This window comes from Paraburkholderia bengalensis (genome assembly GCF_037126505.1).
Classification (GTDB): domain Bacteria; phylum Pseudomonadota; class Gammaproteobacteria; order Burkholderiales; family Burkholderiaceae; genus Paraburkholderia; species Paraburkholderia bengalensis.
The window spans coordinates 1-57,671 of the sequence record NZ_JACFYJ010000016.1; the positions used below are offsets into that span (position 1 = coordinate 1).

Sequence of the window (57,671 nt, forward strand, 5' to 3'; positions counted from 1 at the left end):
TCGACGTCCAGACAGAAGACGTCGTTGCCGACCTCGGCCAGACATGCGCCCGTGACGAGACCTACGTAACCCGTGCCGATAATGGTGATTTTCATACGCGCCTAGCTATTCCTTGCGTCCAACGCGACGTGATGCTCAGAAGCACGCTGCTCGCCAAAGTGCCGCGCCTTGACGCGCGAAAATCCGGTTGGTCTTCGCTTCGCCTCAGTTGCCCCATGCGAAGCAAGACGGGAGGACTGACTTCGCCAACCCGCCTCCAAAGACCCGCAAGCATACGAACCCACCCACCACCCTTCCCGCCAATACCCGAACCGTTTTCGCCACACCCGTCTCATATTCGAGCCCAAACACCACGCACGCCGGCCACTCTTTCCAGCAAAAACACAATTAGGGGGAACTCTAAAGAGATAACGTCGGTCAACATGGGGTCGTGTGGCGATTCCACGTCCGGTCTCTATGCTGCAAACCTGATAGAAACCGTCACGAACCACCGCTGCGCTACCGCGCCAAAGCCCTCACGCGCATACCGCAGGGACAGCGACCAGCGCGGCAGCCACAAAGCCCCATTCCCGCCTCCCGAGCCCGCGCTGCGCATCACCCGCGCACCGTCTCGCGGAGGCGTTTTCACCCCAAAAAAGCGCATGCAGGCATCGAAAACCCGTCTGATCGAACTGGACTTCTTCCGAGGGCTGGTTCTTCTCTTCATCGTGGTCGACCACATCGGCGGCAGCATTGTGTCGCGGGCGACGCTGCACGCGTACGCGCTGTGCGACGCAGCCGAAGTCTTCGTCTTTCTCGGCGGTTTCGCGACGGCTACCGCCTACGCGTCGCTAGCCCGAAAGCAGACCGAGGCCGACGCGCGCAACCGCTTCTTCAAGCGATCGCTCGAGTTGTATAGGGCGTTTCTGATCACCGCGGTTCTGATGCTGGTAGTAAGCGCTGTGATGAGCGCGTTCAGCATCGACGCGCCCAACATGGCCACAACCGATCTCGACGACATGATGGACACGCCCACGTCCGTCATGCGCGACATCCTGCTGTTCCGCCGCCAGCCCTACCTCGCCTCGGTCCTGCCCATGTACGCGTTTTTCGCGTTCGCGGTGCCCGCCGTGCTGCCGCTCGCGCGCAGTAAGCCGTGGTGGCTGCTCGCGGGCAGTCTCGCGGTGTGGTCGATTGCGCCGTGGATGCTGCCGCATCTGCCCGTCGCCGAAGACGCGCAATGGGACTTCAACCCGTTCGCCTGGCAGTTGATGTTCGTGCTCGGCGTGATCGCGCAGACGCAGCCCGTCTATCAGCGCGCAAGCGCGCATCGTTACGGCTGGCTGCTGACGGCATTGGCCTGCGCAATCGTCGCGGCGGCAGCGTGGTTCAAGCTGTTCGGCGAGGTAGCGCCGCTCGACAGCAGCCTGAAGCAGAACCTGTCGTGGATGCGCGCAGTGAATTTCCTCGCGATCGCGTGGCTGGCGGCGAATATGGTGCGCCTCGGCTGGGCGAGCGCGCTTGCTCGACGCTTGCCGTGGATCGGGCTCGTCGGCCGCAAGGGGCTGTTGTGCTTCGTCGCGGGCACGGTGATTTCGCTCGTCGTCGATTCACTGCTGTACACCGCGACGGGTGGCTATCTGAATGTGCCGCTTGGTCTTGCCGCCGACGCCGTCGCGATCGGCTCGCTGATCGCAGTGGCGAAGGCGTCCGCCCCCGTCACCCGCATGTTGACGTTGCGCCTGCGCGGATCACGTGCCGCCTGAGCGCGCCATCGCGCGAGCCTCGCTTCAAGCGCGCTCGGCATTTCTGGAAAGCACGGTTACCCCTCGACGTACTCGGACCACAGCACCATCAGCACCGTCATCAGCGCGGGCCCGATGAAGAGGCCGAGCAGCCCGAACGTCTCCGCGCCGCCGAGAATCCCGAACAGCACCAGCAGGAAAGGCAGCCGCGCGGAACTGCCGATCAGCACCGGCCGCACGAAGTGCTCGGCGACGAACACGACGATGAAGCCGAACACGGCCACGCAGATCGCCGGAACCACGGCTCCCTGCACCAGAAAAAGCCACAGCGCGGCGCCGCAGAAGACGATCGGTGCGCAGAACGGCAGCATCGCGGCGATCGCTGTCACGAATCCGAGCAACGCCGCGTGCGGCACACCCGTCAGCATGTACGCGACGAGCAGCAGCGCGCCCTCGCCGAATCCGACCACCACGAGGCCCGACACCGTGCCGCGCACAGCCGCCGCCATCCGCTCGGCGAGGTGCATCACGTCGTAGCCGAATGCGCGCCGCACGCCCTCCATCACCGAGCACGACAGGCGCGGGCCCGCCTGAAAGATCACAAACAGCGTCACGAGCATGAAGCCGAACAGCATCAGCGCATGCGCGGCGCGCGCACCGAAGTGACGGCCGAACGTCACCACCGCGCCGCCGTGCAAGCCTTTCATCGCGGGCGAGTCGCGCAACGGCTGCGCGAGATTGTCCTGCCACCAGCTCTCCAGCTGCGTCGCGCCGAACGGCAGATGGTCAACGAACTCCGGCACGGGAATGCCGTTTTCCTGCACGCCGCGCGCCCATTCGATCACCTCGTGCGCCTCGGCTCCCGCTTGCGCGATCGCAATACCAACAGGCAGCAGGAACAGCAAGCCAATCGCGATGGTCAGCACGGTCGCGATCAGCGTCGTGCGTCCCTTGAACAGCCTATGCTCCTCGATGCGGTGAAAGGCCGGCCACAGCGCAATCGCAATCACGCACGCCCACGCGATGGCAGGGACGAAGTCGCGGATAACCCAGACGGCCAACGCCACCATCGCGGCGTACAGCGTGACCGACGCGATGCGCTGCGCCTTGCGGCGATTCGGCAGCTCGGCCTCGGATGGAACGTCGGGCGGGCGTTGATTCATGAGACCTCATGTAATGGATTCGATGCGCGTTTTGACAATAGCGCGTCGCGACGTCGATGTCGAAACAGGCGCCTCGCGCTGGGCGAGCATTCGCAATGCCACCGCGCGCCAGCGCGGCCGGGCGCTTGCGGCGTTCAAGGCGCTCATCTTAATGGATGACAGTCGCCCCCGTTGACTCGCCGTCGGTCCTGCCCTCTTATTCCTTCCATACAACAGTTCGTTGCAAATTTGCACGTAATTACAACAACAGCCCGGAAATCCGCTTTTTACCGTTCGTGTATATGCCGACTTCCCAATTATTGCGAAAAACGGAACAGTGTTTCTACGCAGGCACAATGGCTCTCACGCGCGCGCGGGACTACATTCGGCACACCACAACTACGGAGCCGACCATGACGACATTGGAGTGTTTACCGTTGATGGGCGCCAACGGGTTGCGCATCGAGATTCTGGAGCACTCTGACGAGACGCTGGTGATCCGCTGGATCGAACCCGGGCGCTGCCATTACGGCGAGCAGCGCTGGCGCCTTCGCTCGGCGCACACGTCGGGCACCTGTGCCGTCTCGCGCCGCAAGATCCGTCGCGGCGACGCCGTGTTCAAGCCGGCCGAACGCCCCGCTCCCGCCAATGCATCGGCGATGATCGCAGCCGAAGTACTCGAAAGCGCGCTGGCGGCATAACCCGCATAACCCGCATAACCAGCGTTTCCGGCAACAATCGGACAATCGGACAATCGGAGTCCAGGCTTTCGATAAGAAAATGCGCACCAAGGGTATCGATACAGCGGGCGTTGCAACGCTCAGCGTGCTGCCTGCTCCGTGAGAAAGCGACACACCGTGCGGTGCATCCATTGCGCGCCCGGACTTGTCGCGAGCGCGCGCCATGCTCCATGCACGAGGCCAACGCCGATGGGCGCCTGCGCGTGCCCGCCGGCTGCGCGGATACGCTCGGCGAAGACCCGCGCGTCATCGCGCAACGGATCATGTTCGACACCGATGGCAAGCGTCGGCGGCAATGCATCATAGCGTGATGCTTCGAGCGGACGCGTCCATGCGTGCTCATTGCCCGTGCCCGCAGAGCTACCCCAATACAGCGAGGCGTAGCGCCGCACATCGGCGAGCGTGAGCATCGGTGCGTTCGCTTCGGAATCGCGCGCGGGCAATTGCGGCTCCCGGCCGAGCATCGGATAGACGAGCGCGACGCCTCGCACGCCCGGCGTCCCTTCATCGCGCAAGCGAATCGCGACGCTCGCCGCCAGTGTGGCGCCCGCGCTGTCGCCCGCCAGTTGCAGCGAGCGCGGCAGCGGCCCGAACGGCAAGCGCCCTTCGAGCGCCGCACGCGTGACGGCAAGACAATCGTCGTGCGCGGCCGGCGCCGGATACTCGGGCGCCAGCCGGTAATCGACGGCCACCACGCACAAGCCCGTATCCGCCGCGATGCGCGCAGTGATCAGATCGTGGCTCGCAATCGAGCCGACCACAAAGCCTCCGCCATGAAAATACAGGACGGTGCCGGGCGACCGCGCGCGGCCAGCGGGCGCGTACAGCCGCAGCATCAGCCCATGCCCCTGCGGCGCGATGAAACGCGCGTCGTGAGTCTCCACGCCCTCGGGACGCGGCGGCGTCAGCGCTGCCGCGAAGCGCTCATACATGCTGCGCTGTTGGGCCAGCGTGGCCGACGGGCGCGCGTCCGGATAAAGCGCTTTCGCCCGTTCGACGAAGGCAGCAATCTCAGGTTCGAGCATCGCGGGGCGTGCCTTGGGGACGGTTCATCTGCGCGACTCGCTGCACATCACGTGCGCGTCGGCCGGGGCAAGCCGATCACTCGCCCCGCGAAGCCCGCGGCTGGCAGCGATGCCTGCGCATCGACGAGCGCGCGCACCCGAGCCGCGACATCGTCGTCGAATACGGCCGCGCGAGGTCCGCTCGTATCGACATGCAGCAGCATCTGCTCGCCCGCCGCAACGGGTTCGTCGCGATCGTCGGCGAACATTTCGAGGTACAGGTGCATCCGCTTCGCATCGTGCGCGAGCACGCGCATCTGCACCTGCACCTTCGCGCCCTCCTTGATCTCGTGCAGATAGTTGATGTGCGCCTCCAGCGTGTAGATCGAGCGGCCGCGCGCCTTGCGTACGCTGTCGTCAAGGCCGATCGCGTCGATCAGCGCGTCGGTCGCGAAGCTGAAAATCAGCATGTAGAACGCGTCGCGCAAATGGCCGTTGTAGTCGACCCACTCGGCGCGAACGATGTCCTGATACGCGGGCAACTGCGCGTGTCGCGGCATGGCGAATGTCTCCGTCGCTTGAATCCGGGTTTGCATGTGGCTTTGAACAAGCTCGCGCGCGCGACGTGTCATGTCGACACGCACGCGCATACGGATAGTACGCCGCCTTACTCGTCGGCACGCAAGCCGTGCCGCGCTTTTGTCTGCGCGATCGCGGACAGCACGTTGGTGATGCACTCGTCGCGATACCTTTCGAGCTGCTTGATCGAGCGCGCGCCGACCTGCTCCGATGTCCCGTCCACCACGCGATCGATCAGTTGATCGGTCAGTTTCGGCGCAACGAGTTTCGTCCACGGCAATTCCAGTGCGGGCCCGAACTGCTGCATGAAATGGCGCATCCCCGCGTCGCCGCCTGCGAGCGTATAGGTGAGGAACGTGCCCATGAACGACCAGCGGATGCCCGCGCCGAAGCGTATCGCGTCGTCGATCTCGCCCGTGGTCGCCACGCCTTCATCGACGAGGTGCAGCGCCTCGCGCCATAACGCCTCGAGCAGGCGGTCGGCGATGAACCCGGGCACTTCCTTGCGCACATGCAGCGGCCGCATGTCGAGCGAGCGGTAGATACCCAGCGCGGCATCGATCGTGGCGGGCGACGTCTGCGCGCCGCCCAGCACTTCAACGAGCGGCAACAGATACACGGGATTGAACGGATGTCCGACGATGCACCTTTGCGGATGCAGCGCACGCGCATAGAAATCGCTGGGCAAAAGACCCGACGTCGATGATGCGATGATTGCATCCGGCTTGGCCGCGCGACTGATCTGCTCGTGCAACGCAAGCTTGAGCGACTCCCGTTCGGGCGCGCTTTCCTGAATGAAATCGGCGTCGCACACGCACGCTTCGATGGTCTGCACGAAGCGCAAGCGCTCTTGCGATGCGCCGGGTGCGAGCCCGACGCGCTCGAGCGCCGGCCACGCATTCGCGACGTTGTCGCGCAACTGCTTTTCCGCACCCGGCGCCGGGTCCCACGCGATGACGTCGAGCCCGTGCGCAAGCGCCCGCGCTACCCAGCCGCTGCCTATCACGCCCGCGCCAATCGCTGCAAATGTCTTGATGTCGGTGATCACTGCCATTGCCGATGATCCTCTTGAGTTGTGTGAACCGTCACGCGTATTGTTCGACTGCGCGCCGTTCGAGCAGACGTTCGCCGCGCGCGGGCAAGCCGAGCTTCTTGCGGCCTTCGGCGGGCGTCAGGGCACGGCCGCCAAGCCGCTCGATGATCTCGATCGCACGCGCTACCAGCGAGCCATTGCTCGCGGGCACGCCCCGGTCGAGCCAGATGTTGTCTTCGAGCCCGACGCGTACATGTCCGCCGAGCAGCATCGCCTGCGCAACCATCGGCATCTGCATGCGGCCGATACCGAAGCCCGCCCATTGCGCGCCCGGCGGCAGGTTGTCGACCATCGCCTTCATCGTCGTTGTATCGGCGGGCGCGCCCCACGGAATGCCCAGACAGAGTTGGAACAGCGGCGGCGCATCGAGCAGGCCTTCCTTGAGCAATTGCTTCGCGAACCACAGGTGGCCTGTGTCGAAGATCTCCAGTTCCGGCTTCACGCCGAGTGCCTGAATGCGCTTTGCTCCCGCGCGCAATTGAGCGGGCGTCGACACGTAGATGTAGTCGCCGTCGCCGAAATTGAGCGTGCCGCAATCGAGCGTGCAGATCTCGGGCAACAGTTCTTCGACATGCGCAAGCCGCGTCAGGCCGCCGACGAGATCGGTGTTCGCGCCGAAGCGCATCGGCTCTTCGCCCGGACCGATTTCGAGGTCGCCGCCCATGCCCGCTGTCAGATTGATGATGACGTCCGTATCGGCTGAGCGAATGCGATCGACGACTTCACGATACAGATTCGGATCACGGCTGCCGCGCCCCGTCTTCGGATCACGCACGTGGCAATGCGCGACGGTTGCGCCTGCCTTTGCGGCTTCGATGGCGGCATCGGCAATCTGTTTGGGCGTGACGGGAATGGCGGGATGCTTGCCGACGGTGTCGCCTGCGCCCGTGACGGCGCAGGTCACGATAACTTCATGGTTCATGCGTGCAATTCCTGTAAGCGGTTTTCGATCTGAAGAGTCGCAATGAAAAAGTACTCTCTGGTGCTTTGAAACACGGCGCCAGGTGAAGAGCGTTAGAGGCCGAGATACGCCTTCACTGCGGGTAATCCGTCCTTGCCGTCATATGTCTTGACACCTGCAAGCCATTCGTCGAGTACTTGCGGATTCTTTTTCAAATAGGCTTTCGCAGCGTCAGCCGGTTTGTCCTTGTTCATTACCGACTGCATCACCACGTTCTCGATCTGCGTCGTAAAGCGCAGGTTGCTGATCAGCTTGCCCGCATTCGGGCAGCGCGTCAGAAAGTCCGGCGACGTCAGCGTATAGACGCGCGCTTCGCCATCGTTGGGACCGAATACGCCTTCGCTGCCGGTCAGATATTTCATGTCAATCTGAATGTTCATCGGATGCGGCTGCCAGCCGAGAAACACCACCCATTTCTTGTCGCGCACCGCCCGCTCGACGGTGACGAGCATGCCCGCTTCACTTGACTCAATCAGCTTGAATCCGCCAAGGCCGAACTGGTTCGTGGCGATCATCTTCTGAATAGCCGCGTTCGCGCTGCTGCCAGGCTCGATGCCATAGATCTTCCCGTCGAGCTCCGCACGATGTTTGGCGATATCCGCGAACGTCTTCAGGCCCGCGTCGTACGCATAGGTCGGCACCGCGAACGTCGCCTTCGCGCCCGTCAGATTGGGCGGCTGCAATACGTTGATGGATTTCGACTCGACGAACGGCGTAATCGCTTTTTCCTGCACGGGCCACCAATACCCGAGCGACACGTCGAGCTGCTTGCTCTTCAGGCCCGCAAACGAAATGGGCACGGACGCGACCGTCGTCACCGGCTGATAGCCGAGTCCCTCGAATACCGTCGATGCGAGCGCGGTTGTCGATGTGATATCGGTCCAGCCGATATCCGCGAAATGAACCGCGCGGCAGCTCGCCGGGTCTTGCGCAAGCGCGGGCAACGACAGCGCCGACAGAAGTCCGGCAACGCATGCCGTCACAGCCTGGATGAACAACTTCATGACGATCCCCTTCGACACAATTCGATATGTTTCTGAACGCCCGCGGGCGGCTGATCAAACGGAGAAAACGGAGAAACCGAATACGATGCGAGTGCGTTAAAGGTACAAATCCATATTGCCGGCAAATCGACCGCCAGCGACCCGTTTTTGCTTGCGTGCGACCATACGGGAAAACCATCATGCGGGCCTTGCGTGCCGTGCCCGTGCGATTTGTGCACTGCGCCATGCGCGCCCGGCATTTTTGTCGGCTTGCCGCATTGCATACCCCTTGCTACGCTCGCCGGATTCGACGAATCCGGCCAAGCCGACATCCAGACAATCCAGCGATGCCCGAAGATTTTTCGTTTCTGCTGCTGCCGGGCTTCTCGGCCATCGGCTTCATGTCGGCCATCGAGCCCTTGCGGGTGGCGAACCGCTTTCGCGAGAATCTGTATCGCTGGCATATCCTGAGCGTGGACGGCGCGCCCGTGGCCGCAAGCAACGGCATTTCGATCAACGCAGAAGCCGCCTTCGCCGACATCGATCACGCGCAAACGGTATTCATCGTCGCGGGCTTCGATCCCCTCGCATGCCATAGCCGCGCGCTCGGCGACTGGCTCAAGCGCCTTGACCGCGCGCACGCCACGCTCGGCGGCATCGATACGGGCGCGTTCATCCTTGCGGAAGCGGGACTATTGCGCGCGACGGACAGTGTCACGCTGCACTGGGAAGCGCTGTCCGCGTTTCGCGAGCGCTACCCTTCTGTGACGGCCAGCGATGAACTGTTCGAAATCGGCGCGCGCCGCATCACCTGCGCGGGCGGCACCGCTTCTATCGACATGATGCTCGACCTGATCTCGCGCAGCCACGGCGCGGCGCTGGCCGCATCGATCTCGGAGCAGTTCGTGCTCAGCCGTATCCGGCAACGGTCGGACCATCAGCGCATGGAAATCGCCGCACGATACGGCGTGCACAATCGCAAGCTGATTCAGGTGATCGGCGTGATGGAACAGAACATGGAAGAACCGCTGGCGCCCACCGATCTCGCGCAGGAGATCGGCGTGACGCGCAGACAGCTCGAGCGGCTTTTCTGCTCGGCGCTCAACGACACGCCGACGCATTTCTATCTGCAGTTGCGGCTCGATCGGGCGCGCGAACTGCTGCAGCAAACCGACATGTCGATTACGGCGATTTGCGTCGCATGTGGGTTCGAATCGCCATCGCACTTTTCGCGCACCTATCGCGCGAGGTTTGGTGCAAGCCCCAGACATGATCGCAGTCCGCTGCGAATCCATGCCGCGGGCGCCGCTCGTTCGACCTCGGAGGCCAACATTCGTTGAAGTGATACCGGGTTAGCGCCGCCGTTCACGCGCGACGCCAACCTCTTCGCAGCAATCAGAACGAATGGCGCATGCCGATCCGCACATCCGCTTGGGTCGTAGTCGTGGACGGCGTGAAGCTATAGCCGATCACTGCGTCGACGCCACTCGACGCCTTCAAATAGTCGCCTGAAATATAGACATCCGTGCGCTTGGATAGCAGATAGTGCGCGCCGAGCGAACCCTGATTCCAGTGGTGCCCTTCGAAGTTCGTGTACTGATACCCGCCGATGAGGCTGAACGCCGGTGTCACTTGCCAGTTCGCGCCGCCCTCGCCGACCTTCATGTGCGACGTCACGCCAAGCCCCTTGATGGTCGTGTAGCTGAAGTTGCCCATCAGCGTCACGTCGCCGATCGCATAGCTGCTGCCGATGCCGAACGTGCCCTGCTTGTCGACGGGAAACGGCGTGCTCGAATAGAGATCGGTTCGCGCACCGGTGGCGGGATCGACCGTGACCGTCTGCTGGCCCAAAAAGGTGTGGACGCCGAGCATCGCGTAGGGATCGAATGCGTAAATGCCGTGAGGGTTGTTCAATTGCGTATAGGCCGTCCCCGCCGTGAACGGGCCGTTTGCATAATGCGCACCGACGCTCCACGCGCTGTCCTGATGGAAATTGCCCGCCACATTGCCGAATGAGTACATGCCGCCAAACATGAAGCCGGCGAATTCATTCGACAGGAACTTCACCGAATTGGGCAAACGGTCGCCGTTGAAGCGGTCGAAGTCGCCCTGGTGAATGGCATAGCCGCTCGCCCACGCGGACACGTTGTAGAGGTACACCATCTCTTCCGTCATATCGAGCTGATTGCCCAACGACAGCGTTCCCCATTGATTCTTCAGCCCCACATAAGCCTGACGGCCGAATAGCGTGCTGCCGAAACCCAACTGACCATTGCCGAGATGAAAGCCGTTTTCAAGCACGAAAACCGCCTGCAGTCCGCCACCGAGATCTTCCGTTCCCTTGATGCCAAAGCGGTTGCCATAGGAAATGCCGTCGTCGAACTTCACGACGTGCGCTCCGCCTGTGTTGTTGACCCACGTAAGGCCCGCGTCGATGACGCCGTACAACGTGACGCTGCTTTGTGCGTGACTCGCTCCGGAAACACCTGCGAGCGCGAGTGCGACGCCCGTCAATGCTGCGGCATTCAGCTTTTTCATTTGTATCGTTCTCTCTTGCCTGGCTATCTGGGTATAGGGATGCGAATCGCACTGTCGGGCATGTGCAAATCGCACGGCGATTGATGCACAGTACAAATCCATTTTTCTTCTAACTCGACCAAAACCGACATGCTTTGGTCTGCCAGCGACACGACGTATAAAAGAAAAGCGCGCGGGCTTCCTTCAGCGCCGCGCGCTCTTTTCATGCCGAACAAATGCGATTTAACGAATGCCGAGTTGCACTTGCACGGCTTGCAAACCATCTGCACCGCTCGTCGTCGTCACGCCTTTGAGCCATGCATTGAGTAACGCGGGATTTCCTTTAAGCGCATTTTGCGCCGCCGCATTGATGTCCATTTTGTTTTGCAGAACATTCGCAATGATCTGGTTTTCCAGATCGACATTGAACGTCAGTTGTTGAAAGAGCTTTGCCAGGTTCGTGCACTGCCCGGCGAAACCGGGCCGTGTCACGGTGTTTACCGTTGCTCCGCCGTAGTTGGGTCCAAAGTACGCGTCGCCGCCGGACAGGTACGTCAAGTGGAATTTCGTGTTCATCAAATGCGGCTCCCACGCGAGAAACACGATCCATTGCTTGTCGCGCACCGCACGCTCCACTTGCGTCAGCATGCCCGTTTCGCTCGACTCGACGATCTTCCAGTCGCCGAGCCCGAATGCCTTGTCGGCAATCATCTTCTTGATGTTCTGGTTTGCGGGGGCGCCAGGCTCGATGCCGTAGATCCTGTCGTTGAACTGGTCCGCATGCTTGGCGAGATCCGCGAAAGTATGGATGCCTGCTGCCGCCACATAGTCCGGCACGGCGAGCGTGAACTTAGCGTTTGTCAGATTGGCGTGCAATACGTCGATCGAATGCTCATCGACGAATGGCTTCACGAGCGGCCCCTGTGCAGGCATCCAGTTGCCGAGAAACACGTCGATTTGCCCTTTTTTCAGGCCCTGATATGTGATCGGCACCGACAGGTTAGAGACGTTCTGCTGATAGCCTAGCGCTTTCAGCAGCACGCCCGTTACGGCATTTGTCGCGTCGATGTCCGTCCAGCCGGGATCGGCCATGCGAACCTGCATACAGCTTTGCGGCTCCGCCGCAATGGCTTGTCCCGTCAACGCCATGCTCAACGCGGAAAATATCAGCGCAGCACTGGCAAGCGATTTTCTCTGGCGTGGTCCCATCGTAAGCTCCCGTATCGAGGTGTCTTTCATTGCCCGTCGTTTACCGCACGCCCGCACGCGGATAGCGCGCCATGGCTTCCAGCGTATCAAGTTCGATGTGGTTGCGCATATAGCGCTGGCTCGCGTCGCTGAACGGCTGCCAGTCCCATGCGCGGATCGTGCCTTGCGTGGTCGCTTCGAAATGAAATCGGCGACGACGCTGGCTTGCGAGCACCGCGCGATGCAGCGCCGCAATATCCCAGCGCTGCGCGATCTCGTTGCGAAATGCGCCAACCAACGCAGCACACGCCGGATCTTTGGCAAGATTCACTTGTTCGTGCGGGTCGTTCGCGAGGTTGTAAAGCTGATCCGGATCGACAGGCGTATGAATGAATTTGTACTGCCCGCGGCGAATCATGATCATCGGCGCAATAGCGCCTTCCGCGAAGTACTCGACAATCGCTTCGTCGTGCCCGCCGTCGTCTTGCAGATGCGGCACGAGGCTGCGTCCATCGACGGGGTCGGGCCATTCGGAGCGCCGCGTGCCCGTCGCGATCTCGGCGAGGGTCGGCAGAAGATCGACGTGCGACACAGAGGCCGCCACGCGATGCGCACGGTAGTGCTTCGGCGCATGCACGATCAACGGCACGCGCACGCCGCCTTCGAAACAGGTCATCTTGTACCAGAGTCCACGTTCGCCGAGCATTTCACCGTGATCCGACGTGACGATGACGATCGTATCGTCGGCAAGGCCCGTTGTCTTTAGCGTGTCGAGAATCGCGCCGAATTGCGCATCGACATACGACAACGCGCCGTAGTACGCACGACGTGCATGCCGGACCTGCTGCTCGGTAGGCGGCGTCCGATCGGCTTCGTAGACATCGCGCAGCCGCTGCGAATGCGGATCGCTCTGCTCGCGCGTCAGCGTGACATGCGGCATGTCGATCTCATCGTCGCGGTAAAGATCCCAATACGGCTGCGTGATCGCATACGGATCATGCGGATGCGTCAACGACGCCACCATGCAGAACGGCCGCGCATCGCCGCCCGCCGCGCGCTCGCGCACGATGTCGTAAAGCTTCTGGCGAGTCGTATAAGTCACCTCGTCGTCGAAGTCCAACTGGTTCGTGCGTACGCACGGGCCCGCGTCCAGCACGGAACTCATGTTGTGATACCAGCTAGGGCGCACGTCGGGTCGATCCCAGTCCGGCACCCATCCAAAGTCCGCCGGATAGATGTCAGTCGTCAGCCGCTCCTCGAATCCGTGCAACTGGTCCGGGCCGCAGAAATGCATCTTGCCCGACAGAATCGTCCGATAACCCGCGGCGCGCAGATAGTGCGCGAACGTCAGCGTTTGCGCGGGAAATTCGGCCGCGTTATCGTAAGCACCGATTGCAGCCGGCCACTTGCCCGCCATCATCGAGAAACGCGCGGGCGCGCACAGCGGGCTTGCGCAATAGGCGGAGTCGAACACGACGCCTTCTTGCGCGAGCGCATCGATGCACGGCGTCAGCGAAACCTGATTGCCGTACGCGCGCAGCGCAAACGGCGTCATCTGGTCGGCCATCAGGATAAGGATATTCTGCTTTGTTTGAAGGCTCATAAGCGGGGCGGATTAGAATCGTACGGTTACGCTTCGATGCGCGGCATGGCAGAGACGGCCGCACGCTTCACTATTGCCGCTCATTAAACCGTTGTGAAGGCGGTATGCGCTTATCGGCCCATAAGGGAATGTTATGCCGGCACCAGATCGTCTTCCGCCCATGCAAACGCTATCGGCCTTCGAATCGGCCGCGCGCCTCGCGAGCTTCACGGCCGCCGCGCGCGAGTTGGGCTCGACGCAGCCGGCCGTGAGCCAGCGTATCGTGCAACTCGAAGAAGACCTGGGCGCGCCGCTGTTCGAACGCGGGCATCGCGGCGTCACGCTCACGCCCGAAGGCGCCCTGCTCTACGAAGCCGTGCGCCACGGCCTCGGCATGATCCGCGAAGCGACGGCCGACATACGCGCGCGCCGCGCCACGGGCGCCCTGACGATCCTCACCGACGCGGGCTTCGCCACCTACTGGCTGATGCCGCGCCTCGCGCGCCTGAAGGAGTCGATGCCCGGCGTCAACGTGAAAATCGTTACGTCGCAACTCGGCTATGATCCGCACCGCGATCACGCCGACATCGCCATTGCGTTCGGCGACGGTCACTGGCCACCGTGTACGTCGACGCGTCTTTTTGCCGAAGCCGTCACGCCCGTCTGCTCGCCCGCGCTGCGCGACCTGCACCCGCGCGTGAGCCGCGCTGCCGATCTCACGACGCTGCCGCTGCTGCATGTGCAGCCAACGGAGCCCGAACGCTGGCTCGCGTGGCATACGTGGTTCGCCGCGCACGATCTGGCCGCGCCGGAAGAAAGCGAGGGGATGATGTTCAACAGCTATTCGCTCGTCGTGCAGGCCGCGCTGATGGGCCAAGGCGTCGCGCTCGGCTGGACGCCGCTGATCGACGAACTCGTCGCCTCGGGGCAGCTGGTGCGCCTGCTCGACACGCCCGTGACGACGGCGCGCGGCTACTACCTCGTCTGTCCGCCCGCGCGCCCCGCGCCCGCCGCCGTGCCGCTTTTCAGGCGCTGGCTGTTTGGCGAACTGCGCGACGATCTGACCGACATCGGCGAGCACGCGCACGCCTGACGCTCCCGTACCAGTCGCACGGCGCATCGATTCTATGCGCGCGCAAATTGGGGTGATTAACTTGATCATCCCGCTTGCCGTGCGGGCGCGCCGTCGTGCGTCCTGCAAGGCCATGCGGGCATCCCAATCGAAACACAGAGGACTTGCATGCCCGCCACCGATCGCCCCCATCAGTTCGTGCTGACTCTTTCGTGCCCGAGCGCGGCCGGCCAGGTCGCCGCCGTTGTCGGCTTTCTCGACCGGCACCATGGCTATATCGACGAGCTGACCGTTTTCGACGACGACATCAGCGAGCGCTTTTTCGTACGCTGCGTATTTCATGGCGTGGCGAAGGCGCCCGAAGCGGCGTTGCAGATCGACACGCTGCGGCACGAGTTTCGCCCCATCGCCGCCGATTTCGACATGACGTGGGCCATGCACGACCTCGACACGCGTCCCAAAGTGCTGATCATGGTGTCGAAGCTCGAGCATTGTCTCGCCGACCTGCTGTTCCGCTGGCGCATGGGCGAGCTGAAGATGGACATCGTGGGCATTGCGTCGAACCATCCGGATTTCGCGCCGCTTGCCGCGCAGCACGATTTGCCGTTCCATCATCTGCCCATCACGCCCGACACGAAGCAGCAGCAGGAATCGCAGATTCTCGACCTGTTCGAATCGAGCGGCGCGGAACTGATGATCCTCGCGCGCTACATGCAGATTCTGTCCGATGAAACGAGCCGCAAGCTGGCGGGCCGCGCGATCAACATTCACCACTCGTTTCTGCCCGGCTTCAAGGGCGCGCGTCCCTATCATCAGGCGCACGCGCGCGGCGTCAAGCTGATCGGCGCAACCGCGCACTTCGTCACCGACGATCTCGACGAAGGCCCCATCATCGAGCAGGAAGTGCAGCGCGTCGATCACTCGTATGGTCCGGAGCGCATGCTGGCCGTGGGCCGCGACGTCGAATGCATCACGCTGGCGCGCGCGGTGAAGGCATTCGTCGAGCGGCGCGTGTTCATCAACGGCGACCGGACAGTCGTGCTCTGACCTCTCTCTGCCGCCGCGCGCACAGGCTTTGCGAACGCGGCGGCAGTACGTCACTGCCTGCAGATCAAAGAAACGGTCTCGCCAGATCGTGCGAGAACCACACGACGAACACGGCCAGCAACAATGCGCCGTATGGCAACAGGCCGCGCAGTCCGGCGGGCCGTTTGCCGCCTTGCCACTCCATGTCCTGCGCCATGCGCACCGGAAAGCGCCCACGGTCCTGCCAGTAGTGGCGGAACATGAACACGGGCACGATCAGCAGCATCGCAATGAGCCCGTTGCGCATCGTGCCCGCGCCTTGCATGTCCGCGCCCGCCCCGATAAACGCGAGGTTGAGGTAGCCGCACAGCGCGCCCGCCCCGAGCAGCCACGCCGGGCAGCGGAACGGGCGATCCGCGTTCGCGCGATCGAGCCGATGAATCCAGCCCGATTGCAGGTTCAGGAACACGAAGATCATGTAGCAGACGTTCGAAATCGACAGCACCGTCATGTAGTCGGACATCAGCAGCAGAACGAGGTTGAAGCCGAGATCCGTCCACATCGCGCGTGTCGGCGCGCCGTGCTCGTTGACGTGCGACAGATACTTCGGCAGCCAGCCATCCAGCGACGCCTGATAAAGCGTGCGCGACGAACCCATCATCGATGTCATCACGATGAGCAGGATAGTCAGCATCAGCATGATCACGACGACGTCGAACACGATCGCGCTGCCGCCCACCATATGCGCCATCGCGGCCGCCACGCCCGTGCCGTCGGCGATCTTCGGATCGAGCATGCCCTTCGTGCCAAGCACGCCCTGGAACGCGAGCGGCACGAGCGTCATGATGATCAGGCACGCGAAGCCCGACCAGAAGATGGCCTTGACGGTATCGGTGCGCGGATTGCGGAACTCGCGCGTGTAGCAGACGGCCGTTTCAAAACCATAGGCGGCCCAGCCCGCCATGAACATCGCGCCGCATGCCATCGTGATGGCTGCGCCATTCCACGAGCCGAACGTCGATGCCGTCACGTTGCCCTGCGCGTCGTGTCCGAGCGGCAACAGCGGCCAGAGATGCGCGGCGGGAACGTCGCCCGTCACGAACGGCACGATGCCGACGATCAGCAGCGGCGCAAGCGACGCGATACCGAGAATGCGTTGCGTCTTCGCGGCTTTCGACGCCCCGCTATGCTGAAGCTTGAATGTGATCAACAGAAAGATCGCCGCGACAATGAACGTCGCGTTGATGCGCAGCGTGAGTCCCGGCTTGATGAAGCCCAGGTCGAACAGCGTCAGGCGCCACGTGTTGATGGCGGCATCGGGCGCGTAGAGACTGCCGAGTGCGTAATTCGCCGCGAGGCCCGTACCGAGCGCGAGCATCGGCGACCACGCAAGCCAGTTGCACCACACGGAAACCGGCGCGATCGTCTTGCTGTAACGCACCCATGCCATCGCGCCATACACGGACGCACCGCCCGACTTGTGCGGAAAAAGCCCTGAAATCTCAGCGTAAGTCGCGCTCTGGATCAGGCCCATCAACACGGCCGCGACCCAGATGGCCCATGCGGGTTGCCCGATCGTCGCCGATACGCCGCCGATCGTGAACAGCACGCCGCCTGGCACGCCGCTCGTTACCCAGAATGCGTCTTTCCATGTGAGGCCGCGTTGCAGCGAATGGCCCTCATGGGCGGCGCCCTCGTTTGCGCCTTCGATACTGCGCGTGCGCAGTCTTGCCTGATCCATCCAGAGTCTCCCTGTTGAGAGCCTGCGCGCTGAATGGAGCACGAACAACCGGATACGGCAGCGATGCGAAGGCGCGCGCAGCGCCTTCACATCGCCATGTTACGTTCGACCGAACGCGTGACAGAAGGACGGTTATTGTGCTCCACCCACCCAGCTGTTCACGCGGTCGCCGTGGGCGGCGATCCATGATCCGGCTGCGTCGGCAGGCTTGGCGCCGTTCTCCGTCGCCAGCATCACGCTGTCGATTTCGCCCGGCTTCCATTGAAATTTCTTCAGAAACGCGACCACTTGCGGCGCCTTCGTATCCAGACCCGGATTGACGACGCTATCGACGTGCTCGGATTCGCCGTACACCTTCTTCGGGTCTTCGAGGAACTTCAGCTTCCACTTCGCAAACATCCAGTGCGGCACCCAACCCGTGACGATCACGGGTTTATTCGCATTCATCGAGCGAGCCAGTTCCGCCGTCATTGCACTGCCCGAACTCGGCATCAGCTGATAATCGAGGTTGTAGGCCTTGATGGCTTCCGATGTTTTCTTCATCACGCCCGCGCCCGCATCGATCCCGACAATCCGGCCGGAAAAGTCCGCCTTATGCGCCTGCAGGTCCGAGATGCTTTTTTCGGGGACGTCGGCGGGCACGATCAGGCCGATCTTGGCGTCGGTGTAGTTCGCGCCCAGATCCTGCACCTTGCCCTTGAACTGATCCCAGTACGCGCCGTGGGTGACGGGCAGCCAGGCCGACAGCGTCGCGTCAAGATCGCCGCGCGCGACGCCCTGCCACATGATGCCAGCGGCAACGGGCACGAGTTGCACCGGATAGCCCAGGCGCTTTTCGATGATCTGCGCAGCGACGTTCGACGTCGCGACGCTGTCGTCCCAGCCTTCGACGTAGCCGATCTTGATCGTCGGTTTCGTGTCCGCTACCGCGATACCCGTTCCCACTGCACTCATTGCTGCGAGCAGCGCCCCGCACAACATCAGTTTTTTCAGGTGCTTCATGGTCGATCTCCTTGTGGCCGCGTGCCGCGGTGTGACTTTAGAATCGCTAGCCAGAATGCATAGGGTGGTCGCGTTTGCGACGTCTATTTGTCTGTATGCGACGGGGCGCTGCGTTTGCTCTGCGGACAAGTACGGTTGCCGTTCGCGCTCAATGCAAACACGAGCGAATGACGAGCCGAGTCACTTATCGACGACGAGGTCGCTCAGTGGCTTGCTGCAACACAGCAGCACCATGCCCTGATCGATTTCGCGCTGACGGATACCGCCGTTGTGCTTCATCTCGACTTGCCCCGACACCAGCTTCACCTTGCATGTCCCGCACATGCCCTGCGTGCACGAAGCAGGCAACCGCACGCCGGACTGGCGCGCCGCGTCGAGCACATGCTGGGACGAGCCGCATTCGATCGTGCGATTGCTCCTGGAAAAGCTCACCGCAAAGGTCTGCGCGCCGTTTGCATGGCCCGTTTGCGCATGCTTCTCCGCTTCCAGCACCTGCGCCGCGACCTCGGGCTCGGTTTGCGTCAGCGTTTCGAACGAGAAGCTTTCCTCGTGATATTGCTTGCGATCGAAACCCGCTTCGTCGAGCAGGTCGCGCACCGCCTTCATGTAAGGCGCCGGACCGCATGTGAAGATCTCGCGCTCCATGAAATCCGGCGCGATCAGCTTCAGCAGCGGCAGCGTGAGAAAGCCGGTGATGCCCGGCCAGTTGGTGCGATTGCCAAGCCGCTCGCAGACGAACGACGTCCTGAAGTTCGCCTGGTTCGATGCGATCAGATCGAGTTCGCGCGAGAAGATGATGTCGTCGGGCGAGCGCGCGCTGTGCACGAATACGATGTCGCGGTCTTCGCTGAGTTCGTGATGCGCGCGGCTCATCGACATCAGCGGCGTGATGCCCGAACCCGCGGACAGAAACAGATACTTGCGCGCGGGATGCCGCGCGCAGGTGAACTCGCCCGCCGGCCCCAGCACGCGCACGCGCGCGCCGGGCTGCAGGTTGTCGTGCAGCCAGTTCGATACCTTGCCGCCCGGCACGCGCTTGACCGTGATCGAAATGGTATGCGGGCGCGTCGGCGAGGAAGAGATCGTGTAGCAGCGGTTGATCGTCTCGCCTTCGATATCGAGTTCCAGTGTGATGAACTGGCCGGGCTCGAACGCAAACGCACGGCCTTCCGGCGAACGGAAGAAAAAGCTCTTCACGTCGTGCGTTTCCTGTCGGACCTGACAGCAGACGAGTGCTTCCTCGACATCGCTCGTCCAGCGCGCCGGCAACGCGCTCCAGAACTCGGGCTTCGTCAGCCGGCTTTCGGCAGGTTCGAAGGTTGCTGCATCGCGCATCATTGCTTGCTCCACATGCCGCCAGGCATCCGGTTGGGGTTGATCAGTGCGGCTGTCCGACGCCTCAAACGGCCTTGATATTGATCGTGCGCGGCTGCGCTGTCTCGCCTTCGAGATGGGCATCGAGACGCCGCACATACCAGTCGCTGAACTTCTCGACGAGCCCTTCCGTGTACGGCGAATACGGACCCGGCTCATACGCGCTGCTCGCGGCACCCGCCTGCGAGTACTCGACGAGCGCGCGGTCCTGATCGTTGGTCGCATTCCACACGGCCGTCAGGTTCTTCACGTCGTAATCGATGCCCTCTTGCGCGTCCTTATGCACCAGCCATTTCGTGCGCACGAGCGTTTCGCCCGCCGATAGCGGAATCACCGAGAACGTCACGATGTGATCGCTCATGAAGTGATGCCACGAGTTCGGCTGCGTCCAGAACGACAGCCCGCCCAGGTCGGCACGCGTAAATTCGCCCAGCAGCTTTTTCGACGCGACATTCGCGTCGAGCGTCTGCGATTCGCCGCTGCGATCGAGCGGCAGGCGTTGCGTGCGAAAACCCGTCACATCCGACAGACGGTCGATCTCCACCGAAGGCAGATTCATCTCTTCCCACTCTTTCGCGCGCTCGATGCAGGTGCGCTCGAACGCGTCCATGCCGTCCGCGTTCGCGGGCGAACGCTGATAGCCGAAGCCGTATTCGTAGAGCGAGATGGTCAGCTCCGGATGGTTCGCGACGCAGTGGTAGCACTCGCGGTTGTTTTCCATCGTGAGCTTCCAGTTGCCTTTCTCGATGATGTCGATCTGCGCGGCAATCTTGCAGTTCGGCAGATCGTGCGGCAGCAGATACGGTTCCATCGCGGCGCGCATCACGGCGAAATCGACAGGCGGCCGCTCGGCGAGGCACACGAAAATCAGGCCCGCGAGGTTCTCGACGTGCACGCTCTTCAGACTGTGCTTGCAGCGGTCGAACTGCTCGCCCATGTGCTCGGCGAACATCAGCTCGCCCGACAGGTTGTACGTCCAGCTGTGATACGGGCAGACGATATTGCCGACGGTGCCCTTGTCTTCGTTGCACAGGCGTGCGCCGCGATGACGACACACGTTGTGAAATGCGCGCACCTGCATGTCGTCGTCGCGCACGATCAGGATCGAGTCGTGCCCCAGTTCGACGGTCACGTAATCGCCCGGCTCGGGGACGTCCGGCTCGACGGCGACCTGAATCCAGTGCTGACGGAAAATCGCGTCCATATCGAGCGCAAAAACCTCCTCGCTCAGATAGAACGGTGCTTCGAGGCTGTAACCTTTCTTGCGCCGGTCGACCAGCGCGCGAATGTCTGCCGATACTTTCATGTGTGCTCCGGGTTTGCGAGGCCGTCGATGGTGCGGCGCAAATCAGTAATCGATGAGTTGATGCTCGCGCAAATAGTCGAGGATCACTTGTGCTTTTTCGACTGAAGTCCCTTCAATTACGACGCTGCCGCCCCGGCTTTCCGTGGTCGTTGCAGACATCATGCGGGCATGGCCCGAGCGCTTTTCGGCGGCGGCGAGGCGCACCGGCTTGCGCGTGACGGGCGCAAGCATCCATTGCGCGGCTTCCGCGTCGGCGGCGGCCAGCACGCGCTGCGGCTGGATCGCGCCGGCGCGCAGGCGCGCGTAGGCATAGCGCGGCGTGACGGTGGCAAGCGGATGCACGGCGACCACAGCCGGCAGCGCGACTTCCACGCGACGCCGCACGCCCTTCGGCAGAAACTGCCGCACGGTCGCGCGGCCGCCCGCTGCCGTCACGTCGACGGCCGTGCCGACGAGGGGATAACCCAGCGCGTCGGCAAGCCGGTAAGGCAGCATGCCGGTGTCGAACGCGCCTTCCGCACAGGTGCCCGTCAGCACCAGGTCGTAGTCTTTCAGACGCGCTGCGAGCAGGCCGACGGCATCGCCGTTCCCGGCACAGGTGAGCACGTCGACGCGTTCCGCGCCGAGCGCCAGATACTCCTCGAGTGCGGGATTACCCGGATCACCTGCATGCAGCACATCGAGCCGCGCGCCATGCTCGCCCGACAGCTGACGGCCGATTTCGAGTGCGGCGGCATCGTTGCGGCTATAGCGCGCGACGCCGCTGACAGGATGTTTCCCGACCGAGACCAGCACCGCGATTTTTTCGAGCTTGCCGTTCATGCCGCCACTCCTTCGACCAACGGTTTCACGAGGGGCGCAGCCGCCGTGGGACGTCCGGCGCGCGCGCGATGGATCTCGTCGATCAGCGAAGCAATCATCTGCTGCGTGTCGCCGATGATCGTCAGATTCGCGCGCTTGACGATGGGCGCACTGCCGTCCAGGTTCACCGCGATCACGTGACGACAGTCCTTGATGCCCTGCAAATGCTGCACGGCGCCCGAAATGCCGAACGCGATATACACGCTCGCCTCGACGGTCTTGCCTGTCGCGCCGACCTGCTTGTCGCGCGTGAACAGGCCGTTGTCGACGGCGACACGGCTCGCGCCGATCGCCGCGCCGAACGTGCCCGCAAGCTTTTCGAACGCCGCGACATCCGTCACGCCGTTGCCCGCCGACACAATGAAATCCGCTTCTTCGAGCGCGACCTGTGCGGCGTCGATTTCCTCGATGCCCAGGTCGCGGTATGCACTGCTTGCCGCATGGCTTACCTGCATCAACGCGGGAATCTCCAGCCGCTCGCCCGCGCCGACGAACGGCAGGCGCGTGTCGACCGCACCCGCTGCCAGCAAGATGACATCGGGCAAGGCGCGCGTCGCGTACGCCTTCTTCGCTTGCGCGTACGTCGACACCTGCTTCGCGTCGATCTGCACGACGTGCGTTGCGATGCTCGCGCCCGCGAGCGCCGCATAGCGACGGCCGAGATCGCCGTCGCCCGTCGCGTTGTCGGGCATCACGATGTACTTCGGCGCGAGTTGCGCGACGCACGCGGCCACAGCCTGCACTTCGCGTTCCGGCGCGAACGTGCGGCGGTCGAATGCGGGCAGCTCGATCACCTTGTCCGCGCCCAGCGCGGCGGCATCGTCCTTCAGTTCCCCGAGCACCAGCAGCGCGACTTGCGTGTTGGCCTCCGCGATCAGCGCAGCTGCGGCGAGCGCCTGCCGCGCGTGATCGTCGAGTCCGCCGCGATCGCTGTGTGCGACCACCAGCAGCGTGTGCTGCGCGGGCTGCGCCGTGCGCAACGGCTTCGCCGCCGCATGACCGTGCGCCGCCGCGTGCAGCGCGTGGTCATACGAAGCACCCGCCACGTGTTCGGCGCCGAGCGTGATGCGCTTCAGTCCCGCCGGCGTGATGACAAACGGCCTGCGCGGATCGATACGTTTGATCGTCGTATTCATCGTTCACTCCAGCGCTGCCGCGACGAGTTCGGCCACATCGAGCACCTCGGGACGCGGCCCCACGACACCTTCAAGCATCGCTGTGCAGTTCGGGCAACCCACGGCCACGACATCCGCGCCGATCGCGCGCGCATCGTCGATGCGGATATCGGGGATGCGCTGCTTGCCGGGAATGTCCGTCAGCGGCGCGCCGCCGCCGCCGCCGCAGCAGCGTCCGCGCTTGCCGTGACGCTCCATCTCGACAACCTTGATGCCGATCGTCTTCAGCAACTGGCGCGGCGCTTCCGTTTCGCCGTTGTAGCGGCCGAGATAACACGGATCGTGATACGTGACTGTCCTGTCGTTGAACGCGGCGACGGCTTTCGGCGACAACTTGCCGCTCGCCACGAGTTCCGCGAGGAACGTGGTGTGATGCAACACGTCGTAACGTCCGCCGAGTGCGCGATATTCGTTGCGCAGGCTGTGCATCACGTGCGGATCGGCGGTGACGATGCGCTTGAAGCTGAGCGTGGCAAGCGTGCCCATCATTTGCTTCGCCATGCGCTGGAAGGTGGCTTCGTCGCCGAGGCGTCGCGCGACGTCGCCCGTATCCGTTTCCTGCGCGCCGAGCACGGCGTATTTCACGCCCGCCTTGTTCAGCACTTTCACGAGCGAGCGCAGCGTGCGCTGATAGCGCATGTCGAAGGCGCCCTCGCCTGCGACGAGCAGTACGTCGACGGGCTGCCCCGGTTGCGCGACAGGCGAACTCAGATCGACCGACCAGTCGTAGCGCGCGGCCTTGTCGTAGCCGCCCATCGTGCCCGTCTCGCGCAGGTTCGCCAGCACTTCCGGGCCCTTGCCCGGCACGGTGCCGTGCACGAGCGTCTGATTGCGGCGCATGTCGACGATCGCATCGACATGCTCGATCAGCATCGGACACTCGTGCACGCAGGCGCGGCACGTCGTGCACGACCACACCGTGTCGGCTTCGATCAGGCTCGAAATGATGGGGCGCTGCGGCTCGCCGCCATGCTGGCCGACCTTGATGCCGGGCGTCGGGCTGCCTGCATACGCGGCATCCGTGCCGCCGACCATGCCCGTCACGAGATCCTGGATCAGCTTCTTCGGATTCAGCGGCTGGCCCGACGCGAACGCGGGGCATGCCGCTTCGCACTTGCCGCATTGCACGCATGCGTCGAAGCTCAACAACTGATTCCAGCGGAACTCGACCGGCTTGCCGACGCCGTATTCGTTCTGTTCGAGCACGGGCGCCTTGAGCGCCGTCGGCGGAACAACGGCCTCGCGACGCACATCGCCTTCAGCCGCGAAACGCTCTTGCCGCGGATGAAACGCCAGATGCAGCAGACCGGCGAGCGCGTGCTTCATCGGGCCGCCGCGCGCCGCGCCGAACGTCATCGCAAACGCGCCCGCCGCGATCAGCAACGCGAACACGACGGCCAGCGCGCCCGACATCGCCGATGCCGGCAGCAACGTGTACAGCAGCAGCCCGAGCGCGAACGAGCCGAGCAGCCACGGCAACGTATCCCACGGACCACGCGAGAGACGCGCGGGCACGTCCTTCGCATGACGGCGGCGCCATACGAACACGGCACCCACCAGCATGATCAGCGCAGCCACGAAGATCAGCCGGTCGAGCCACGGTGAGTAAATTGCGAGGCCGTAGTTGATGAACACCAGCGCGAACGCCGCAATCGCGCCGCCAGCCGTCGCGACGTGCGTCTTCGCGATGTACGGATCACGCGCAACCACGTGATGCAGATCGACGAAATAGCGCTTCGGTATCGTCAGCAGGTTCGTCCAGCCGAATGCGCCGGCTGCCGTTGCCCGTCCGAGACGCCAGTAAGCCGCCCGTTTTGCGACCGCGAACGCAAGGCCGGCGACGGATATCCACAACAACGCGGTGATGAGAAACGCCGGGCTCATCGTCAAAAGTCCTTGCAAAGGCGCAGCGCGTCGTAGATCGCGCCGTGGATGTTGTGCATCGAAATGCAGTCGCCGACACGGAACAACAGAAAGCGGCCGTTACCGAGTTCTTCCGACAGCGACGGCTGCGGTTCAGCGGCAAAGAGCTTATGCACGTCGACCTGGCCGCGATTCACGGATTCGGGCTTGAGCTTCCAGTAGAGCGTGTCGTTGGGCGTGCTGCCGTTTTCGATCACGACCTGATCGACGACACGCTCTTCCTGCTCTTCCGTGTACTCGTTGCGAATCACAGCGATCTTCTTGCCGTCCTCTTCGTACACGCGATCCAGCCAGTAGTTCGGCGTGTGGATCACACCTTGCGCATAGAGGCGCCGATAGAAGATCGGGAACGTCGTGCCGCCGACGTCGTCGGCCACCTTCACGTCCGGCGTGACGATCTCGACCTTCGAACCCCGGCTCGAAATGAAATCGGCCACGCCCGCGCCCGCATGCGTGCTGACACCGTCATAGACGAGCACGTTCTGTTTCGGCTCGACCTTGCCCGACAGAATGTCCCACGAACTTACAGCGAGACCTTCGTCGACGCCCCACGCGGGCACCTGCTGCGTGAAGCTCGAGCCGCCCGTGGCGAGCACGATGATGTCGGGCTTCTCGGCAAGAATCATCTTCTCGTCGGCTTCGACGCCCAGACGCCGGTCGACGCCGAGGCGCTTGGTCTCCATATCGAACCAGCGCACGATGCCCGCCATCTGCTCGCGCTGCGGCGCTTTCGCGGCCAGCATGATCTGCCCGCCGACGGCGTCGCTCTTCTCGAACAGCACCACATCGTGTCCACGCGAACGCGCGACGCGCGCGGCTTCCAGTCCAGCCGGGCCTGCGCCGACCACCACCACCTTGCGGCGCGGTCCGCGCGTTTTCTCGATTACATGCGGCATCGTCGCTTCGCGCGACGTCGCCGCGTTCTGCACGCACAGCACGTCGAGGCCGTTGTACTGACGATCGATGCAGTAGTTCGCGCCGACACACTGCTTGATTTCGTCCTCACGTCCATCGCGAATCTTGATGACCATGTGCGGATCGGCGATCTGTGCGCGCGTCATGCCGACCAGATCGACCATGCCGTTCGCGAGCAGACGCTCGGCCTGCCCCGCATCGCGAATGCTTTGCGCGTGCATCACGGGCAGCTTCACAACCGACTTGATGCCCGCCGCGAGATGCACGAACGGTTCGGGCGGCAGCGCCATCGGCGGCATGCAGTTGGCGAGCGTGTTGTGCGTATCCGCGCCGGAACCGATCACACCGATGTAATCGATCAGGCCGGATTCCGACATCGCTTGCGCGATTTCCTTCAGTTGTTCGTGATCGAGACCGTCTTCATGGAACTCGTCGCCGCACATGCGCAGGCCGACGCAGAAGTCGCGGCCGACGGCTTCGCGCACCGCCCGCAACACTTCGACGCCGAAGCGCAGACGGTTTTCGAGCGAGCCGCCCCATTCGTCGGTACGGAAGTTCGTGCGCGGGCTCCAGAACTGGTCGATCAGATGCTGGTGCGCAGCCGAAATTTCGATGCCGTCCATGCCCGCGTCTTTCACGCGCTTCGCCGCCGCGGCGAAATCGCCGATGATGCGGCGGATTTCCTCGACCTCGATGATCTTCGCATTGCCGCGATGCACGGGCTCGCGCACGCCGGAAGGCGTCATCAGATGCGGCCAGTGCTCGCCATGAAACGCCGAGCGGCGGCCCATATGCGTCGCCTGAATCATGATCTTCGCGCCGTGCCGATGCATGGCTTCGGCCAGACGCGACAGCGGATCAATGATCTTGTCCGTCGACAGGTTGACGGACTTCCACCAGCCCTGCGGGCTATCGATCGATACCGGGCTCGACCCGCCGCACACGGCGAGACCGACGCCGCCCTTGGCCTTTTCCTCGTAGTAGCGGATATAGCGGTCGCCGGGCAAGCCACCCGGTTCGGCATATACCTCGGCATGCGCGGTGCTGACGATGCGGTTGCGCAGCGTGAGCTGATTGAGCGTCAAAGGTTTGAACAGATTGGGGTAACGCATCGCGGGCGACCTCGGGCGGTATTCGGTTCAGGCTTGAATGTGGCGTGCAGCTTTAATGCGTGATCGGCGACACTTCGAAAACGCAGTGGTCGTGGCCGTGATGTTCGCCCGCACACTGCACTTCCTTCGACTGCGAACGCGGCGCGTTCTTGCCGCCCTCCGTCGTGTCGTTGACCCAATCCATCGCCCCTGCGAACCAGCCGGCAAACATGTAGCAGAGCTTGCCGCTCTTCTCGGGCTGCTGCAGCACGAACGACGAATGGCGCAGTTCGATCTTCGCGTGTGCCGTTGCCGGGTCCGCTTCGATGATCTTGAAGAGACCCCAGCCGCGTTGCGACAGGCGGTTCAGGTAATGCTCGAACACGGCCATGCCGCCGATGCCGTGCTGCTTCGCTTCCTTGTCGCACCAGTAATAGGCGGACTTGTAGCCGGCCTTGTAGAGGATCTCGGCATAGGCTTCGACGCCGAGTGCTTCTTCGACGGCAGCATGGTTGTTCGTGAAGAAATGACGCGGCACATACAGCATGGGCAGTGCGTCGGTGGTCCAGACGCCTGTATTCGGATCGACGTCGATGGGCAGTTGCGGTTGCATGGTGGGTTTCCTTTGTTCTCTCAGGTTTCGCTCGGTCAGACGTTCCAGACTTCGCCGAATACGCGCAGCCAGTTCTCGCCCATCACTTTCTTGATCCGCGACTCGCTCCAGCCAGCTTTTTGCATTGCAGCCGTGAGGTTCGGAAACTCGCCGATGGTGCGGATGCCTTCGGGGTTGATGACCTTGCCGAAGTTCGTCAGACGGCGATAACGGCCCTTGTCATGCGTGATCCAGTCGAAAAACTCGGTCGTATAGCCTTGCGTGAAATCCGTGCCGATACCGACCTTGTCTTCGCCGATCACGTCGATCACGTATTCAATGGCTTCGAGATAGTCGTCGACCGTCGCGTCCGGGCCTTTCTTGAGGAACGGCGCGAACATCGTCACGCCGACAAAACCGTTCGCGTCGGCGATCTCTTTCAGCTGCTCGTCCGACTTGTTGCGCGGATGTTCCTTCAGACCCGACGGGCAGCAATGGGAGTACGTCACCGGCTTTTTCGAACACGCGATCGCGTCGGAAGAGGTCTTTGCGCCGACGTGCGACAGATCGACCATGATGCCGACGCGATTCATCTCCTGAATCACTTCGCGGCCGTAGCCCGAGAGGCCGCCGTCTGCTTCATAGCAGCCGGTGCCGACGAGGTTCTGCGTGTTGTAGCAAAGCTGCACCACGTTCACGCCGAGTTCCTTGAACACTTCGATGTAGCCGAGGTTGTCCTCGAATGCATACGAGTTCTGGAAGCCGAAGATGATGCCCGTCTTGTTCTCTTTCTTCGCGCGCAGGATGTCGTCCGTCGTGCGCACGAGCGTCAGGATCTCGTTGTACTCGCGGATCTGCTGCTTCATTTCCGCGATGTTGTCGATGGTCTTCTGGAAGTCTTCCCAGACGGAGACCGTGCAGTTGACGGCCGTGACGCCGCCCTTTCTCATGTCCTCGAACACCGAGCGGTCGAACTTCGAAATGTTCAGACCGTCGATGATGATGCTGCTTTCGTGCAGGTTGCTCATGCTTGACTCCGTAGCGATGGGGCGTTCGTTTCGAGTAGCGGCTCGACGGCTCAGTAAATCGGGAAGCGTTCGCACAGTGCGAAGATCTCGCGGCGCACGCGCTGCTCCGTTGCGGCATCGCCATCGGGATGGGTGCGCAACGCGTCGAACACTTCGAGAATCAGGCGGCCGATGTCGCGAAACTCGGCAACCCCAAAGCCACGCGTCGTGCCGGCGGGCGTACCGAGACGAATGCCCGACGTCACCGTCGGCTTTTCCGTATCGAACGGAATGCCGTTCTTGTTGCAGGTGATGCCCGCCCTTTCGAGCGCCTGTTCGACCTGTGCGCCCTTCAGGCCTTTCGGACGAAGATCGACGAGCAGCAGATGGTTGTCGGTGCCGCCCGTCACGAGATCGACACCGCCCTCTTTCAGGACTTCGCCGAGCGCCTTCGCGTTGGCCAGCACGCTGTCGATATAGGTCTTGAAGCTGTCGTCGAGCGCTTCGCCGAACGCGACGGCCTTGCCCGCGATCACATGCATCAGCGGACCGCCTTGCAGGCCAGGGAACACCGCCGAATTGATCTTCTTCGCGATGTCTTCGTCGTTGGTCAGAATGAAGCCGCCGCGCGGACCGCGCAGTGTCTTGTGCGTCGTCGACGTGACGACGTGCGCATGTTCGACGGGATTCGGATGACGGCCCGCCGCGATCACGCCCGCGATGTGCGCCATATCGACCATCAGCTTCGCGCCGACGCTATCGGCGATCGCACGGAAACGCGCGAAATCGAGCACGCGCGGATAGGCGGAGAAGCCTGCGATGATCATCGACGGCTTGTGCTCGTGCGCGAGTTTCTCGATCTGGTCGTAGTCGATCAACATGGTTTCGCGGTTCACGCCGTACTGCACCGCGTTGAACCACTTGCCGGACAGCGCGGGCTTCGCGCCGTGCGTGAGGTGGCCGCCTGCATCGAGCGACATGCCGAGGATCGTGTCGCCCGGCTTCGCGAGCGCGAGCATCACGGAGCCGTTCGCCTGCGCGCCAGAGTGCGGCTGCACGTTGGCGAAGCCCGCATTGAAAAGCTTCTTGATCCGCTCGATCGCAAGTGCTTCCACTTCGTCGACGAACTCACAGCCGCCGTAATAGCGCTTGCCGGGATAGCCTTCCGCGTACTTGTTCGTCAGCACCGAGCCTTGCGCTTCGAGCACAGCGCGCGACACGATGTTTTCCGACGCGATCAGCTCGACCTGCGACTGCTGGCGTTCGAGTTCCTTGAGGACCGACGTGCGCACGGCCGCGTCGCGCTCGGCGAGGGTCTGCGAGAAGAATGGGTTGGCGTTCGACATGGCTTCCGTTCAGTTGATCGTGGGTGACTGAAGAGCGGAAAGAACCTGCGAGGCCCACTGCCCAGTTCCGCGCTATCCCTTGACTGGACTGGCTTTGCACGCTCTCCACCGACGGCTCTATTCTTGTCTTTAGCCAGACCGGTCAATTTATGAATTCAGACGCGTTCTTTACCTTTTCCGCCATGCAAGTCCGTTTTGGACAAGTAAGTGAAAAGAGACCGGTCGTGCGAATTGACCGCATCGATGCGACGAATCGATCGCGCCGCCGATGGTGCATTGCGGTCTCGTTCGTGCGGTGCCTGCCTACGCGAGGCACCGCATGAGAGCGCGGCAGGCCCGCCGGCAGTGCGGCCGCTGCACAGCGTCGGTGCGTTTTGGGCGCATGCCGCGCTGCGAGCGTAGTGTTTAGCCAGGGTTTAGCCGTATGGCATGCTTGTTGCGCTCGCTCGCAGAATAACAAAGGCCGCTGCCCCACGACGGCTGCATCAAACCATCAAGGATCGCCCCGAACCATGTCGCCCGATCGAACTGCGTCGTTGTCACACTTCGCGTTCATGCCGCTGCCCAACTTCACGATGATCGCGTTCACGAACGCGATCGAAGTGCTGCGCATGGCGAATTATCTGAGCGGCCAGCCGCTCTACCGATGGTCGATCATCAGCCCCGACGGTGGATCGGTTACGGCAAGCAACGGTCTTTCCGTCGATACGGGCCCGGCCGATTGCGTCGGCACCCCGGACATCGTGTTCGTGTGCGGCGGCATCGACGTGCAGCGTGAAACCACGCCCGAACATCTGTCGGCGCTGCGCCGCTTCGCGCGCGCGGGCGTCGCGCTGGGCAGTCTGTGCACGGGCACCTATGCGCTGGCCAAATCGGGTTTGCTCGCGGGCTATGCGTGTGCGATTCACTGGGAGAACATGTCGGCGCTCAAGGAAGAGTTTCCCGATACGCGCTTCCTGAAAGAACTCTTCGTGATCGACCGCGACCGGGTGACCTGCACGGGCGGCGTCGCACCGCTCGACATGATGTTGAACCTGATCGCCGCGCGCGTCGGCACGCCGCGTGTCACACAGATCGCCGAGCAGTTCATCGTCGAGCATGTGCGCGACAACAGCGCGCAACAGCGGATGCCGCTCGTGGCCCGGCTCGGGTCCGCGAACAAGTCCTTGTTCGAAGTGATCGCGCTGATGGAGAACAACATCGAAGAGCCGCTTTCGCGCGAAGAGCTCGCGCGTCTGGCCAACATGTCGCAACGGCAATTGCAGCGGCTCTTTCGCGAACACCTCGGCATGACGCCGACGCACTACTACCTGACGTTACGGCTGCGCCGCGCGCGTGAACTGCTGCTTCAAACGGATATGTCGATCATGCATATCACGATGGCGTGCGGGTTCCAGTCGGCATGTCATTTCAGCAAGAGCTATCGCGATGCGTTCGGGACCGCGCCTACGCGGGAGCGGCGCAAGCAGGTTGCTCCGTTGGCTCATCCGGTGGTGAATGGCAGTTTGGGTTTGCATGTGCATGCGTGAGGTTTTTGGTTTTTTTGGTTTTTGGTTTCTGCTTGCGGCGGTGAATTGATTTGTGGTTTCCTGCTTTCGCCGTTTGCGTGGGCATCCGCGATGAGGTGTTCGCTTGCCGGTGCGCCGGCATCCGCGTTTTGTCTTGCTATGCAAGCGTTGCCCCTGTGCGGGGCGGCAGTTACTTTCTTTGCCGCCGCAAAGAAAGTAAGCAAAGAAAGCGGGCTCACACCGCCAACCCTTGACACTTACCCACGGGCTCTCAACTTCCCCGGTCTTCTTTCGTTTTCGCTCTAGCGAAACTGCGTTGCCTACGCCCTGGCGATCTACCTCATCCGGTTTTTCGGGTCTGTAGTACGGCACCCCCTATCGTGAATTCCATACGCCTCGTGCGGTGACCCTGTTTGCGCGTTGCACCGCAAACGGCACCACTTCTTCTCTCCCCGTACTCCCCGTTCCAGTCCCTCCATGGACTCGACGCCGGCTCACGCAGTTTGTCGCGCGGTTAGCTCGGAGTTGCGGCTGCTGAAGCAGTCGGAGCAGATTATCCTGGTAGCCGGCAATCAATCGCATTCAGCCATTTACTATCTTTATCCATCTGGAATCAGTAAAGATAAAAACAGATCATTGAGATTTTTAAAAGCTTATTGTCATCATTTAGCTTGTGTTCTTCAGGTCCGTGTGCCACCAACGAGCAACCGGGAGCGATCCCATGATCTATCTCATCCGTCCTGGTGACACCACCGACCACGGCGGCGGGATCGTCACTGCCTCGGACGTCATGTGACACCTGGATGTCCGGGTGGCACGCAACGCGGTCTGGTGCCGGCTCGCAACGCACTACCCCAATTGCTTGCGCGACACCCAAAACCCCGAACCACCCCGCCTCGCAAACAGAACCCTCTAATGCGCCGCGATATAAGCCTTAACCGCCGGCAACCCATCCTTCCCATCGAAAGTCTGCACCCCCGCAAGCCACTTATCCAGCGCCTGCGGATTGGCCTTCAACCAGGCGAGCGCAGCCTTATTCGCGTCTTCCTTGTTCATGATCGGCACCATCACATTATTTTCGATGGACGTCGTGAACTGCAGATTCGAAACCAGCTTCGCCGCATTCGGGCAGCGCGTGGCATAGTCGGGCGGCGTCGCCGTGAACACCTTGGCTTCGCCGTAGTTCGGCCCGAACACATCGTCGCCGCCCGCCAGATAATCGATCTTCATCTGCACGTTCATAGGGTGCGGCTCCCAGCCGAGAAACACGATCCACTTCTTTTCGCGTATCGCGCGATTCACTTCGACGAGCATGCCCGCCTCGCTCGATTCGACCAGCTTGAACTTGCCCATGCCGAACTGGTTGGCGTCGATCATCTTCTTGATCAGCGCGTTGCCGTCGTTGCCCGGCTCGATGCCGTATACCTTGCCATCGAGCTTGTCGGCGTACTTCGCGATATCGCTGAAATTCTTCAAGCCGGCGTTATACACATAGTCCGGCACCGCCAGCGTGTATTTCGCGCCCGTCAGGTTCGGCGTCGCGAGCACCTTGATCGTGCCGGACTTCACGAACGGCTGGATGATCGGGTCCATCGTCGGCGCCCAGTAGCCGAGGAACACGTCGATCTGCTTGCTTTTGATACCGGCAAACGTAATGGGCACGGAAGCGATCGTCTTGGTCGGGTTGTAACCGAGCCCCTGGAAGATCGTCGATGCAAGGCCCGTCGTCGCCGCGATGTCGGTCCAGCCGACATCGGCGAAACGTACGTTGCGGCACACGGCGGGGTCAGCGGCGTGTGCGGTCGCAGCCGCGGTCGTCAACAGCGCAGCCGCCATCATCAGCTTCTGTTTCATTTGATTCTCCTCGGTAATTTTCAGGTCGCTCGCCTGGCTAGCTCGCGTGGCGGCGCTCGACACTCGGTGCATGGCCAAACTGCGCGCGATATGCCTTGCTGAAATGACACGGCGAATGAAAGCCGCACACGGCCGTCACGCGCGCAATCGATGCATCTGTCGTGCGCAGCAGATCGCGCGCGCGGCGCAATCGCAGCGACAGGTAATAGTGCGTCGGCGATACGCTCAGATAAACCTTGAACATCCGCTGCAAATGGCGCTGCGACAGTTGCACGAGCCGCGCGAGTTCTTCGAGCGACAAGGGCTCTTCGATATTCGCTTCCATCAGTCGCACAACTTCGATCAGCTCGGCGCGAGAAAAGCCGACGCGTGCATCGACGGGTATCGGCTGCGGGTCGCTCGCGCCGCGAATGCGCTCGAGAATGAACTGCTCGGACACCTGCGCAGCAAGGTTCTGCCCAAAGCGCATGCTGATCAGATTGAGCATCAGATCGAGCGGCGCGGTGCCGCCCGTGCATGTCAGCCGATCGCGATCGATCGTGAAGAGTTCGTCGGCGAAATGCACATGCGGGTAGTCCTTGTGCAGCGCGGACAGATCCTCCCAATGCACCGAACAGCGATAACCATCGAGCAAGCCCGCCGCCATCAATGCATAGGCGCCCGTGCAGATGCCGCCGAGCGGCACGCCTTGCGCAGCGGCATCGGCGAGCAAGGTCTTGACGTTCGCATCGACGGCATTGCGTATCTGCGTGCCGCCGCACACGATCAGCACATCGGGCATGCCCGCTTCTTCGAGCGTGCGTGTCGGCTTGACGGTGAGTCCGTTGCTCGCGCGCACGGGCACGCCGTCATGCGTGATCACCGACCAGCGGTAATGCTGTGCACGCGACACGTAGTTCGCCATGCGCAGTACTTCGACCGCGCTCGTGAACGCGATCATCGAAAAACTGGGTAACGTCAGAAAACCTACATGAGCAAGGTTCGACAACGGCGCTTCGGCCATGGTAGACGTCACGTCGCGCTCCGTGAAGCACAAGGAAGACTGTGTTTGGCCACCGCGAAGGCCCGGAGGCCTTCGCGGGACGACCACTATTGGTTCTATTGCAGACGGGTTGGACGCCCCGCGCCTGGGTCAATACGACAGAGACTTAACTCTGCGCGACGGCAGGCTGCTCGCGGCGCACGCGCATCACGCTGCGCAAACCGGCGAAACGCGGTGCGGCAGCCGAGCCGGGCGAACGTCCGAAGCTCTCGGTGATGCGGTCAAGAATAATCGCGAGCAGCACGACGGACAGACCGCTTTCGAAACCCAAGCCGATATCGAGGCGCTGAATACTTGCGAGCACGTCATTGCCGAGACCGCCCGCGCCCACCATCGACGCAATGATCACCATCGACAGCGCCATCATGATCGTCTGGTTCACGCCCTGCATGATCGACGGCAGCGCGTTCGGGAATTGCACCTTGTACAGCAGCTGCCACGGCGTGCAGCCGAATGCCTGCCCTGCTTCGACGATCTCGCGGTTCACGTGCTTGATGCCGAGGCTCGTCAGACGCACAGCGGGCGGCATCGCGAAGATCACCGTCGACAGAATGCCCGGCACGCGGCCAAGGCCGAACAGCATCGCGGCGGGAATCAGGTAAACGAACGCGGGCATCGTCTGCATCAGGTCGAGGATGGGGCGCACGATCATCTGCACGTGCTTGTTCTTTGCGGTCCAGATGCCGAGCGGAATGCCGAACACGAGACTGATCAGCGTCGATGACAACGTGAGGCCCAGCGTAATCACTGTCTGGTCCCAGAAGCCCGTCGCGTAGATCAGCAACAGCGAAGCGGTCGCGAAGATCGCAAATCGCCAGCCCACGCGCCACAAGCCGACGGCGATGAAGAGCGCCATCAGCGCCCACATCGGGATGGCCTGCAGGCCGTGTTCGATCATTGCGGCGAAGCTCTCGATCGCCTTGCCAATCGAATCGAACGTGCTCGCGTCATGGTCGAGCAGATAGTGAACGGACTGGTCGACCCAACGGCCGAGTGGAATCATCTCAGACATGGGCACCACCTCTATTGCGCGTAATGACCTTGAGGACCGCGGCCTGATCGACGGAACCGCAGTAGCGGTCCTCGTCGTCGACCACGGGCAGAGCCGTCGTGTTCGCGCACACGCGCGACACGACATGTTCGAGCGGCGCGCCGCGCGAAATGCATTCGACTTTCTTCAGCGCCGGCGAGGCGCTGCCAATCGCATCGCGTGTCACGAAGCCGCGAATGCGCCGCTCGGCGTCGAGCACGAACGCATACTCGGCGCTGCCGTTCAGCGACTCGGCAACGCTCGTCTGATCGAGGTTGCGCACGACGGGCACGCGGTTCGACTGCATCAGATCGGCGGCCGTCAGATAGCGGCTCGTATCGACGCCCTCGAAGAACGCGCGCACGTAGTCGTCGGCGGGATTCGCGATGATGTCCTGCGGCGTGCCGATCTGCACCACCCGGCCGCCTTCCATGATCGCAATGCGGCTGCCGATGCGCAGCGCCTCTTCGAGATCGTGCGAGACGAACAGAATCGTGCGTCGCTGGTTCTTCTGCAATTCGAGCAGCACGTTCTGCATTTCCTTGCGCTTGAGGGGATCGAGCGCGGAGAACGCCTCGTCCATGATCATCAGCGAAGGGTTCACGGCGAGCGCGCGCGCGAGACCCACACGCTGCTGCATGCCGCCCGACAGCTCCGAAGGCAGTTTGCCCGCGAACGTCGCAAGGCCGACTTGCTCGAGCACTTCGAGCGCGCGCTTCTCGCGTTCCTTGCGGCCCACGCCCGCCACCTCCAGCCCGAAGGCGGCATTCGACAGCACCGTGCGTTGCGGCATCAGCGCGAACGACTGAAACACCATGCTCATGTCGGTGCGGCGCAGCGACGTCAATTCCGACCGCTTGATGGCGGCAACGTCCCGGCCATCGATGATGACCTTGCCCGCCGTCGGCTCGACGAGCCGGTTGATCAGGCGGATCAGCGTCGACTTGCCGGAGCCGGACAGGCCCATCAGCACGAAAATTTCACCTTCCTGCACATCGAAGGAAGCATTGTGGACGCCCACCACATGCCCCGTTTTGGCGAATACCTCGTCTTTCGACGCGCCTCGCGAGAGCATGTCCTGCGCCAGTTTCGGGTTGGGTCCAAAAACCTTACATAACCCTTCGACCACGACCTTTGGGGATTTCATTGAGTCCATCTCCTCGTGGTGCAGGCGCCGGCCCGCACATGTGTGACTACATAGTTGCTAGAAAAAACCCCGCCTAGCCGACTAATTGCGACAGACGCTTGCGCAAATGCGACACAGCCAAAATCGAACGAACGTTAGAGGATGCCTGTGCGCCTTGCGCCGCAACGGTTTGCGAGCATGCTGCAGCGCGTGGCGCGCGTGCGCGCATGTCGCTTATTGGAAGGTCCGCGTCCGACGATGGATGCATTTGCGCTGCTGTGCAGCATGCAGAGCCTCTCTCACGCCGGCGTCGCGCAAGCGAGCCGGATCCCCGCGTGCGTTGTTGCAGCGCGATCGCACTGCGTGACGGCGCCTGGCATGTGCCTGAATCACGCCCTGCCGCGCGCCGCATGGACTAAGCTCGGGCTAAGCTGCGAAGTACAACGCAGGAAGCACATAGCACACACCAGGAGACCCCATGCGCAAGCTACGCTCGCAAAGCTGGTTCGGCCGCAACGACAAGGACGGTTTCATCCATCGCTCATGGATGAAAAATCAGGGCATTCCTCACGACGAATTTGACGGCCGCCCCGTCGTCGGCATCTGCAATACCTGGTCGGAACTGACGCCCTGCAACGCGCACTTTCGCGAACTCGCGGAGTACGTCAAGCGCGGCGTGCGCGAGGCAGGCGGCTTGCCGCTCGAGTTTCCCGTGATGTCGCTTGGCGAATCGAATCTGCGGCCCACCGCCATGCTGTTTCGCAATCTCGCTTCGATGGATGTCGAGGAGTCGATACGCGGCAATCCGCTCGACGGCGTGATCCTGCTGGTGGGCTGCGACAAGACCACGCCCGCGCTCTTGATGGGCGCAGCCTCGTGCAATCTGCCCGCACTCGCCGTGTCGGGCGGTCCGATGCTCAACGGGCGCTTCCGGGGGCGCACGATCGGCTCCGGCACAGGCGTCTGGCAAATGTCGGAGGAAGTGCGCGCCGGCACGATGACGCAGCAGGAATTCGTCGATGCCGAGTCGTGCATGAACCGCTCGCGCGGCCATTGCATGACCATGGGCACGGCCTCGACGATGGCATCGATGGTCGAGTCGCTCGGCATCGGTCTGCCGCACAACGCCGCGATTCCCGCCGTCGACGCACGGCGCCAGGTGCTCGCGCATCTGGCGGGACGGCGCATTGTCGAGATGGTCCGCGACGACCTGACGATGGACAAGATTCTCACGCGCCAGGCCTTCGAAAACGCCATCCGCACCAATGCGGCGATTGGCGGCTCGACCAATGCCGTCGTGCATCTGATCGCGCTCGCGCGGCGTATCGGCGTCGAGCTGAACCTCGAGGACTGGGAACTCGGCTCGAACGTGCCTTGCCTCGTGAACCTGCAGCCATCGGGCGAACATCTGATGGAAGACTTCTACTACGCCGGCGGTCTGCCCGCCGTGCTGCGGCAACTGGGCGAACAGGGCCTGTTGCATCGCGACGCCCTGACGGTCAATGGCAAGACGATCTGGGACAACGTCCGCGACGCGCCGAACTACGATCAGAAAGTCATCACGACCTTCGCCGAGCCGTTCAAGCCGCACGCGGGCATTGCCGTGCTCAAAGGCAATCTCGCGCCGAACGGCGCGGTCATCAAGCCATCGGCGGCGACCGCGTCGTTGCTCAAGCATCGCGGGCGTGCAGTCGTGTTCGAGAATGTCGAAGAGTTGCACGCAAAGGTCGACGACGAATCGCTCGACATCGACGAGCATTGCGTGATGGTGCTCAAGGGCGCAGGCCCGAAGGGCTATCCCGGCTTCGCCGAGGTCGGCAACATGCCGCTGCCGAAAAAAGTGCTGCAAAAAGGCATCACGGACATGGTGCGCATCTCCGATGGCCGCATGAGCGGCACCGCGTACGGCGCCGTCGTGCTGCACATCTCACCCGAAGCCGCTGCAGGCGGGCCGCTCGCGCTGGTGCAAACCGGCGACATGATCGAGCTCGACGTGCCGCGCGACGGCTGCATCTGGACGTATCGGACGAAGAGCTGGCGCGGCGCCGGGCGGCGTGGCGCGCGCCCGAACTGCCCGCGCGCGGCTACTACCGCCTGTATGTCGAACACGTTCTGCAAGCCGACGAGGGCGCGGATCTCGACTTCCTCGTGGGCGCGAGCGGCGCGCCCGTGCCGCGGGATTCGCATTGATGACCACGCGGCCAGCATTTTCGCCGCGCGGGATGTGGCCCGTGCTCTACGCATATTTCGACGCCAACAACGCGCTCGACCGGCAGGCGATCCACACGCAGATCGATCGCACGATCGAAGCGGGCGCGAGCGGCATCGTGATTCTCGGCCTCGCGACGGAAGTGAACCGGCTCTCGTTAGACGAGCAGCAACGCTTCATTGCGTGGACGAACACGCACATCGCGCAGCGCGTGCCGCTCGCCGTCACGGTCACGGGCGATACCGCCGACGCGCAATTCGCGCTTGCGGACTATGCAGTGGCGCACGGCGCATCGGCGCTGATCCTGCAGCCGCCTTCGATGCGCGACAGACCCGAATCGTTCTACTTCGATTTTTTCGCCGACATCATGCGGCGCGTCATCGTGCCCGTCGGTATTCAGAACGCACCGGAATATCTCGGCGTGGGTTTGTCGGTGCAGTCGCTTGTCGCGCTCGCGGCGCAATGTCCGTCATTCCAGTGGCTAAAGGGCGAAGGACCCGCCACCCTCATCCACTCGACGATTGCGCGTCTGCGCGAACAACCCAGCCATTTACCCGTCTTCAACGGACGCGGCGGCCAGGAGTTGATCGATAATCTGCGCGCCGGATGCGCCGGCATGATCGTCGCGCCCGACACGTTCGACTGGCAGGCCGCGATTCATCAGGCGTTTGTGGACGGCCATTCCGAGCAGGCTCAAGCGCTTTACGAGCGCATTTTGCCTTCCATCGTTTTCGTGATGCAGTCGCTCGACGGGTTGACATGCTATGGCAAACGTATCGCCGCATGGCGCATGGGTTTCGATGTCGCGCATGATCGCGGCATGAAACCAACCGCGTTCGGTCTGGAATGCGCGCGCCGCTTCGCAAACGCGCTAGGCGCGTTCGAGAACCGCCGCAACGCGAATCCTCACTCGTAAACGCAACAGAGGAAGGCGGCCCCAGCGCCCGCCTTCCTCTTTCTACCTCGGCCTGCGCCTCAGCAAGAGGCCAATGCGCACGGCCGATTACTACGACGTCCGATTACTGCGCGGCCGATGCTGCGTCGCCCGTTGCTGCCTTGGCAGGCGCTGCCTTCTTGTGCGCATGCTTCTTTGCGTGATGCTTTTTCGCATGATGCTTTGCGGCAGGTGCCGATGCGGCCGCGGGTGCTGCGTCCGTCGCAGCGGCCGACGATGCCTGTGCGAATGCGCCGATCGAAAACAGGCCTGCCAGAGCGGCGGCGACGATGTGCTTGTTCATTGACTTAATTCCTCAAAACCCGGATTGACTAAACGGCCCACTGGCCGGCCGACCTCATAAGGTCATCGCTCTAAACGCAGCGCCGGGCAAACGGTTGACGGTCTTTGCGTCGCATTGCGCATTCTTGACAGTTCTTTACCCGCACAGGATCAGACGCATAACGGCGTCAGATTTATTCGAAATATCGGCAGGCCCGCACGCAACGGTCCTGTTTTTCGTCATCCTTACTGGACCTGTCCGATTCTTCCTCGTCACGCAGGATCGAGTCGCACTTCGCACGTCGGAATGGCGCACATTGCACTTTCCGCGTCCTACAAATACCGCCCGTTTTGCCGACGCTGCCATTGCTTCTCATCATGAACGCCCTCCGCGACTTCAGGATCGTCATTGCCGACGACCATCCCGTCATCCGCCACGCCATCAGCCATGCCTTGAGCAGCATTCCCAACGCAAGAGTCGACGCTGCCGCGCGATCCGGCACGGAACTCCTCGGCCTCCTCGCGCAGAGCAAGTGGGACATGATCATCACCGACTTCACGATGAGCAGCGCGCAAAGCGACACCGATGGGCTGGCGCTGATCGCGCAACTGCGCCATCGCTATGCGCGCATTCCCGTCATCGTGTTCACGATGCTCAACAACGACGACGCGCTAATCCGTCTGGCTCGCACCGGCGTGGCGGCGATCGTCGATAAATGCGAGGGTGTCGACGAGTTCCGCACCGCCACGCTCGAAGTCATGCACAGGCGGCGGCCGTACTACTCGCAGAGAATTCGCGCCCGCCTGCAGCAATTTGCCGAAGGCGGCGAAGCACGAGCGGGCAAGGACCTGCTGACGAAGAAAGAGATCGAGGTCATCCGGCTCTTTGCGTCGGGCGCATCGTTGACGGATATCGCACGGCACGTAAGCCGTTCGATCTCGACGGTTGCCACGCAAAAGAGCGTCGCGATGAAGAAACTTCACGTGCGCACTAACGCCGAGCTCGTCAAGTATGTACAGGAAAACGGCTTGACGTGATGCGCGGCGTCGCGCGGTTGGAACCGCGCGAATAAAAGGGGCCACTCGCAAGCGGCCCCGCGTCTTCCGTCAACCGGACTGCCGGCAATCAGAAATTGAAGTTGTCGATGTTGCTCGCGTCGAACGTGGTCGGCGGTCCAAGGATGATCTCGCCCTGCGCGCCGATGGTGCGCTTGCCGAGCTTGCCCGCGTCGAACGACTCCCCTTCCTTGCCCGCGATCGCGCCCGACGCGAGGCTCGCCGCTGCATATGCCGCGAGATAACCGAGCTGACCCGGGTCCCACAACTGGAACGCCTTCACGGTGCCGTTCTTGACGAACGCGCGCATCTGGTTCGGCGTGCCGAGTCCCGTCACCGCGACCTTGCCCTTGCTCGACGACGTCGAGATATAACGCGCCGCCGCCGCAATGCCCACCGACGTCGGCGCGACGATCGCCTTCAGGTTCGGATACGCCTGCAACAAGCCTTGCGTCTCGACGAACGACTTCTGATCGTCGTCGTTGCCATAGGCGATCTTCACGAGCTTCATCTTCGCGTACTCGGGCTTCTTCAACTCGTCCTGCATCCACTTGATCCAGGTGTTCTGGTTCGTCGCGTTCGGCGTCGCGGACAGAATCGCGAATTCGCCCTCGCCGCCCATCAGCTTCGAGACCAACTGGATCTGCCCGCGGCCGATGCTCTCCGCGTTCGCCTGATTCACGAACAGCTGGCGACCCTCGGGCGCCGTATCGGAGTCGAACGTGACGACCTTGATGCCCTGCGACATCGCTTTCTTCAGATACGGCACTAGCGCGTTCGCATCGTTCGCGGCAATCACGATTGCGTCCTGACGCTGCGTCGTGAGCGTGTTGATGTACGACACCTGCGAAGAAGCACCCGCATCGGACGGCCCCACCACCTTGCCCTGCCCCTTGAACTCCTTGATTGCGGCCATGCCGCCGTCATCGGCGATCACTTCGTACGGGTTGTTGATCTGCTTCGGCACGAAGGCGATTTTCAGATCCGGCTTGATGCCCGCCGCCGACGCCGCGACGCTCACGCCCAGCAAGGCCGCGCAGAGCATCATCGCTCCCGCGTGACGCAGTGGTTTGTTCATGTGTTGTCTCCTGGTGATGGATCGGACTTGTGTCGTCCGGGTTTGTCGATCGATGATGAACGGCATTACTGCGCAGCTTGCTTCGTCAACATTTGAGCGGCAATCAGCTTGCGGTCGCGCATCGCCCGCCAGCGCGCGACCAGGTTGGGAATCAGCACTGACGCGAGCAGCAGCGCGCCCGTCACGATGGTCAGCGTTTCGCTGGAGACGTCGTCGAGCGTCAGCGCGTTCTTCAGCACGCCGATGATCAGCAGCGACAGCAACACGCCCACCATCGACCCGCGTCCGCCGAAAATGCTCACACCGCCGAACAGCACGGCGGCGATCACGGACAGTTCGAAACCTTCGCCGTTGTCGCCGCGCGCGCTGGTGAAGTGCAGCGTGTAGACGATGCCCGCCATCGCGCTCATGAAGCCCGACAGCACGAACAGGCGCATCCGCGCTTTCGCCACCTCGATGCCCGAGAACGCGGCCGCCGTCGGGTTCGCGCCGATGGCGTAGAGACGGCGGCCGAAGGCCGTCGCCTGCAGCAGCACCGTGAACAGCACCGCGCACACGATGACGATGACAAACGGCAGCGGAATGAACGTGCCGAACAGCGTGTCCATGCCGAACGCCGTGTATCCCGCCGGAAAATCGGCAACGGCCTGATCGCCGAGCAGCACGTACGAGAGCCCGCGAAACAGCGCGAGCGTGCCGATCGTCACGGCAAGCGAGGGCAGATTCAGCTTGACGATCACAAGCCCGTTCAGCAGGCCCGCGAGCATGCCGAACAGCAGCACGAGAACGATCACGGCGGGCATCGGCAGCCCCATGTGCCACAGCACGCCCATCAGCGCGCTCGACGCGCCGAGCACGGACGCGACGGACAGATCGATCTCGGCCGCGACGATGATCAGCGTCATCGGCAGCGCCATCAACGCGATCTCCGTCAGGTCGGCGAGCACGTTGCTCAGGTTCGCGCCCGTCAGGAACACAGGCGACAGCGCGCGCCCCAGCCCGAGCGACGCAAGCAGCACGATCACCAGCAAGGTTTCCCAGCGCAGCGGCGTTTCGCGCCTGCGCGTGAGCAGCGCGGAATCGGGTTTAGCCATGATCGCGTTTCCTCATCATGCGTTTGGCGACGGAGCGGGCGAGCAGCGTATCGGCAGCGATGGCGGCGACGATCAGCGCGCCTTCGATCGCCTGCTCCCAGAACGGCGACACGTGCAGCACGACCAGCGCGATGCTGATCACGCGAGCACGAGCGCGCCGAGTGTCGCGCCGAGGATCGTGCCGACGCCGCCCGTGATCGCCACGCTGCCGACCACGGCGGCCGCCACCACTTGCAGTTCGATGCCCTTCGCGGTGCTCGCATCGACGGTGCCGAAGCGCGCCAGCCACAGCGCGCCCGCAAAGCCCGCAATCGCGCCCGACAACAGAAAGCCCGACATCACGCGACGCTCGACATTGACGCCCGCCAGGCGCGCCGCTTCCGGATTCGAGCCGATCGCGTAGTGCTCGCGCCCGGCGCGAAAATGCTTCAGGTAGAACGACAGCGCGAACAGCACGACGGCTGCGATCAGCGCGAGTGTCGGAATGCCGAACAGCGTGCCCGTCGCGAGACGCGAGTACGCTTCGGGCAAGCTGGTTGCGTTGATCTGGCCGCCGTGCACCCACGCGTAGTCGGCGCCCCGGAAGATATAGAGCGTCGATAACGTCGCGACGAGCGACGGCACGCGTCCCACCGCAATCAGCAGCGCGTTGATGCCGCCCGCGATCAGCCCGATCGCCACGCCAGCAACAAGCGCCACGAGCACGGGCATATGCGGGAACGTCACATACAGGCTGCCGACGGCATACGCGCTGATGCCCACTGTCGAGCCGACGGAAAGATCGATATGCCGCATCAGGATCACGACCGTCATGCCCGCCGTCAGCAAGCTGATGATCGCGACGTTGAGCAGCACGTCGCGCAGATTCTGCAGATTCAGAAACTGCGGCCGCGCGAGCGACGTGCCCAGTATCAGCAGGATCAGCACGATGAAGAGCGTCGTCTCGCGGCTTTTCGCGATGGTGCCGACGATGCCGCCCGGACCCGAACGCGTGCGTTGCAGCGGCGCGTGTTCGAGCGAAGCGGCGTGTGAAGTGGTCGAATGCCGGATCATGCTGCACGCCCCACCAATGCCGCCGATTGCCCGAGCGCCGCGCTCATGATGCGCTCTTCATTTGCATCGGCACGCGCGATCTCCGCGCTGATGCGGCCTTCGTGCATCACCAGCACGCGGTCGGCCATGCCGAGCACTTCGGGCAGTTCGCTCGAAATCATCAGCACGGCCATGCCTTCCTGCACCAGCTCGGACAACGCGCCATATACTTCGGCCTTGGCGCCGACGTCGATGCCTCGCGTCGGTTCGTCGATGATCAGCACTTTCGGGCCCGTCGCGAGCCATTTGCCGAGCACCACCTTCTGCTGGTTGCCACCCGACAACGTGCCCACAGGCGCTAAAGGATCGCTCGCCTTCAGACGCAGCCGCGTGCCCCAGCGCGTCGCAAGCTGCGTTTCGCTGCGCGTCGAAATCAGGCCGTGACGTACGAGCCGTCCGAGCACCGTCATCGACGCATTGCGCGCGATGCTCAACTCCAGCGCGAGCCCTTGCTGGCGGCGGTCTTCCGGCACCAGCGCGAGGCCCGCGCGCACGGCCGCCGCCGGATTGCCCATCGAAAGACACTTGCCCGCGATCTGCACTTCGCCCGCATCGACGGGATCGATGCCGAAGATCGCGCGCGCCACTTCGCTGCGGCCCGCGCCGACGAGTCCCGCGAGCGCGACGATTTCGCCCGCGCGAACGTCGAACGACACATCCTTGAACACGCCGAGACGGGTCAGGTTGCGCACCGACAGACGCACGTCGCCGGGTGCCACGTCGGCTTTCGGATAGAACGTCTCCAGATCGCGGCCCACCATCTTCGCGACGACGGATTCCGTCGTCATCTCCGCTGTGGGCGCGTCGAATACTTTCGCGCCGTCGCGCATGATCGTCACGTGCTGCGTCAACGCGAACACTTCGTCGAGCCGGTGCGTGATGAAGAGGATCGCGACATCGCGCTCGCGCAGCTTGCGCACGATCGCGAAGAGCCGCTCGACTTCGGGAAGCGACAGTGCCGCGGTCGGCTCGTCCATGATCAGCACGTTTGCGTTCAGCGACAGCGCCTTCGCGATCTCGATCACCTGCTGATCCGCGATCGACAGCCCGCGCACGAGACGCTCCGCGCGCAGATCGACGCCGAGCGACGCGAGCAAACCGTCGACTTCGCGGCGCATCGCGTCGTGTTGAATGCGGCCGAAGCGATCGATGGGCTGCCGTCCCATGAAGATGTTCTCGGCAATCGACAGATCGAAGAACAGCGTCGGCTCCTGATAGATGACCGCGAGGCCCGCATCGCGCGCTTCGGCGGGCGTCGCGAATCGACGCGCCGTGCCGTCGATGAAGAGCTCGCCCGTGTCCGGCTGATGCACGCCCGCGAGTATCTTCACGAGCGTCGATTTGCCCGCGCCGTTTTCGCCGAGCAATGCATGCACTTCACCGGGCCACAGCACGAGCTCGCCGTCCGACAGCGCGCGCACGCGCCCGAACGACTTGCTCGCATGGCGCAGTTCGAGCCTCGGCACCTTTTGAATGTGTTGCTGCACGCTCCCTCCTCGATGCTGCCGCTTCCTATGCTTCAGTGCTTCAGTGCTGCTTGCGTCCCTTGGCACTTCAGATGCGATAGAGCCGTTCGGCGTTGCGCACGAAAAGCGCGTCCTTCTCGGCCTCGCTTGCTGCGCTGACAATCGCCGCATACGCGCGCCACAAGTCGCCATACGAACCGAATTGCCTGTCGACGGGAAAGTTCGAGGCGAACATTGCGCGCCCGACACCGAACGTATCGATGGTTTCAAGCACGTAAGGGCGCAGGCTTTCGACTGTCCACTGATGATCGAACATCGCGAGCCCGCTGATCTTCACCGCGACGTTCGGACATTGCGCGAGCGCCCGCATGCCGTCGCGCCACGCGCGATAGCCGGCGACGCTATTGCGGTCCACGAACATGCCCGCGTGATTGACAATCAACTGTGTGTCGTGATGCGCTTTCGCAAGCGCAGCGGCCTCTTCCATTTGCGACGGATACAGCTGCATGTCGAATGACATCCGATATTGACGCAGGCGTTTGAAGTTCTCGCGCCATAGCGTTTCGCGCATGAAGTGGCGGCCGACGTAGTCGTATAGCTTGTCGTGATGCACGTTGAGAATCTGCCGCACGCCGCGCGTGTTCGCAAAAGCGGCGTGCCCTTCGAGCACTTCGGCGGCGTTGTCGGCGGACAGATCGACAGCGGCGACGATGCCGTTCGGCATCGCGCGCGAGCCTGGCGCATCGGCTACGGATTGCAGCCAGCGCGTCTCTTCTACAGGGTCTTTCGGGTCGTGATTGGCTTCGACATGCACGCACTTGAGCAACTCGATGTCGCCTGTGTCCTTCAGCAGATCGTCGAGCAGATAGTCGTGCTTGAGCGCGCGCGCATCGCCGACGAACGACACGCCCGGATTGGCGAGCCACGGATACTGATGCGTCTTCAGATCCCACAGATGGATGTGCGGGTCGACAACTTTCATGGCACGTCCTTCGTCGCGGGCGTGTGGCGCCGCGAGCGTCGCGAATCAGTGGATGGAATGCTGCAGTTCGAATACGGGAATGAGCGGCTCTTGCAGCGGCGTGTGATCGGGCGCCGTCTGCATGATGTCGGCCATGTAATCCCACCATTTGCGCATGACGGCGAGTTCAGGCAGGCGCTCCATCGAGTGATCGGCCGTACGCGTGAGGATCGCGAACAGGTGCTGCGTGCGCTCGTCGAGAAAAATGCGGTAATCGCGTACGCCGGCGTTGTGCAGCGCATCGACGAGTTCGGGCCAGATTTCCCGATGCCGGCGCTCGTACTCGTCGCGCATGCCGGGGTTCAGCACCATCCGGAAAGCGATTGTCTCCATGCGGGCCGTGTCTCCAGTGTCTTTGTTCACCTGTGTTTTGCCGCTCTCTTTGAAGCGTCTTCATGCGACTATAATTCGGGCGTCGATAACATCTCAATCCGTTGTTGGGATTGGGCGATACTCAAACCGAATCGCAGCGGACCTTACATGAGCCAGACTGCCGCCCCTCCCGCCCTCGTCAACCGGCTCAAGTTCAAGCATCTCGCGCTGCTCGTCGCGCTCGACGATGCCCGCAACGTCCATCAGGCCGCCGACGCCATCAACGTCGCGCAACCCAGCGCGAGCCGCATGCTCGGCGACATCGAAGAAGCCCTTGGCTTTCTGCTGTTCGAACGCAATGCGCGCGGCATGCAGCCGACGCCGCTCGGCGTCGTCACACTCGCCTACGCGCGACGCGCGCTCGCGGACCTGACGCGTTTCGCCGAGGATCTCGACGCGAAACGCAAGGGCGGTCACGGGCAGCTGACCGTCGGCGCGATCATGGGCGCCGCGCCCGATCTGCTCGCGATGGCTGTCGCCGCGCTGAAAACCGAGCGGCCGCTCCTGCATGTGTGCATTCTCGGCGAAACGAGCGATCAGGTAGTGCAGCTGCTGCACCGCCGCGAAATCGATCTGGCGCTTGGCCGCCTCACCGATCCGCTGCAGCACAACGACTTCCGTTTCGAACCGCTCGCGCGCGAGACGCTGGTGCTGGTGGTGCGGGCGGTGCATCCGCTCGCCGGGCGCGCTTCGATCACGCTTGCCGAACTCATGGACTGGCCATGGGTGGCGCAGCCGATCACGAGCCCGGCTCGCGTGCTGTTCGAAGAAGAACTGGCGAGAGCCGGGCTAGGCACGCCTGCCAATCTGACTGAGTGCGCGTCTATCTTTGCGACGCTGCAATTGCTCGAAAACTATGATGCGGTTGCGATGTTGCCCGAGTCGGTTGTCAGGGATCACGTGAGAGGCAAGTTGCTGGTTGCGTTGCCTGTCGAGATTGGCAAGAGCCTTGCGGGGTTCGGTCTCCTCACTCGCAAGGCAGAAGTTCTCGCTGAGCCGGCGCACAGGTTTGTTGAGTTGTTGCGGGTGCATTCGCAGCGGATTGCCGGGTTGGTATAGGGGCGGTTTGTGCCTTCGCCGCGCAGATGCAAAAAATCCCAAACATCGTCACAGGCAAAAGAAACGCCCTACTGCAAATTCACGAACATCCCCCCATCGACCAGCAGCGCAGCCCCCGTGACATACCGCGCGCGATCCGACGCAAGAAACGTCACACAATCCGCGACATCCTCGGGCCGTCCCAACCTCCCAAGCGGAATCCGCTTTTCGAAGTAAGCCTTCTTGGCCTCATCAGCAAGATCCTCGGCATTGAGATCAGTGGCGATCGTCCCAGGCATCACCGAGTTGCACCGAATCCCATAAGGCCCAAGCGCAATCGCGCACGACTGCATCAGCGAATGCACGCCCGCCTTCGTCGGCGTGTAATGCGTCTGCATGCCGCCGCCGACCAGCGCGCTGATCGAACTTGTCGCGACGATCGCGCCGCCCGTGCCCTGCGCCTTCATCTGCTGCGCCACCGCCTGCGTGACGAAGAACGCACCGTTCAGATTCACCGCGACCGTCGTCTCCAGCACGTCGGCGGGCATGTCGAGAAACGCATGGAACGGGCAGATGCCCGCGTTGCTCGCCAGCACGTCGACCTTGCCGAACGCATCGACCGTGCGGCGCACGAGGTCCGCGCCCGTCTCCTTCAACGCAACGTTGCCTTCGACGGCAATCACCCGACGCCCCAACGCCTCGATCTCGCCGACCACCTCCTCGACAGCGGACCGACGCTTATACGAAGCATCGTTTTCACCCCAGTAGTTGATCGCGACATCGGCGCCCTCTTTCGCGCACGCCACCGCGATCGCGCGTCCAATGCCGCGCGAGCCGCCCGTGACGATCACCGTCTTGTCTTTCAGCAGCACAGGCTTCTCCATTCAATGTTGATAAGGCCGCTCGAGCTTGCATTCGGGATTCAGGCGCACGCCGAAGCCCGGCGTATCGGGCACTTTCATGCGGCCGTTGACGGGCACCGGCTCGTCGAGCAGTAACGGCGTGAACATTGGCACGACCTGATCGGCCTTCGGCGCCATCATCAGGAACTCGGCGAACGGCGAGTTGTGACGCGTGACGACGAAGTGATAGCTGTACACCGACGACCCGTGCGGCACGACCAGCACGTTGTGCGCATCGGCGAGCGCGGAAATCTTGATCAACTCCGTGATGCCGCCACACCAGCCCACATCCGGCTGGATCAGATCGCAGCAGTTCATCTCCAGCAGCATCCGGAAGCCCCATCGCGTCGCTTCGTGCTCGCCTGTCGATACCATCATGCCGCGCGGCACGTTGCGGCGCAGTTCGGCGTAACCCCAGTAGTCATCGGGCGGCAAGGCTTCTTCGATCCACTTCAGGCCATACTCGTGCGCGGCCTTCGCGAGCTTCGTCGCATACGTGACATCGAGGCTCATCCAGCAGTCGTACATCAGCCAGAAGTCGTCGCCGACGCGGCTGCGCATCTCCGCAAGCTTCTCGATGTTCTGCTTCAGCCCCGCTTCGCCTTCGGCGGGATTGTGCTGCAACGGCAGCTTGCCGCCAATGAAGCCCATCTGCTTCGCCAGATCGGGCCGCGCGCCCGTCGCGTAGAACTGCAGTTCGTCGCGCACGGGGCCGCCCAGCAACTGATACACCGGCTCCTTGCGCACCTTCGCGAGCAGATCCCACAGCGCGAGATCGACGCCCGAAATCGTGTTCAGCACGATGCCCTTGCGTCCGTAATAGAGCGTCGAGAAATACATCTGATCCCACATCTTCTCGATGTCGGTGACGAGCCGTCCTTCGAGAAAGCGCGCCAGATGCTTCTCGACGATGAACGCGCCGATCTCGCCGCCCGTCGTCACCGCGAAGCCGACGGTGCCGTCGCTCGCTTCGATTTCGACGACCAGCGTACCCAGCACGTTGATGCCGAAAGACTGGCGGCTTTGCCGGTATTCGGGGTAGCGCGCCATCGGCGTCGAGATGTGATCGTCGATCCAGTGTCCGCCGGCCTGATCGTGATAATCCGCGCCGCCGCCGCGGACGACGAAGGCACGCACGTGCCGGATGGTGGGCATCGCCATGTTGTTGAGCTCCGTTCGTGGTTTGCGCGCGCCACGCTGTCAGCGGGCGCGATGAATCGGTTGTGAGAACGCGGGGGCTTCGCGCCCGGCGCCCGGACGCACCACGGTGCCGATCAGCAGCGCGGCGGCGAAACTCGCCGCGCCGAGCAGCAACAACCCCGCCGACGTCGACTGGAATGCGTGCTCGGCGCCCGTGCGCAACGTCGGCGCGATAAAGCCGCCAAGGCTGCCCAGCGAGTTGATCAGCGCGATGCCGCCCGCCGCGGCCGCGCCCGTCAGATAGCGCGTCGGGAACGTCCAGAACAGCGGCTGCGCAGCGATGAAGCCGCTCGCCGCGCAGCACAGCGCGAGCAGCGCCACGAGCGGACTATGCGCGAGCCCCGACACACCGATCCCGCATCCCGCCAGCACCAGCAGCGCGACAGCCCAGCGCCGATGCGCACCCGTCCTGTCCGCGCGGCGCGGCACGTACCACGTCAGCGCGAGCGCGCAGACCCACGGCACGGACGCCACCATGCCGACCCGCAAGCCGACCGCCTCGCCCATCAGCGCCGCGACCTGCTGCGGCAAATAGAAGATCACGCCATACACGCTCATCTGGATCAGCAGATAGATCGCCGACAGCAGCAGCACACGTCCGTCCAGCAAGGCAGCAACGATATTGCGCGGACCGTGCGCGGAGGCGGCGCGCGCATCGTCGTCGAGGGCGGCGCTCAGAGTCTTGCGTGCCGCGGGCGTGAGCCAGCGCGCGTCGTCGGGCGTGTCGTCGAGATAGAAGAACGCCCACACGCCGACCACGGAAGCGAGCGCGCCTTCGATCAGGAACAGCCACTGCCAGCCCGCCAGATTCAACAGGCCGTGCAGGTCGAGCAGCAGGCCCGACAGCGGACTGCCGAACATGAACGCCAGCGGTGCGCCGAAATAGAACACGCCGACTGCGCGAGCCCTCGCGGACTGCGGAAACCAGCGCGTGAGGTAATAGATGACGCCGGGAAAGAAGCCCGCTTCCGCGACGCCCAGCGCGAAGCGCAGCACGTAGAAAGCCGTCGCCGTGTGCGCGAGGCTCATCGCCGCCGACACGATGCCCCACGTGACCATGATGCGGCACATCCACATCCGCGCGCCCACGCGATGCAGCAGCAGATTGCTCGGCACCTCGAACAGCGCATACCCGACAAAGAACACGCCCGCGCCGAACGCGAACGCCGCGTTCGAAATGCCCGTGTCGTGCTGCAGCGCCCTTTGCGCAAAGCCGATGTTCGCGCGATCGAGAAACGCCAGCACGTACATCAGCAGCAGAAACGGCAGCAGACGCCGCATCACCTGGCCGACGATGCCGTCGAGCGATTCCTGGTGTGGTCCGTTCATGGTGTCTCCTGTAGGCGAACGCCTGCCTTCGCGGAATGCATCGGCGGTGCGCCGCCATCGTCTCGACCGAGGCGCGCGGCCGTTGTGCGTGGCCGCGCATGCGGCGCGTTTAATACGTTGCGCGGCCGCCCGACAGGTCGAACACGGCGCCCGTGCTGAACGCGCAGTCTTCCGATGCGAGCCACAGGATCAGCGAGGCTGCCTCGTCGGGCAGCAGGAAACGGTTCATCGGAATCTTCGACAGCATGTAGTCGATGTGCTCCTGCTTCATCGAATCGAAGATCTCGGTTTTTGCGGCAGCGGGCGTGACAGCATTGACAAGGATGTTCTTCGTCGCGAGTTCCTTGCCAAGCGACTTGGTGAGACCGATCAGCCCCGCCTTCGACGCGCTGTAGTGCGACGCGTTCGGATTGCCCTCCTTGCCCGCCACGGACGCGATATTCACGATGCGCCCGTAGCCCTGCCTGAGCATCTGCGGCACGACGGCGCGGCACGCCAGATACGGTCCGATCAGGTTCACGTCGATCACGCGGCGCCAGACGTCCGGCTCGAGTTCCCACGTCGCGCCGTTGCCGCCCGTGATGCCCGCGCAGTTGATCAGCACATCGATCGCGCCATGCGCGGCCAGCGTGCTCGCGACGGCCGCATCGAGTTCGGCCTCGCGGGTCTGATCGACGACGAAGGCCGACACCTTGCCGAGTTCGCCGAGTTCGCGCTCGCTGCGCGCAAGCCGCTCGCTGTCCACATCCCAGAGCGCGACGGCCGCGCCCGAGCGCAGCGCGCGCTGCGCCACGGCATAGCCGATACCCCGCGCGCCGCCCGTAATGACGACCACGCGGCCCTCCAGATCGATTCGATTCATCGTTGCGCTCCTGTGCTCCCGATGCGCGGTGCGATTGCCCGCGCATTCGTCGTTGTTGGACCGGCGCTCGCGCACGGCCGTCGGTGTAGGCAATATAAAGCGCCGCCCGATACGGGAACAATCCGACTGTCGGATGAGGCGATAACAAAAGCGGATCGGCGCCGCGAACGGGCGCCGGAAGGCGACGCGGCGGGCCGCCTGCTTTGCATGTCGATGTGTTCGCTAGCGCACGCGCGATTGGATTCGCGCTTCGGACAAAGCTTCGGACGAAAAATATCTTCCAACGGGCGCGCTTGACCTAACCTGATTGAACGCCCCGCCGGCGCCGCCGCGGCCATGATCGCCTGGCCGCGCGATGCGCGCACCCGCACGCAGTCTTCACGCGACGTACGTCCGATTCGTCTTGTTCACGCAGCCCCTCTTCTTCGTTATGGGAGTCTCGTCATGAGCGCTTCGACCCTCACTCAGGCAGCGGCCTTCGTTCAGGATGCCAGGCTTCCCAGTGTGCGACGCGGCGGTGCCGACACGCTGGACCTTGCGCCGCCCGCCTTTGACGCAAGCAAGGATCAGGCGATCGTTGCCGGTTCGGGCGTCGTCTCGTTCAAGTCGGGCATTTCGGCAAGCCGCCGCCAGGCAGTCGCCGACTCGCTGTTGCTCGCGCAACTGGTGCTCAAGCACGACAACATCTCGCCCGACGATTCGGAAAACTGGTACCGAGGCTACGGCCGCGTGCTCGCCAATCTCGGCTGGCTCGTCGAGACCTGCGAGATGACGGCCTATGAGTCGGGCGGTTCGGACATCGACGTCCACCAGGCCCTGCTCAGCGTAGCGGCCGCGCTGCTCGGGCCGGGCGCCGTCGCCGCCGCGCCGCTGATCGACGCCACGCTGAAGGCGTTGAGTTCGATGGACACGTCCACGCCCTGGATCAAGCTGTTCAATCGCGAAAGCCGCCGCACCACGGCAGCGAGCTTCCAGATCGCGCTCGCCGATCCCGGCCCCGCCGATGCCGGCGACAGTCTCACCGTGTCGCTGATGGCGTTTTCGCTGACGGCCAACATGAATCTGACGCAGGTGCTGTTCGTCAAGGTGCGCAACAACCAGGCCGAACTCAAGCGCCTGTCGACCAAGGCGGCGATCAACCTCGCCGTGCTCGACGGCGTGCAGGGCACGCTCCAGCAGAAGGTCGCGAGCTTCACCAGCAACTATCTGAGTTCGCTGCCCGATCTGTCGTAACACGCGCAAACCGGGCGCCGGGCGCGCCCGGCGCGGGATCAATCGGCGCATCGGCCGTACGCGTCACGAACGCGTGCAGGCCGACCATCCTCGGAGCAGCGTCAGCAGTTGCACGGCGGCCGCTTTCTCGTCGTCGGACGTGGACGGCTGGCTCACGTAGCGGCCGAGCACGAACTCGCATTGATCGAGCACGGAACTCCAGTTGCTGGGCGCGGGCATGCGCGTGTGCAGCAGTTCGAGCGCGTGGCGGATCACCGCGAGCCGCGCGCCGAGATTTCGCTGCGCAAGGCTTTCGTAGAACGTCAGTTCGGTCATCGCGGCGACGTTCCAGAAATTCGGATCATCGTGCTGCAGGCGGTCGAGCAGCTGCCTCAGACGCTCGACGGCGCCCGCGTCGAGCGAAGCCGGTCCGGCCTCGCTCATGCGCACCATCAACTCCGCGGCGAGCCGGTTGATGAGGGGATAGAACTCGTCGGTCGCGCCCTGCGTCTTGCCGAGTTCTTCGGCCTGGCGATACATGTCCAGCATGTTCCCGATCGCGTCCGACTCACCCGCGCCGTTGCCCGCCACGCGCTCGACGAGCGCCATGCGCTTGTGCACGCCGCCGCAGATCGCGAGCCGGTCGACGCTCTGCTGCACGCCCAGCAACAGGCGCAGCAGCCGCAGGCTGTCGTCGATCTGGGCGCGCGCCGCGGCGATGTCGTCGGGCGACACGGCGCCTTGCGCCGCGTTCGCCACCTTCGCCTGCAAGTCGGTCCACGCGCGCTTCGCCTGCAGGCTGGCCAGTTGTTCCGTCGCGCCGAAGGTCGTGCAGCGGCCGCCTTGACCGACCGCCTTGCGAAACCATTCGACTGCCTTCGCGTCGTCGCGCCGCGCCGCCCACGCCTTGCCGAAGGCTTCCGCAACCTCGCCCTGTCCGCTCCAGCGCTCGCCGAAGGCGTCGTCGAGCCAGGCGAGCGGATTGGACGACGCCGACGCGTCGAAGCTGGCGTTCGCCGTCAGCTCTTCCAGCGCGAGCACGAGCGATCCCGACGATGCGATGCCCGCATAACGTTCGCGCGGCGACCACGTGCGCACGCCGATTCCGTCCGAAGCGGGCTCCAGCGTCCAGTTCGCATCGCCGTAGCACTGGTAGGCGGCCCACGTGTTGCCGCCCTGGCCGTTCATCCATGCCGCCCGGCGCGCCTCGTACACGGCGTCGAGAAACCGCTGCCCAGCGAAGATCTGCTGATAGAACGTGGTCGCGAACAGCTTGGCGGGATCATCCTCGACGGCCCAGCCCGCCGCGATCACACACTTCACGCCAAGGGAAATCAGCGCTTCCGCGACGTTGGCGGCGTAGCGCGGGCGATCGTAGGTCGTCACGGCGGCCGGCTTGAGCAGCTGATCGCCGCTGCGCGCCGCCAGATAGCAGCAGTTCACGAACACCAGCTCGGGCGTGCGCTGCAACATGCCGATCTCGCGCGGCCCCAGAAAAATCCCGTCGGACAGCACCACGCCGCGGCGGCGGTCGGCGCCGGCATCGACGGGATGGTCGCCGTCGGCGGGCGGCTCGCCGTGTCCGGCGATATGCAGCATCCGCCAGTCGCGTTCGAGCAGCGTGCTGATCACCGTGCGCGCATCCGGGCCGCGGTCGTCGGCGGTTCGGGCGAAAAGCTCGCGCACGCACGTCGCGTCGCGCGCGGCTTCCACGATATCGGCGACGGCTCGCGCTTCCGCCCATGCGCCCGGCAGCGCGGGATAGCGAGGATCGTCGATAAACGGCTCGCCGATGACGAGAATCTGCGCGTCGCGGCTCGCATCGTCCACGCGCGGCGGCACATTGTCGACGCGCAGCTTGCGCAGCAGCTTGGCGCGGATCGCCCACGGCGGCGTCGGCTCGACGGCGGGCGTTGCCTGCTGCACGAAAGCGGACGCGCAAGCGGGCGCCGTGTCGAGCATCTCCCACGGAATGCCCGCCGTCCCCCTGTCGACTTCGATCTGCATCTCGGTGCCGCCCGCGAGGAACGGCCGCATCTCGCGCGGAACGATCAGTTGATAGAGCACCTGTCCGATGGTCGGGTCGGCGTTGTCGGCGCTCGATGCCGACTTGACCAGCTGCGCGAGCAGCCGCCCCTGCGCCGCCGTCGCGCGCACTTCCGTGCGGGCGCGCCGCGTGTCCAGCGTGTAGACGATATTCGTCTCGCCGTCGCTGTCGATCTGCGTCACGGCGCTGATGAGGTCGTAGTCGGTGCCGCGATAGCTGCTGTCGAGGGGACGCGTGAGCCCGCCCAACCCGTCGATCACGGCATCGCCGATCAGATAGCAGCCCGGGTTGGCGGCATCCAGCAGCTTGAGCGAGCGCCATGCGTCCGTCGAGCGGTCCATGTACAGCTCGACGAGCCGCAAGTGGCACACGCACGGCCACTTCGCCCGCGCGAGCCGCAGGTTCGCGTCGCGCACGCCTTCGGCAACGAGCCGCGCGGCCTGTCCCGCCGCGATGCCCGTGCCGCCGCTGCCGATCAGCGTCGCGGCGAGCACGAAGGACTCGCCCGAGCGCTCGCGGATCTCAGCCAGGCTTTGCGACCAGGCGATCACGCCGAGCCGCACGGTCGTCTCGAGATCGCCGGCGCGAAGCTGCCCTTCGCTGCCGAGCCCCACGACGATCACGCCGGCGGGACGCGGCAGCTGGAACGGATCGGGCGACCGGAAACCGGCGTTGACGAACACCTGCTGGCTGCCGAGATGCTGCGGGTAGCGCCCCAGGCGGATCGAGGTGCTGAGCGCGCCGCCGATCAGCCCGTCGACGATGGCTTCGGCGCCCGTCAGCGATGCGTCGCGGTAATGGCCGAGCAGCAGCGGCTCGTGAATGAACTGAATGTTGCCGTTGATCACGCTGATTTTCAGGCGTGTGTCGTCGGCTGCGGCCGGCTCGCACGCAGGCTGCGGCGGCAGATTGGCGAGCGCGTCCGGCGACGCGACGGAATCGACATTTTGCACAGGTCACTCCTTTGACGACGGCGCGCTGCTCGCGCTGCTCGCGCTGCGTTGCGCCCGTCGCGTCGGCGCGGCGCGTCCACCGTCAAGGCGCACGCGCTGCCACGCGCGCGCATCAGCCAGCGGGCTGGCCCAGCCCTTCCTCGAACAGCAGCGCCTCCAGCTCGCGCCGGCGCACGAGGCCCTGCAGATTCGGCTGGCCGCTCCACAGCCGCTTCATCGAGCGAAACTGCGTCGGAATGTCCTTGAGGTTGCCGTTCGCGACATCGGCGGCGATCGCGCGCATTTCCGTGTAACGGTCGCCCTGCGCTGCGAACGACGCACCACGGTTATAGACCAGCGATACGAGCGCGCCGAGGCAATCGGGCGTGAGCGTCGCGGCGCGCGGCAGCGCGGCGACCGTCTGCGCGACGGTGCGCTGCAGCGTCACGTTCCTGAACACGGCATTCGCCGCCGCGAACGGCACGCTCACCGACTTCACGTTCGGCAGCGCATGCTGCGCGGCCGTGCCCTTCATTCCGCACACGCCCGTCAGCGCAGCGATGTCGGCGGGCGCGAGTTGCGCGGTGCGCCAGTCGTCCGACATGCGCTGCGACGTCACGTACCCGAGGTCATAGCCAATTCCGATGGTGCAGCCCGACTGCCCCTGCGGCCAGACAGGATGCACGTACAGGCGGTTGTAGACGGTCTCGCTCGTGACCTCGAACGCGACGATCAGCTCCACGGCGCGGTCGGACACGGCGGGCAACGCTGCGCGCAGCACGGGCAACGTGACGGGATTCGTCTCATCGTATTCCTTGCGCTCTTCGTTCGCTGCCGCGTCGCCGAGCAGATCGGGGGAACTGATGGTTTGCGCAAGCAGCGTGTCGAACGCATTCATGACGGAACTCCCGAAAGCGCGATAAGCCAGCCGCGACAGCGCGCCACTTCACGTGCTGGTCAGGCGTCGGCCTGTACACCCAAGGCTTCAATGAGCATAGCAAAGCATGCTGCATTGCCAAGACGAAATAGCGCGTTTTGCGG

General features: G+C 63.4%; 48 protein-coding genes and 2 pseudogenes. 12 read left to right on the forward strand and 38 right to left on the reverse strand.

Annotated elements, in window-relative coordinates:
• The coding region (locus tag H3V53_RS12290) for a hypothetical protein (RefSeq protein WP_336598229.1) at positions 1–95 on the reverse strand (95 nt) is incomplete at its 3' end.
• Positions 96–641: 546 nt separating this feature from the next.
• Between H3V53_RS12290 and H3V53_RS12295 the strand changes: the two genes are divergently transcribed.
• Positions 642–1,745 (forward strand): OpgC domain-containing protein, encoded by a 1,104-nt coding sequence (locus H3V53_RS12295; protein WP_336598140.1) that lies wholly within the window; start codon positions 642–644, stop codon positions 1,743–1,745.
• 56 nt (positions 1,746–1,801) lie between these two features.
• On the opposite strand, the gene H3V53_RS12300 is transcribed toward H3V53_RS12295, so the two are convergent.
• Complete coding sequence (locus H3V53_RS12300) at positions 1,802–2,887, reverse strand: AI-2E family transporter (protein ID WP_336598141.1); 1,086 nt, start codon at positions 2,885–2,887, stop codon at positions 1,802–1,804.
• A gap of 13 nt (positions 2,888–2,900) precedes the next feature.
• On the opposite strand from H3V53_RS12300, the gene H3V53_RS12305 reads away from it, so the two are divergent.
• Together H3V53_RS12305 and H3V53_RS12310 are read left to right on the forward strand one after the other, a co-directional pair.
• A complete protein-coding gene (locus tag H3V53_RS12305; protein WP_336598142.1) occupies positions 2,901–3,062 on the forward strand; it encodes a hypothetical protein in 162 nt (53 codons plus the stop codon).
• Between the two features lie 217 nt (positions 3,063–3,279).
• Positions 3,280–3,567 (forward strand): DUF3331 domain-containing protein, encoded by a 288-nt coding sequence (locus H3V53_RS12310; RefSeq protein ID WP_054920950.1) that lies wholly within the window; start codon positions 3,280–3,282, stop codon positions 3,565–3,567.
• A 119-nt stretch (positions 3,568–3,686) separates the two neighbouring features.
• Here the strand turns inward: H3V53_RS12310 and H3V53_RS12315 are convergent, their stop codons facing one another.
• From H3V53_RS12315 to H3V53_RS12335, 5 genes are all read right to left on the reverse strand, one after another.
• Entirely contained in the window at positions 3,687–4,631 is a 945-nt protein-coding gene (locus H3V53_RS12315; RefSeq protein WP_336598143.1) for an alpha/beta hydrolase, read from the reverse strand.
• Positions 4,632–4,678: 47 nt separating this feature from the next.
• Positions 4,679–5,170, reverse strand: coding sequence for a thioesterase family protein (locus tag H3V53_RS12320; protein ID WP_336598144.1), 492 nt, complete (start codon positions 5,168–5,170; stop codon positions 4,679–4,681).
• A 107-nt stretch (positions 5,171–5,277) separates the two neighbouring features.
• A complete protein-coding gene (locus H3V53_RS12325; RefSeq protein ID WP_336598145.1) occupies positions 5,278–6,243 on the reverse strand; it encodes an L-carnitine dehydrogenase in 966 nt (321 codons plus the stop codon).
• 31 nt (positions 6,244–6,274) lie between these two features.
• Positions 6,275–7,204 (reverse strand): 3-dehydrocarnitine:acetyl-CoA trimethylamine transferase CdhC, encoded by a 930-nt coding sequence (gene cdhC, locus H3V53_RS12330; protein ID WP_336598146.1) that lies wholly within the window; start codon positions 7,202–7,204, stop codon positions 6,275–6,277.
• Positions 7,205–7,296: 92 nt separating this feature from the next.
• Positions 7,297–8,247, reverse strand: coding sequence for a choline ABC transporter substrate-binding protein (locus H3V53_RS12335; RefSeq protein WP_054920943.1), 951 nt, complete (start codon positions 8,245–8,247; stop codon positions 7,297–7,299).
• A 326-nt stretch (positions 8,248–8,573) separates the two neighbouring features.
• On the opposite strand from H3V53_RS12335, the gene H3V53_RS12340 reads away from it, so the two are divergent.
• Positions 8,574–9,566 (forward strand): GlxA family transcriptional regulator, encoded by a 993-nt coding sequence (locus H3V53_RS12340; RefSeq protein ID WP_336598147.1) that lies wholly within the window; start codon positions 8,574–8,576, stop codon positions 9,564–9,566.
• A 55-nt stretch (positions 9,567–9,621) separates the two neighbouring features.
• Here H3V53_RS12340 and H3V53_RS12345 read toward each other — a convergent pair whose 3' ends face one another.
• The 3 genes from H3V53_RS12345 to betC form a co-directional block, all read right to left on the reverse strand.
• Positions 9,622–10,764 (reverse strand): porin, encoded by a 1,143-nt coding sequence (locus H3V53_RS12345; RefSeq protein ID WP_054920940.1) that lies wholly within the window; start codon positions 10,762–10,764, stop codon positions 9,622–9,624.
• A 222-nt stretch (positions 10,765–10,986) separates the two neighbouring features.
• Positions 10,987–11,892: a choline ABC transporter substrate-binding protein gene (locus H3V53_RS12350; RefSeq protein ID WP_336598230.1), complete on the reverse strand. Its 906-nt coding sequence runs from the start codon at positions 11,890–11,892 to the stop codon at positions 10,987–10,989.
• A 100-nt stretch (positions 11,893–11,992) separates the two neighbouring features.
• Complete coding sequence (gene betC, locus H3V53_RS12355; protein ID WP_336598148.1) at positions 11,993–13,534, reverse strand: choline-sulfatase; 1,542 nt, start codon at positions 13,532–13,534, stop codon at positions 11,993–11,995.
• A gap of 133 nt (positions 13,535–13,667) precedes the next feature.
• Between betC and H3V53_RS12360 the strand changes: the two genes are divergently transcribed.
• Positions 13,668–14,606, forward strand: coding sequence for a choline sulfate utilization transcriptional regulator (locus H3V53_RS12360; RefSeq protein ID WP_336598149.1), 939 nt, complete (start codon positions 13,668–13,670; stop codon positions 14,604–14,606).
• Positions 14,607–14,753: 147 nt separating this feature from the next.
• Positions 14,754–15,632: a formyltetrahydrofolate deformylase gene (gene purU, locus H3V53_RS12365; protein ID WP_336598150.1), complete on the forward strand. Its 879-nt coding sequence runs from the start codon at positions 14,754–14,756 to the stop codon at positions 15,630–15,632.
• 64 nt (positions 15,633–15,696) lie between these two features.
• Here purU and H3V53_RS12370 read toward each other — a convergent pair whose 3' ends face one another.
• The 11 genes from H3V53_RS12370 to H3V53_RS12420 form a co-directional block, all read right to left on the reverse strand.
• Positions 15,697–17,352 (reverse strand): trimethylamine N-oxide permease, encoded by a 1,656-nt coding sequence (locus H3V53_RS12370; protein WP_336598151.1) that lies wholly within the window; start codon positions 17,350–17,352, stop codon positions 15,697–15,699.
• A 132-nt stretch (positions 17,353–17,484) separates the two neighbouring features.
• Complete coding sequence (locus tag H3V53_RS12375) at positions 17,485–18,354, reverse strand: glycine betaine ABC transporter substrate-binding protein (RefSeq protein WP_336598152.1); 870 nt, start codon at positions 18,352–18,354, stop codon at positions 17,485–17,487.
• Positions 18,355–18,534: 180 nt separating this feature from the next.
• Positions 18,535–19,692 carry an FAD-binding oxidoreductase gene (locus tag H3V53_RS12380; RefSeq protein WP_336598153.1) on the reverse strand — a complete coding sequence of 386 codons (1,158 nt, stop codon included), beginning with the start codon at positions 19,690–19,692 and terminating at the stop codon, positions 18,535–18,537.
• Positions 19,693–19,753: 61 nt separating this feature from the next.
• A complete protein-coding gene (locus H3V53_RS12385; RefSeq protein ID WP_336598154.1) occupies positions 19,754–21,034 on the reverse strand; it encodes an aromatic ring-hydroxylating oxygenase subunit alpha in 1,281 nt (426 codons plus the stop codon).
• 42 nt (positions 21,035–21,076) lie between these two features.
• Entirely contained in the window at positions 21,077–21,856 is a 780-nt protein-coding gene (locus H3V53_RS12390) for an electron transfer flavoprotein subunit beta/FixA family protein (RefSeq protein WP_336598155.1), read from the reverse strand.
• On the reverse strand, positions 21,853–23,031 hold the full coding sequence (locus H3V53_RS12395; RefSeq protein ID WP_336598156.1) for an electron transfer flavoprotein subunit alpha/FixB family protein: 1,179 nt from the start codon (positions 23,029–23,031) through the stop codon (positions 21,853–21,855). The genes H3V53_RS12390 and H3V53_RS12395 overlap by 4 nt, the downstream gene beginning before the upstream one ends.
• 3 nt (positions 23,032–23,034) lie before the next feature.
• The gene (locus tag H3V53_RS12400) at positions 23,035–24,954 is read right to left on the reverse strand and encodes a (Fe-S)-binding protein (protein ID WP_336598157.1); all 1,920 of its coding nucleotides are present in this window, start codon (positions 24,952–24,954) and stop codon (positions 23,035–23,037) included.
• A gap of 2 nt (positions 24,955–24,956) precedes the next feature.
• Complete coding sequence (locus tag H3V53_RS12405; RefSeq protein WP_336598158.1) at positions 24,957–27,020, reverse strand: NADH:flavin oxidoreductase; 2,064 nt, start codon at positions 27,018–27,020, stop codon at positions 24,957–24,959.
• Positions 27,021–27,072: 52 nt separating this feature from the next.
• A complete protein-coding gene (locus H3V53_RS12410) occupies positions 27,073–27,612 on the reverse strand; it encodes a DUF5943 domain-containing protein (protein WP_336598159.1) in 540 nt (179 codons plus the stop codon).
• A gap of 35 nt (positions 27,613–27,647) precedes the next feature.
• The gene (locus H3V53_RS12415) at positions 27,648–28,619 is read right to left on the reverse strand and encodes a membrane dipeptidase (protein ID WP_054920922.1); all 972 of its coding nucleotides are present in this window, start codon (positions 28,617–28,619) and stop codon (positions 27,648–27,650) included.
• A 50-nt stretch (positions 28,620–28,669) separates the two neighbouring features.
• Positions 28,670–29,944 carry a serine hydroxymethyltransferase gene (locus tag H3V53_RS12420; protein ID WP_336598160.1) on the reverse strand — a complete coding sequence of 425 codons (1,275 nt, stop codon included), beginning with the start codon at positions 29,942–29,944 and terminating at the stop codon, positions 28,670–28,672.
• Between the two features lie 512 nt (positions 29,945–30,456).
• Here H3V53_RS12420 and H3V53_RS12425 point away from each other — a divergent pair.
• Complete coding sequence (locus tag H3V53_RS12425; protein ID WP_336598161.1) at positions 30,457–31,473, forward strand: GlxA family transcriptional regulator; 1,017 nt, start codon at positions 30,457–30,459, stop codon at positions 31,471–31,473.
• Positions 31,474–32,364: 891 nt separating this feature from the next.
• Here H3V53_RS12425 and H3V53_RS12430 read toward each other — a convergent pair.
• The 4 genes from H3V53_RS12430 to H3V53_RS12445 form a co-directional block, all read right to left on the reverse strand.
• Positions 32,365–33,306: a choline ABC transporter substrate-binding protein gene (locus H3V53_RS12430; RefSeq protein ID WP_336598162.1), complete on the reverse strand. Its 942-nt coding sequence runs from the start codon at positions 33,304–33,306 to the stop codon at positions 32,365–32,367.
• A gap of 37 nt (positions 33,307–33,343) precedes the next feature.
• Positions 33,344–34,309 carry a helix-turn-helix domain-containing protein gene (locus H3V53_RS12435; RefSeq protein WP_054920912.1) on the reverse strand — a complete coding sequence of 322 codons (966 nt, stop codon included), beginning with the start codon at positions 34,307–34,309 and terminating at the stop codon, positions 33,344–33,346.
• 145 nt (positions 34,310–34,454) lie between these two features.
• Positions 34,455–35,360 (reverse strand): choline ABC transporter permease subunit, encoded by a 906-nt coding sequence (choW, locus tag H3V53_RS12440; RefSeq protein WP_336598163.1) that lies wholly within the window; start codon positions 35,358–35,360, stop codon positions 34,455–34,457.
• On the reverse strand, positions 35,353–36,525 hold the full coding sequence (locus H3V53_RS12445; protein ID WP_054920918.1) for a betaine/proline/choline family ABC transporter ATP-binding protein: 1,173 nt from the start codon (positions 36,523–36,525) through the stop codon (positions 35,353–35,355). Before H3V53_RS12445 ends, choW begins: the two co-directional genes overlap by 8 nt.
• Before the next feature lie 457 nt (positions 36,526–36,982).
• Between H3V53_RS12445 and H3V53_RS12450 the strand changes: the two are divergent.
• Both H3V53_RS12450 and H3V53_RS12455 read left to right on the forward strand, forming a co-directional pair.
• Positions 36,983–38,694: pseudogene (locus tag H3V53_RS12450) on the forward strand (IlvD/Edd family dehydratase).
• Positions 38,694–39,629 carry a dihydrodipicolinate synthase family protein gene (locus tag H3V53_RS12455; protein WP_336598164.1) on the forward strand — a complete coding sequence of 312 codons (936 nt, stop codon included), beginning with the start codon at positions 38,694–38,696 and terminating at the stop codon, positions 39,627–39,629. The pseudogene H3V53_RS12450 and the gene H3V53_RS12455 overlap by 1 nt, the downstream one beginning before the upstream one ends.
• A gap of 103 nt (positions 39,630–39,732) precedes the next feature.
• Here H3V53_RS12455 and H3V53_RS12460 read toward each other — a convergent pair whose 3' ends face one another.
• Complete coding sequence (locus H3V53_RS12460) at positions 39,733–39,951, reverse strand: hypothetical protein (protein ID WP_054920908.1); 219 nt, start codon at positions 39,949–39,951, stop codon at positions 39,733–39,735.
• Between the two features lie 356 nt (positions 39,952–40,307).
• Here H3V53_RS12460 and H3V53_RS12465 point away from each other — a divergent pair, with 356 nt between their 5' ends.
• On the forward strand, positions 40,308–40,967 hold the full coding sequence (locus H3V53_RS12465) for a response regulator transcription factor (protein ID WP_336598165.1): 660 nt from the start codon (positions 40,308–40,310) through the stop codon (positions 40,965–40,967).
• An 88-nt stretch (positions 40,968–41,055) separates the two neighbouring features.
• Here the strand turns inward: H3V53_RS12465 and rhaS are convergent, their stop codons facing one another.
• The 6 genes and pseudogenes from rhaS to rhaM form a co-directional block, all read right to left on the reverse strand.
• Entirely contained in the window at positions 41,056–42,063 is a 1,008-nt protein-coding gene (rhaS, locus tag H3V53_RS12470) for a rhamnose ABC transporter substrate-binding protein (protein WP_336598166.1), read from the reverse strand.
• A gap of 65 nt (positions 42,064–42,128) precedes the next feature.
• Positions 42,129–43,157 (reverse strand): ABC transporter permease, encoded by a 1,029-nt coding sequence (locus H3V53_RS12475; protein ID WP_336598167.1) that lies wholly within the window; start codon positions 43,155–43,157, stop codon positions 42,129–42,131.
• Positions 43,150–44,210 (reverse strand): annotated as a pseudogene (locus H3V53_RS12480) (ABC transporter permease). The gene H3V53_RS12475 and the pseudogene H3V53_RS12480 overlap by 8 nt, the downstream one beginning before the upstream one ends.
• Positions 44,207–45,736, reverse strand: coding sequence for a sugar ABC transporter ATP-binding protein (locus H3V53_RS12485; protein ID WP_336598168.1), 1,530 nt, complete (start codon positions 45,734–45,736; stop codon positions 44,207–44,209). Before H3V53_RS12485 ends, H3V53_RS12480 begins: the two are co-directional and overlap by 4 nt.
• A 67-nt stretch (positions 45,737–45,803) precedes the next feature.
• Positions 45,804–46,697 (reverse strand): amidohydrolase family protein, encoded by an 894-nt coding sequence (locus H3V53_RS12490; RefSeq protein ID WP_336598169.1) that lies wholly within the window; start codon positions 46,695–46,697, stop codon positions 45,804–45,806.
• A gap of 45 nt (positions 46,698–46,742) precedes the next feature.
• Positions 46,743–47,069 carry an L-rhamnose mutarotase gene (gene rhaM / locus H3V53_RS12495; protein WP_336598170.1) on the reverse strand — a complete coding sequence of 109 codons (327 nt, stop codon included), beginning with the start codon at positions 47,067–47,069 and terminating at the stop codon, positions 46,743–46,745.
• A 147-nt stretch (positions 47,070–47,216) separates the two neighbouring features.
• Between rhaM and H3V53_RS12500 the strand changes: the two genes are divergently transcribed.
• Positions 47,217–48,167, forward strand: coding sequence for a LysR family transcriptional regulator (locus H3V53_RS12500; RefSeq protein ID WP_336598171.1), 951 nt, complete (start codon positions 47,217–47,219; stop codon positions 48,165–48,167).
• A 68-nt stretch (positions 48,168–48,235) separates the two neighbouring features.
• Here the strand turns inward: H3V53_RS12500 and H3V53_RS12505 are convergent, their stop codons facing one another.
• The 4 genes from H3V53_RS12505 to H3V53_RS12520 form a co-directional block, all read right to left on the reverse strand.
• Positions 48,236–49,018: an L-rhamnose 1-dehydrogenase Lra1 gene (locus H3V53_RS12505; RefSeq protein WP_336598172.1), complete on the reverse strand. Its 783-nt coding sequence runs from the start codon at positions 49,016–49,018 to the stop codon at positions 48,236–48,238.
• 12 nt (positions 49,019–49,030) lie between these two features.
• The gene (rhmD, locus tag H3V53_RS12510; protein ID WP_336598173.1) at positions 49,031–50,209 is read right to left on the reverse strand and encodes an L-rhamnonate dehydratase; all 1,179 of its coding nucleotides are present in this window, start codon (positions 50,207–50,209) and stop codon (positions 49,031–49,033) included.
• A 39-nt stretch (positions 50,210–50,248) separates the two neighbouring features.
• Positions 50,249–51,577, reverse strand: coding sequence for an MFS transporter (locus tag H3V53_RS12515; protein WP_336598174.1), 1,329 nt, complete (start codon positions 51,575–51,577; stop codon positions 50,249–50,251).
• Positions 51,578–51,686: 109 nt separating this feature from the next.
• Entirely contained in the window at positions 51,687–52,439 is a 753-nt protein-coding gene (locus H3V53_RS12520; protein ID WP_054920894.1) for a glucose 1-dehydrogenase, read from the reverse strand.
• 444 nt (positions 52,440–52,883) lie between these two features.
• On the opposite strand from H3V53_RS12520, the gene H3V53_RS12525 reads away from it, so the two are divergent.
• Positions 52,884–53,672 carry a hypothetical protein gene (locus tag H3V53_RS12525; protein ID WP_336598175.1) on the forward strand — a complete coding sequence of 263 codons (789 nt, stop codon included), beginning with the start codon at positions 52,884–52,886 and terminating at the stop codon, positions 53,670–53,672.
• A gap of 63 nt (positions 53,673–53,735) precedes the next feature.
• Here the strand turns inward: H3V53_RS12525 and H3V53_RS12530 are convergent, their stop codons facing one another.
• Entirely contained in the window at positions 53,736–56,651 is a 2,916-nt protein-coding gene (locus H3V53_RS12530) for a CHAT domain-containing protein (protein ID WP_336598176.1), read from the reverse strand.
• Between the two features lie 112 nt (positions 56,652–56,763).
• Positions 56,764–57,528 carry a glycoside hydrolase family protein gene (locus H3V53_RS12535; protein WP_336598177.1) on the reverse strand — a complete coding sequence of 255 codons (765 nt, stop codon included), beginning with the start codon at positions 57,526–57,528 and terminating at the stop codon, positions 56,764–56,766.
• Positions 57,529–57,671 lie beyond the last annotated feature (143 nt).

Bases quoted from the DNA above. Each gene is read 5' to 3' on its own strand.
- H3V53_RS12385 (WP_336598154.1), bottom strand. From the start codon at position 21,034: ATGAAAGTATCGGCAGACATTCGCGCGCTGGTCGACCGGCGCAAGAAA.
- cdhC (WP_336598146.1), bottom strand. From the start codon at position 7,204: ATGAACCATGAAGTTATCGTGACCTGCGCCGTCACGGGCGCAGGCGAC.
- H3V53_RS12295 (WP_336598140.1), top strand. From the start codon at position 642: ATGCAGGCATCGAAAACCCGTCTGATCGAACTGGACTTCTTCCGAGGG.
- H3V53_RS12420 (WP_336598160.1), bottom strand. From the start codon at position 29,944: ATGTCGAACGCCAACCCATTCTTCTCGCAGACCCTCGCCGAGCGCGAC.
- H3V53_RS12515 (WP_336598174.1), bottom strand. From the start codon at position 51,577: ATGAACGGACCACACCAGGAATCGCTCGACGGCATCGTCGGCCAGGTG.
- H3V53_RS12370 (WP_336598151.1), bottom strand. From the start codon at position 17,352: ATGGATCAGGCAAGACTGCGCACGCGCAGTATCGAAGGCGCAAACGAG.
- H3V53_RS12380 (WP_336598153.1), bottom strand. From the start codon at position 19,692: ATGATGCGCGATGCAGCAACCTTCGAACCTGCCGAAAGCCGGCTGACG.
- H3V53_RS12400 (WP_336598157.1), bottom strand. From the start codon at position 24,954: ATGAGCCCGGCGTTTCTCATCACCGCGTTGTTGTGGATATCCGTCGCC.
- H3V53_RS12335 (WP_054920943.1), bottom strand. From the start codon at position 8,247: ATGAAGTTGTTCATCCAGGCTGTGACGGCATGCGTTGCCGGACTTCTG.
- H3V53_RS12410 (WP_336598159.1), bottom strand. From the start codon at position 27,612: ATGCAACCGCAACTGCCCATCGACGTCGATCCGAATACAGGCGTCTGG.
- H3V53_RS12525 (WP_336598175.1), top strand. From the start codon at position 52,884: ATGAGCGCTTCGACCCTCACTCAGGCAGCGGCCTTCGTTCAGGATGCC.
- H3V53_RS12390 (WP_336598155.1), bottom strand. From the start codon at position 21,856: ATGAACGGCAAGCTCGAAAAAATCGCGGTGCTGGTCTCGGTCGGGAAA.
- choW (WP_336598163.1), bottom strand. From the start codon at position 35,360: ATGTCTGAGATGATTCCACTCGGCCGTTGGGTCGACCAGTCCGTTCAC.
- H3V53_RS12500 (WP_336598171.1), top strand. From the start codon at position 47,217: ATGAGCCAGACTGCCGCCCCTCCCGCCCTCGTCAACCGGCTCAAGTTC.
- H3V53_RS12535 (WP_336598177.1), bottom strand. From the start codon at position 57,528: ATGAATGCGTTCGACACGCTGCTTGCGCAAACCATCAGTTCCCCCGAT.
- H3V53_RS12475 (WP_336598167.1), bottom strand. From the start codon at position 43,157: ATGGCTAAACCCGATTCCGCGCTGCTCACGCGCAGGCGCGAAACGCCG.
- betC (WP_336598148.1), bottom strand. From the start codon at position 13,534: ATGAGCCTTCAAACAAAGCAGAATATCCTTATCCTGATGGCCGACCAG.
- H3V53_RS12305 (WP_336598142.1), top strand. From the start codon at position 2,901: ATGGATTCGATGCGCGTTTTGACAATAGCGCGTCGCGACGTCGATGTC.
- H3V53_RS12375 (WP_336598152.1), bottom strand. From the start codon at position 18,354: ATGAAGCACCTGAAAAAACTGATGTTGTGCGGGGCGCTGCTCGCAGCA.
- H3V53_RS12455 (WP_336598164.1), top strand. From the start codon at position 38,694: ATGACCACGCGGCCAGCATTTTCGCCGCGCGGGATGTGGCCCGTGCTC.
- H3V53_RS12300 (WP_336598141.1), bottom strand. From the start codon at position 2,887: ATGAATCAACGCCCGCCCGACGTTCCATCCGAGGCCGAGCTGCCGAAT.
- rhaM (WP_336598170.1), bottom strand. From the start codon at position 47,069: ATGGAGACAATCGCTTTCCGGATGGTGCTGAACCCCGGCATGCGCGAC.
- H3V53_RS12465 (WP_336598165.1), top strand. From the start codon at position 40,308: ATGAACGCCCTCCGCGACTTCAGGATCGTCATTGCCGACGACCATCCC.
- H3V53_RS12490 (WP_336598169.1), bottom strand. From the start codon at position 46,697: ATGAAAGTTGTCGACCCGCACATCCATCTGTGGGATCTGAAGACGCAT.
- H3V53_RS12315 (WP_336598143.1), bottom strand. From the start codon at position 4,631: ATGCTCGAACCTGAGATTGCTGCCTTCGTCGAACGGGCGAAAGCGCTT.
- H3V53_RS12425 (WP_336598161.1), top strand. From the start codon at position 30,457: ATGTCGCCCGATCGAACTGCGTCGTTGTCACACTTCGCGTTCATGCCG.
- H3V53_RS12520 (WP_054920894.1), bottom strand. From the start codon at position 52,439: ATGAATCGAATCGATCTGGAGGGCCGCGTGGTCGTCATTACGGGCGGC.
- H3V53_RS12310 (WP_054920950.1), top strand. From the start codon at position 3,280: ATGACGACATTGGAGTGTTTACCGTTGATGGGCGCCAACGGGTTGCGC.
- H3V53_RS12345 (WP_054920940.1), bottom strand. From the start codon at position 10,764: ATGAAAAAGCTGAATGCCGCAGCATTGACGGGCGTCGCACTCGCGCTC.
- H3V53_RS12350 (WP_336598230.1), bottom strand. From the start codon at position 11,892: ATGGCGTTGACGGGACAAGCCATTGCGGCGGAGCCGCAAAGCTGTATG.
- rhaS (WP_336598166.1), bottom strand. From the start codon at position 42,063: ATGAACAAACCACTGCGTCACGCGGGAGCGATGATGCTCTGCGCGGCC.
- H3V53_RS12360 (WP_336598149.1), top strand. From the start codon at position 13,668: ATGCCGGCACCAGATCGTCTTCCGCCCATGCAAACGCTATCGGCCTTC.
- H3V53_RS12460 (WP_054920908.1), bottom strand. From the start codon at position 39,951: ATGAACAAGCACATCGTCGCCGCCGCTCTGGCAGGCCTGTTTTCGATC.
- H3V53_RS12445 (WP_054920918.1), bottom strand. From the start codon at position 36,525: ATGAAATCCCCAAAGGTCGTGGTCGAAGGGTTATGTAAGGTTTTTGGA.
- H3V53_RS12430 (WP_336598162.1), bottom strand. From the start codon at position 33,306: ATGAAACAGAAGCTGATGATGGCGGCTGCGCTGTTGACGACCGCGGCT.
- H3V53_RS12320 (WP_336598144.1), bottom strand. From the start codon at position 5,170: ATGCCGCGACACGCGCAGTTGCCCGCGTATCAGGACATCGTTCGCGCC.
- H3V53_RS12415 (WP_054920922.1), bottom strand. From the start codon at position 28,619: ATGAGCAACCTGCACGAAAGCAGCATCATCATCGACGGTCTGAACATT.
- rhmD (WP_336598173.1), bottom strand. From the start codon at position 50,209: ATGGCGATGCCCACCATCCGGCACGTGCGTGCCTTCGTCGTCCGCGGC.
- H3V53_RS12405 (WP_336598158.1), bottom strand. From the start codon at position 27,020: ATGCGTTACCCCAATCTGTTCAAACCTTTGACGCTCAATCAGCTCACG.
- purU (WP_336598150.1), top strand. From the start codon at position 14,754: ATGCCCGCCACCGATCGCCCCCATCAGTTCGTGCTGACTCTTTCGTGC.
- H3V53_RS12395 (WP_336598156.1), bottom strand. From the start codon at position 23,031: ATGAATACGACGATCAAACGTATCGATCCGCGCAGGCCGTTTGTCATC.
- H3V53_RS12340 (WP_336598147.1), top strand. From the start codon at position 8,574: ATGCCCGAAGATTTTTCGTTTCTGCTGCTGCCGGGCTTCTCGGCCATC.
- H3V53_RS12435 (WP_054920912.1), bottom strand. From the start codon at position 34,309: ATGGCCGAAGCGCCGTTGTCGAACCTTGCTCATGTAGGTTTTCTGACG.
- H3V53_RS12325 (WP_336598145.1), bottom strand. From the start codon at position 6,243: ATGGCAGTGATCACCGACATCAAGACATTTGCAGCGATTGGCGCGGGC.